The sequence below is a fragment of the Bacillus sp. N3378-2at genome (assembly GCF_033412715.1).
GTDB classification, from domain to species: Bacteria; Bacillota; Bacilli; order Bacillales; family Bacillaceae; genus Bacillus; species Bacillus subtilis.
Window position 1 is genome coordinate 115,343 of record NZ_CP117986.1, and the last position, 57,671, is coordinate 173,013.

A 57,671-nucleotide genomic window follows, 5' to 3' on the forward strand; every position below is an offset into this window, starting at 1 on the left:
TTACAATAGATGGCATGCTTGGGTTAATGTGCAGCATGTCAAGAGAGGAAGAGAGAATATGAGTCAATCATTTAATAGACACCGCCGCCTGCGGTCATCAAAAGCAATGAGAGAAATGGTAAAGGAAACACGTTTGCATCCATCAGATTTTATTTATCCGATTTTTGTCGTTGAAGGGCTGGAAGGCAAAAAAGCTGTTCCGTCAATGCCTGATGTTTACCATGTATCATTAGATTTATTGAAGGATGAAGTAGCGGAGCTGGTCAAACTGGGCATTCAATCTGTTATCGTGTTCGGCATCCCGGAAGAAAAAGATGATTGCGGAACACAAGCGTACCATGATCACGGAATTGTCCAAAAAGCCATCACAGAAATTAAAGAACACTTCCCTGAAATGGTTGTTGTCGCTGACACGTGCCTGTGCGAATATACAGACCACGGCCATTGCGGACTTGTCAAAGACGGGGTCATCCTCAATGATGAATCGCTGGAGCTTTTGGCGCAGACAGCTGTCAGCCAAGCGAAAGCAGGTGCGGATATCATTGCGCCATCAAACATGATGGACGGATTTGTTACAGTGATCAGAGAAGCACTTGATAAAGAAGGATTCGTCAATATTCCCATCATGTCTTACGCTGTTAAATATTCAAGTGAGTTTTACGGTCCGTTCCGTGATGCAGCAAACAGCACACCGCAATTCGGAGACCGCAAAACATATCAGATGGACCCTGCCAACCGTATGGAGGCACTCCGCGAAGCACAATCAGATGTCGAAGAAGGCGCAGACTTTTTGATTGTCAAACCTTCGCTTTCTTATATGGATATCATGCGTGACGTAAAAAATGAGTTTACTTTGCCGCTCGTCGCTTATAATGTAAGCGGAGAGTATTCAATGGTGAAGGCTGCAGCGCAGAACGGCTGGATCAAAGAAAAAGAAATTGTGTTGGAAATTTTGACAAGCATGAAGCGCGCGGGTGCCGACCTGATTATTACGTATCATGCGAAAGACGCAGCGAAATGGCTTGCGGAGTAATTTTATTCAGTTGACAGGAGTTGAGGCAGATGAGAAGCTATGAAAAATCAAAAACGGCTTTTAAAGAAGCGCAAAAACTCATGCCGGGCGGTGTGAACAGTCCCGTTCGCGCATTTAAATCGGTAGACATGGACCCGATTTTTATGGAGCGCGGAAAAGGCTCGAAAATCTTTGATATTGACGGGAATGAATATATTGACTACGTCTTGTCATGGGGGCCTTTAATTTTAGGGCATACAAATGACCGCGTCGTAGAAAGCCTCAAAAAAGTGGCTGAATACGGGACAAGCTTTGGTGCTCCGACTGAAGTAGAAAATGAACTGGCTAAGCTCGTCATTGATCGTGTGCCATCTGTAGAAATTGTACGAATGGTAAGCTCCGGAACAGAGGCTACAATGAGTGCCCTCCGTTTGGCAAGGGGCTATACGGGCCGCAACAAGATTTTAAAATTTGAGGGCTGCTACCACGGACACGGCGATTCTCTCTTGATTAAAGCTGGTTCAGGTGTTGCCACTCTCGGTCTGCCTGACAGCCCGGGGGTGCCTGAAGGCATTGCGAAAAACACCATCACCGTTCCGTACAATGATTTAGAAAGTGTAAAGCTTGCTTTCCAGCAATTCGGTGAAGACATTGCGGGAGTCATTGTAGAGCCAGTTGCCGGAAATATGGGTGTTGTTCCGCCGCAAGAAGGCTTCCTGCAGGGTCTGCGTGATATCACTGAGCAGTACGGCTCCCTGCTGATTTTTGATGAGGTGATGACAGGCTTCCGGGTCGATTATAACTGCGCTCAAGGTTACTTCGGCGTAACGCCTGATCTGACTTGTTTAGGAAAAGTAATCGGGGGCGGACTTCCTGTCGGCGCTTATGGCGGAAAGGCAGAAATCATGGAGCAGATCGCTCCAAGCGGTCCGATCTATCAAGCTGGTACATTGTCAGGCAACCCGCTTGCGATGACGGCTGGCTTAGAGACATTGAAACAGCTGACACCTGAATCCTACAAGAATTTCATCAAAAAAGGCGACAGGCTGGAAGAAGGAATTTCAAAAGCCGCCGAGGCTCATGGTATTCCGCATACCTTTAACCGTGCAGGTTCGATGATCGGTTTCTTCTTTACTAACGAACCAGTCATTAATTATGGAACAGCGAAATCATCTGATTTGAAGCTGTTCGCAAGCTATTATAAAGGGATGGCAAATGAAGGGGTATTCCTTCCGCCATCACAATTCGAAGGTCTTTTCCTCTCAACGGCCCATACTGATGAAGATATTGAAAACACAATCCAGGCAGCTGAGAAAGTATTTGCTGAGATCAGCCGCAGATAAGAGTGAAAACCGGTATCAAGGACTCCTTGTGCCGGTTTTTTCGTGCTCTCCCACTCATATTTTCTCCAGTTCATACATACACCTTTAGTGACATCTAATTTTAAGGATTAGATGAAAGGAGGATATGAACTTGCCGCAAAATCATCGATTGCAATTTTCTGTAGAAGAATCGATCTGTTTCCAAAAAGGACAGGAAGTTTCTGAACTGCTTTCTATTTCATTAGATCCTGATATTAGGGTTCAGGAAGTAAATGATTATGTATCAATCATAGGATCGCTTGAACTTACAGGTGAGTACAACATAGATCAAAACAAACATACCGAAGAGATTTATACAGATAAGCGATTTGTTGAACAAGTCAGAAAGAGAGAGGATGGAAGTGCGGAACTGACTCACTGTTTTCCTGTGGATATTACCATTCCGAAAAATAAAGTGAGCCATTTACAGGATGTCTTCGTCTTTATTGACGCATTTGACTATCAATTGACGGATTCGCGCATTTTAACAATTCAAGCTGATTTAGCGATCGAAGGGCTTTTGGACGATACGCAAGACAAAGAGCCGGAGATACCTTTATATGAAGCTCCTGCGGCATTCAGGGAGGAAGAGCTTTCAGAGCCGTCGGCACATAGTGTAGTAGAAGAACCGGGTGCATCATCGGCAGAGGAAGCAGTTCTTCAGCATGAACCGCCAGCCGAACCGCCAGAACTTTTTATCTCGAAAGCGGGCCTCCGTGAAGAACTGGAGACAGAAAAAGCAGAATCTGAGCCGCCTGAATCGGTTGCTTCAGAACCAGAGGCCAGAGAAGATGTGAAAGAGGAAGAAGAGTCAGAAGAGCTTGCTGTGCCGGAAACGGAGGTTCGTGCTGAATCGGAAACAGAAGAATCTGAGCCAGAACCTGATCCTTCAGAAATAGAGATTCAAGAGATCGTTAAAGCAAAAAAAGAAACGGCTGAGCCGGCAGCTGCAATAGCGGATGTTCGTGAAGAAGCAGACTCTCCAGCGGAGACTGAGCTTCGTGAACACGCCGGAGCAGAAGAATCGCCTGCTTTGGAAGCTGAACTTCATTCAGAGACTGTGATTGCAGAGGAAAAAGAGGAAACAACAGAGTCTCCTAATCATGAATATGCGCTGCGCCAAGAGGCTCAAAATGAAGAAGCAGCTCAATCGGATCAGGCTGATCCTGCGCTTTGCCAAGAAGAGGCGGAAGCGGATGAAGCTTTGGAGAGTGTATCAGAGGCCGCTCTCTCCATAGAAGATAGCAGAGAAACAGCTTCAGCTGTATATGTGGAGAATGACAAAGCCGATTTCCATTTCCATCAAAAAACAAGCTCGGAGGAGGCATCTCAAGAAGAATTGCCTGAACCGGCATACCGTACCTTCCTGCCTGAACAAGAAGAGGAGGATTCTTTTTATTCAGCGCCTAAGCTGCTGGAGGAGGAAGAACAAGAGGAAGAGAGCTTCGAAATTGAAGTGAGAAAAACACCATCAGCTGAAGAGCCTAAGGAAGAAACACCTTTTCAATCCTTTCAGCTGCCTGAATCTTCTGAGACTGAAAGGAAGGAAACGGATGCTGTTCCTAGGGTTGCTCCTGCTGCTGAAACGAAGGAACCTCAAACAAAGGAAAGTGATAATTCTCTTTATTTAACAAAACTCTTTACAAAAGAAGCGGATGAGTTTTCGAGAATGAAAATTTGTATTGTGCAGCAGGAAGATACGATCGAGCGTTTATGCGAACGGTATGAAATTACATCCCAGCAGCTGATCAGGATGAATTCTTTAGCCTTGGATGATGAATTAAAAGCAGGACAGATTCTCTATATTCCTCAATATAAAAATAGCCATGCGTAAACCGTAAGCGATCGGAAAATGTGGTGAATGAAATGGAAGATACCCAATCGGTTCTTCAGGAATACGGACTGACTGCTCAATTTATTGAGCCTGTCAGTCCTCTTGTTTGGAAAGTGTATACAGACTACGGCATATTTGCCCTGAAAAAATTGAAAGAAGGTCGCGGCAAGCATTTTACAGATCATATGGTGGCGATTGAGGAAAAAGGCTTTCGTTCATTCGTTCCCGTTTACAGAACAAATAGCGGTGAGTTTTTCTCAGCAGGCATACAATACGGAGATACCTACTATTTAATGCCTTGGCTCCAATTTGACCAAGAGGAAGAACGGGATCAGAAACATGCTTATTTATTTAGAGAAACAGCCCGTCTTCACGAGAGAACCGCGCAGGAACTAAAGGTTAGACGTGATGAGATTGAACGTTATTACGGGCAAACGAAAAAAAAGTGGGAACAAGATAAAATTTTCTATGAGCAGTTTGTGGATAGAGCGGAGAAGGAGTGGTACCTTTCTCCTTTTGAACTCCAGGCCATAACCTATTTTTCAGAAACCATTTCCGCGGTGAATTTTGCGCTGGAACGGTTGGAGGACTGGTATGAGTCTGCAAAGGAAAAAGACGTTTCAAGGGTTGTAATGAACCACGGCAGCCTGTCTATACACCATTTTCTGTATAATGATGCCGGGACCGGATATTTTACAAACTTCGAAAGAGCATCTGTCGGTCCGCCGCAAAACGACCTGCTCGGCTTTTATACAAAAATGTTCAGAGGCTTTCCGAAAGCTTGTCCGGAATGCGTCGAATGGTTTTATGGATATACGAAATCATTCCCTTTGCGTGAAGCGGAAGTCAGCCTTTTTCTCAGCTATATGGCATATCCGGCAGCCATGTACAAGGTGCTGAACGGTTATCAAACTGGGAAAAGACAGCATGAAAAAGAGGAATGTACACAATTATTAAAGGCTTATTGGCAAATGAAAAATATAGAGCCGTTTGTGATGAAAATCCATCAGATTGAACAAGAGAAAAAATTTCAGGCTGAAAACGAGTCCACGTCTTAATGGCGCGGACTTGTTTGTTTATATCCATTCTAAATGAAGGGCGCAAGCTAAAAAGATTAGGATTGCGAGCAGCAAAACATCAAAGGTTGTCGGAAAGAAAATGGTTCTGATTCCTTGAAAAATCGTAATGGGAATAATCACTTGTGCGGATACAAGCCGAATTTGCCTTACCCATGGCGGCAGCGAATAAGAGCTGAAACGTTTCTTCACGGTGCATCCTCCTCTACGCATTTACAAGCATCATATGTAAACTTGGGCAATAGGTGCCTGCCCATCTGTATAGAAAGCGGTGTTTTTGGAAAAGATGATTGACGAATCAAAAACACTTTTACTATAATAAAGAACATAAATAATGTATACAATGAGCTGATAAATACACCTGCTTAGAACGGGAAGAGTACAAAAAAGGCGCATGCAGAGAGAGAAGCCGTTTGCTGAAAGGCTTCTTATGTTGTCTGATTGGAAGGTCGCCCGGGAGCATAATTTCTTGAAAGAAGAGTAGAGAAATTCGGGAAACACCCGTTATCCGTTATAAGTGCATGAACTGATAGAGTTCATGAAAAAAGGTGGTACCGCGAAAGAGCTTTTCGTCCTTTTACAGGGATGAAGAGCTCTTTTTTCGTTCTCAGCCATTTTTAAACATGCTGGAGGGTTATGATGGAAACGAATGAACAAACAATGCCGACGAAATATGATCCGGCAGCGGTTGAAAAAGACCGATATGATTTTTGGCTAAAAGGCAAATTTTTTGAAGCGGGCAGTGACCAGACAAAAGAGCCATACTCTGTTGTCATCCCGCCGCCAAACGTAACAGGAAGACTTCACCTTGGCCACGCATGGGACACAACGCTGCAAGACATTGTAACAAGAATGAAACGCATGCAGGGCTATGATGTGCTGTGGCTTCCAGGCATGGACCATGCCGGCATCGCAACACAGGCTAAAGTGGAGGCGAAACTTCGTGAAGAAGGCAAATCCCGCTACGATTTAGGCCGTGAAAAATTCCTCGAAGAAACGTGGAAGTGGAAGGAAGAATATGCTGACTTTATTCGCAGCCAGTGGGCGAAATTAGGTCTTGGCCTAGATTATTCCCGTGAACGTTTTACGCTGGATGAAGGCTTGAGCAAAGCGGTAAGAGAAGTATTCGTTAAGCTTTATGAAAAAGGCCTGATCTACAGAGGCGAATATATTATTAACTGGGACCCAGCGACAAAAACAGCCCTATCCGACATTGAGGTGATTTACAAGGATGTTCAAGGCGCGTTCTATCATATGAGCTATCCGCTTGCTGACGGTTCAGGCTCAATTGAAATTGCGACGACACGTCCTGAAACAATGCTCGGTGATACAGCTGTTGCCGTTCACCCTGAAGACGAGCGCTATAAACACCTTATCGGAAAAACGGTGATCCTGCCGATTGTAAATCGTGAAATTCCGATTGTCGGTGATGACTATGTTGATATGGAATTTGGTTCAGGTGCCGTGAAAATTACGCCTGCTCATGATCCGAACGACTTCGAGCTTGGCAACCGCCACAATTTAGAACGCATTCTTGTCATGAATGAAGATGGCACGATGAATGAAAATGCTCTGCAATATCAAGGCATGGATCGTTTTGAATGCCGCAAAAAGCTCGTGAAAGATTTACAGGAGGCGGGAGTTCTCTTCAAGATCGAGGATCATATGCACTCTGTCGGCCATAGTGAACGAAGCGGGGCTGTTGTGGAGCCTTATCTTTCTACACAATGGTTTGTGCGCATGCAGCCGCTTGCTGATGCAGCGATTGAGCTGCAAAAGAAAGAAGAAAAGGTCAACTTTGTGCCTGACCGTTTCGAAAAAACGTATTTACACTGGATGGAAAACATCCGCGACTGGTGTATCTCCCGTCAATTGTGGTGGGGCCATCGTATTCCTGCCTGGTATCATAAAGAAACAGGCGAGCTATATGTCGGGCTTGAAGCGCCGGAAGACAGCGAAAATTGGGAACAGGATACAGACGTACTGGATACATGGTTCAGTTCTGCGCTATGGCCTTTCTCCACAATGGGCTGGCCTGATGTAACGGCTGAAGACTTTAAACGCTACTATCCGACAGATGTTCTCGTGACAGGGTACGATATCATTTTCTTCTGGGTATCACGCATGATTTTCCAAGGCATTGAATTTACAGGCGAGCGCCCGTTCAAAGATGTTTTAATCCACGGCTTAATCCGTGACGAGCAAGGCCGGAAAATGAGTAAATCTCTTGGCAACGGTGTCGACCCGATGGATGTGATTGACAAGTACGGAGCCGATTCTCTGCGTTATTTCCTTGCGACTGGAAGCTCTCCTGGCCAGGATCTGCGCTTCAGCTATGAAAAAGTGGAATCGACCTGGAATTTTGCCAATAAAATTTGGAACGCCTCCCGTTTTGCATTAATGAATATGGATGGCATGACGTACGATGAGCTTGATCTGTCAGGCGAAAAATCAGTCGCTGACAAGTGGATTTTAACGCGATTAAATGAAACGATCGAGCACGTGACCCAGCTTGCTGATCGATATGAATTTGGTGAAGTAGGACGCCATTTATATAACTTTATTTGGGACGATTTCTGTGATTGGTATATTGAAATGGCGAAGCTTCCGCTTTATGGGGAAGACGAAGCGGCTAAGAAAACTACCCGTTCCATCCTTGCTTACGTACTTGATCAAACGATGCGTCTGCTCCATCCGTTTATGCCATTCTTAACGGAGGAAATTTGGCAGCACCTTCCTCACCAAGGGGAATCGATTACAGTAAGTCAATGGCCTGTAGTAGTGCCGGAGCATACCGATACTGAAGCGACAGCTGACATGAAGCTTCTTGTTGAGCTGATCCGTTCTGTGCGCAATATCCGCAGTGAAGTCAATACGCCAATGAGCAAGCAGGTTGAACTGTACATTAAAACAAGCACAGACGAAATAGCAGCCCGCCTCGAGGCGAACCGTTCATATGTTGAACGCTTTACGAATCCGAGCGTGCTTAAAATCGGCACCGATATTGAGGCTGTTGATAAGGCGATGACGGCCGTTGTCTCAGGAGCAGAGGTTATTCTTCCGCTTGAAGGCTTAATCAATATTGATGAAGAAATTGCCCGTCTGCAAAAAGAATTTGATAAACTGACAAAAGAAGTTGAGCGTGTCCAAAAGAAACTTGGAAATGAAGGATTTATGAAAAAAGCGCCTGCACACGTAATTGATGAAGAACGTGAAAAAGAAAAAGATTATATGGCGAAGCGTGACGCTGTTCAAAAACGAATGGCTGAGCTGAAGGGTTAATGAAAAGCCGGGGCGGTTTCTAGAGAAACCGCCTTGTCATATAAAAGAGGGGATTATCATTGTTTACTGCATATCAAGATGCGCGCAGCTGGATTCACGGGAGGCTGAAATTCGGGGTGAAGCCCGGACTTGGCCGAATGAAACAGCTGATGGCGCGGTTAGGACATCCTGAAAAAAAAATCCGAGCGTTCCACGTCGCAGGAACAAACGGTAAAGGATCAACTGTCGCTTTTATCCGTTCTATGCTGCAGGAAGCCGGATATACGGTTGGAACATTTACATCGCCTTATATTATTACGTTTAATGAACGGATCAGCGTAAACGGGATACCGATTTCAGATGAGGAATGGACAGCACTCGTCAATCAAATGAAACCGCACGTTGAAGCCCTTGATCAAACGGAATACGGACAGCCGACAGAATTTGAAATTATGACGGCCTGTGCATTTTTATATTTTGCAGAATTTCATAAGGTCGATTTTGTTATTTTTGAAACAGGTTTGGGCGGTAGATTCGATTCTACTAATGTGGTTGAACCGCTCTTAACTGTGATTACAAGCATTGGACACGATCATATGAATATTTTGGGAAACACCATTGAAGAAATTGCAGGAGAAAAGGCCGGTATTATTAAAGAAGGTATTCCAATCGTTACAGCAGTTACCCAGCCGGAAGCTTTACAGGTCATCCGCCACGAAGCCGAACGGCATGCTGCGCCGTTCCAGTCATTGCATGATGCATGTGTTATTTTCAATGAAGAGGCTCTGCCTGCAGGAGAACAGTTTTCATTCAAAACGGAAGAGAAATGCTATGAAGATATTCGGACATCTCTGATTGGCACCCATCAAAGACAAAATGCTGCTTTGTCCATTTTGGCTGCGGAGTGGCTCAATAAGGAGAATATCGCCCATATCAGTGACGAAGCGTTAAGGAGCGGGCTTGTGAAGGCTGCTTGGCCGGGACGGTTAGAGCTTGTTCAGGAACATCCTCCGGTATATTTAGACGGTGCGCATAACGAAGAAGGTGTTGAAAAGCTGGCGGAAACGATGAAGCAGCGTTTCGCCAATTCACGCATTACTGTGGTGTTTAGCGCGTTAAAGGACAAACCGTATCAGAACATGATTAAAAGACTGGAAACCATTGCTCATGCGATTCATTTTGCTTCTTTTGATTTCCCGCGTGCTTCTCTTGCAAAAGATCTCTATGATGCAAGTGAAATCAGCAATAAAAGCTGGAGTGAAGATCCAGACGATGTGATCAAATTCATAGAAAGCAAAAAGGGCTCAAATGAAATTACGCTGATTACCGGATCTCTTTACTTTATTTCTGACATTCGAAAAAGGTTGAAATAAAAGCATCCGGCTCCGGCAGAATCAAAAAAAGATTCTGCCGTTTTTTTTATGTGTAAAATTGAATATTCCCAATTGGAGCTCAGGATGTCCATTTTGCTACAATCCATACCAGAACTCAATGAGTAAAGGTGTGTTGTCTATGCTATCCATTCTTTTTATCTTCGGGCTTATCCTTGGTTCTTTTTACTATACGGCCGGGTGCCGTATCCCCTTACATCTATCTATTATTGCGCCCCGTTCATCATGCCCGTTTTGCCGGAGGACATTAACTCCTGCAGAATTAATTCCCATCCTGTCATTCCTATTTCAAAAAGGTAAATGTAAAAGCTGCGGGCATAGGATTTCTTTTATGTATCCCGCAGCAGAGCTTGTGACAGCGTGTTTATTTGCCGCCGCAGGAATACGCTTTGGCACGTCGCTGGAACTGTTTCCCGCTGTGGTGTTTATCTCTCTTCTCATTATTGTTGCAGTGACAGATATTCATTTTATGCTGATTCCAAATCGTATATTGATTTTCTTTCTTCCCTTTTTGGCGGCCGCGAGATTGATTTCTCCGCTTGATTCCTGGTATGCAGGCCTGTTAGGTGCGGCAGCCGGATTTCTATTTCTGGCTGTAATTGCCGCAATCACCCATGGGGGAGTAGGGGGAGGAGATATTAAATTATTTGCGGTGATTGGCTTTGTGCTTGGTGTGAAAATGCTGGCAGCTGCCTTTTTCTTTTCTGTTTTGATAGGTGCATTATATGGAGCGGCAGCCGTTCTGACTGGTAGACTCGCTAAAAGGCAGCCGCTTCCCTTTGCCCCCGCTATAGCCGCAGGGAGCATTTTAGCCTATTTATACGGTGACTCTATCATTTCTTTTTATATCAAAATGGCATTGGGCTGACTGCTGAAAAATTTGACGAACGTTTTTTGGACAAGGCGACAAAAGTCTTGTTCTTTTTTTCTTTGCCTGTGCTAAAGTGTGTAGCATGAAAAGCCGACAAGAACGGTCAAGCAAATGAAGGGAGGAAGCGGAATTGAAAAAAAGAAAGAATAAAAAAAACAGTAAAGCCGCAGAAAAAGCCCTCAAGGTGACGATTAATGGAAAAGAAGAGACGGTTTACGAACAAGAGACGCCTGAGACAGAGGCGGATAAAAGCATGACATTTTCAAATTGGGAGGAAAAAAGACAGGCAGAACAAGAGGTTGCGGCATCCCAGGAACATCCTGATGAAGATGAATTCAATTGGGATTCAGAGGAAGACAAGGTGTTTAAAGAGGACCCAAAAGTTGTTCCTCCTTTTCAAAAGAAAAAAACAAAGCTTTATGCAAAAGGAAAGACCGGGGCTGCCAAACCGGTAAAAAGAGTGGCCGCGACGATTGCCTTCGCGGCTGTCATTGGCACTGGATTAGGGCTATTCGCGTTAAACATATCGGGGAATAAAGAAGCGTCAGCACCGGCCTCTTTAGAGGATTCTCTAGGCAGCCAAACGGCAAAAGCAGGGGATACTTCAACTGATAAACAAACTTCAGGCACAGAAAAACAAGCGGCGCAAACTGAAGGTACATATAAAACATACGCTGTACAAGCCGGAAAATTTTCAAATGAAAAGGGTGCCGAAACGTTAACAGAACAATTGACCGAAAAAGGATATTCCGCCGTGTCACTGTCAAAGGATGACGGGTATACGTATGTCATCGCGGGCTTAGCCAGTGATAAGGATGTCTCACAGCAGTTAGGACAGGTTTTAATCGACAGTGATTTTGAAGCCTGGGGAGGCAAGGAGCTTTCCTTATCAATAGAGTCAGATATGACAGATTCTTTTAAGGAAACAGCGGAGCTTGCAGCAAAGGCGATTCTCGGCGAAGACATTACAAAAGCGAGTGTAGAGAAAATAGAAAAGTCTCTTGGTGAAACAAAAGCGTCAGAAACAGGAGAGAAAAAAGCGATTTTGCAGGCTTTAAAGGAATTAGAGGATCCAAGTGCTGAAGCCGGGTGGAAGGCTCAGCAGCAGCTGTTAGCCGTCGTAAAATAAGAGATAGTGCCCTGAGCCTTCGTCCTTTAGTGACAGGCTTTTTTTATTTTGTCATGAAAAAGTTATTTTTCTGAAATTGTGACAAGCCTCGTGATTTGGTAGGATAAACGAGTATCTTTTTTTCTTAAGCAAACCCTGAAAGGATGACGAACATGACAAAACCGTTAATACTTGCATCACAATCTCCGCGCAGGAAAGAACTCCTCGATCTTCTCCAGCTGCCCTACTCCATTATTGTCAGTGAAGTAGAAGAAAAATTAAATCGAAACTTTTCACCAGAAGAAAACGTCCAATGGTTGGCAAAACAAAAAGCTAAGGCTGTAGCTGATCTCCACCCGCATGCAATCGTTATCGGTGCTGATACAATGGTATGCCTTGACGGCGAATGCCTTGGCAAACCGCAGGATCAAGAAGAAGCTGCTTCTATGCTGCGGAGGCTTTCAGGCCGAAGTCACTCAGTAATAACCGCGGTCAGCATTCAAGCTGAAAATCACAGCGAGACTTTTTATGATAAGACAGAAGTTGTGTTTTGGTCCCTCAGTGAAGAAGAGATTTGGACGTATATTGAAACAAAAGAGCCGATGGATAAAGCAGGTGCATACGGCATCCAAGGAAGAGGCGCGCTTTTTGTAAAGAAAATAGACGGAGATTATTATTCAGTCATGGGCCTTCCTATATCAAAAACAATGAGAGTTCTTCGCCACTTTGATATAAGGGCATGACGGTTCTATAAACGGGAAGGGAAAGAAAAGGAGTGCTTGGTCATACACGATCTGCCATTAAAACTCAAAGATTTCCCAATCAAAGAAAAGCCAAGAGAACGGCTCCTGAAAGTCGGAGCCGAGAACTTAGCGAATCATGAACTTTTGGCTATATTATTGCGGACAGGGACTAAACACGAATCTGTTTTGGACCTGTCAAACCGGCTGCTGCGCTCATTTGACGGGCTGCGCCTGCTCAAGGAAGCATCGGTTGAAGAGCTGTCGAGCATCCCGGGAATCGGTATGGTAAAAGCGATTCAAATACTGGCTGCAGTTGAGCTTGGAAGCCGGATTCATAAATTAGCCAACGAAGAACATTTCGTTATTCGCTCCCCGGAAGACGGCGCTAATCTTGTCATGGAGGATATGCGCTTTTTAACCCAGGAGCATTTTGTCTGTTTATACTTAAATACAAAAAATCAAGTCATCCATAAACGCACCGTATTTATCGGAAGCCTGAATTCATCTATTGTCCACCCGCGAGAGGTGTTTAAAGAAGCGTTTAAACGATCTGCCGCTTCCTTTATCTGTGTTCATAATCATCCTTCTGGAGATCCGACGCCGAGCAGGGAAGATATTGAAGTGACAAGACGGCTGTTTGAATGCGGAAACCTGATTGGCATCGAGCTGCTTGACCATTTGGTGATCGGGGATAAAAAATTTGTGAGTTTAAAGGAAAAAGGATATTTGTAACACTTTTTTTTTCGTCGAATTAAGCTATAATAGAGTTTATGAGTTTTTCCCTTTAGGGTATTTTTGCTTTAAGAAAGGAAGATACATACATATGTTTGGAATTGGTGCTAGAGACCTTGGTATAGATCTTGGAACTGCGAATACGCTTGTTTTTGTAAAAGGAAAAGGAATTGTTGTGAGAGAGCCGTCAGTTGTCGCTTTGCAGACGGATACGAAATCAATTGTCGCTGTCGGAAATGATGCGAAAAATATGATTGGACGGACACCGGGCAACGTGGTGGCTCTGCGCCCGATGAAAGACGGCGTTATCGCTGATTATGAAACAACGGCGACGATGATGAAATATTACATCAATCAGGCCATAAAAAATAAAGGTATGTTTGCCAGAAAACCATATGTAATGGTATGTGTCCCATCAGGCATTACAGCTGTTGAAGAACGCGCTGTTATCGATGCGACAAGACAGGCGGGAGCGCGTGACGCGTATCCGATTGAAGAGCCTTTTGCCGCAGCAATCGGGGCCAATCTGCCAGTTTGGGAACCGACTGGAAGCATGGTTGTTGATATCGGGGGCGGTACGACAGAAGTTGCGATTATTTCCCTCGGAGGCATCGTAACGTCTCAGTCAATCCGTGTAGCCGGTGATGAGATGGATGACGCGATTATCAACTACATCAGAAAAACGTACAATCTGATGATCGGTGACCGTACGGCTGAAGCGATTAAAATGGAAATCGGATCTGCAGAAGCTCCTGAAGAATCCGACAACATGGAAATCCGCGGACGCGATTTGCTGACAGGTCTGCCGAAAACAATTGAAATTACAGGAAAAGAGATTTCTAATGCTCTACGCGACACTGTATCTACAATTGTCGAAGCAGTGAAGAGCACACTCGAAAAAACACCGCCTGAGCTTGCAGCAGATATCATGGACAGAGGTATAGTGTTAACCGGCGGCGGAGCGCTTTTGCGCAATTTGGACAAAGTCATCAGCGAAGAAACAAAAATGCCGGTCCTTATCGCCGAAGATCCGCTTGATTGTGTAGCGATCGGAACAGGGAAAGCACTGGAGCACATCCATCTTTTCAAAGGGAAAACTAGATAATCGGGAGTTCAATAGAAGAGGTGTAACACGATGCCGAATAAGCGGTTAATGCTATTACTTCTGTGTATTATCATATTGGTGGCTATGATTGGATTTTCGCTGAAGGGCGGCCGCAATACCACCTGGCCTGAGAAAGTGATCGGCGATACGACGGGAGTATTTCAAAATATTTTTCATACGCCTGCCGAATTTTTTGCAGGAATATTTGAGAACATCAATGATTTAAAAAACACATACAAAGAAAACGAGCGTCTAAGAGAAAAACTTGACGGACAGACACAATATGAAGCCAAGCTTCAAGAGCTTGAAGAAGAAAACAAATCCTTGCGTGACGAGCTTGGCCATGTCAAATCGATTAAAGATTACAAGCCGATTTTAGCAACGGTCATCGCCAGAAGCCCTGATAATTGGGCCAAACAGGTCACCATTAACAAGGGGACTCAGCAAAACGTAGCGAAAGATATGGCCGTTACAAACGAAAAAGGCGCATTAATCGGCAAGATCAAAAGCTCCGGACTTAACAATTTTACGTCTACTGTTCAGCTTTTAAGCGATACTGACCGCAATAACAGAGTCGCGACAAAAATTTCCGGAAAAAAAGGCAGCAAAGGCTACGGCTTGATCGAAGGATATGACAAAGAGAAAAAACGTCTTAAGATGACAATTATTGAGCGTAAGGATAAACAAGACGTGAAAAAAGGCGATCTTATTGAAACATCAGGGACAGGCGGTGTTTTCCCAGAAGGGCTGACAATCGGTGAAGTGACTGATATCGAGTCAGATTCCTATGGACTGACGAAGGTTGCTTATGTAAAACCCGCGGCTGACCTTACAGATTTAAATAATGTGATCGTTGTTAACCGTGACGTGCCGACTGTCGATACAGAGGAGGAAGGATCGTGAAACGTTTCCTTCTCCCTTTCGTTATGATGCTTGTTTTTTCTGCGGAAAGCATTTTTACAGATTTGGTGCATTTTCCTTTCGTTACAGATGACCAAGTGCTCGCCCCGCGTTTTTTGATGCTTGTATTGATATTCATGTCGGCTTTTATCAACCAAAAACACGCGATGATTTACGGATTTATTTTTGGTTTTCTATATGACATGAACTATACAAGTCTATTAGGCGTTTACATGTTTGGTTTTGCAGGGCTATGCTATTTGGCTTCAAAAGCGTTTAAAGTGTTACATACAAACGCATTTGTAGTGATATTGATAGCAGTTCTGGCTGTCTGTCTGCTCGAATTTTACGTATTCGGCATTCAGTCTTTGATTCATAAAGACATTATGACGTTTAACGGATTTGTGCTTGACCGGTTTATACCGACAATTTTATTAAATATTGCAGCAGCTCTTATTCTTGTTCTGCCATTTAGATTGTTTTTTATGAGTCTAAAGAAAGAATTGAGAGATGAGTAAAAAGGATTTTATCTTTTTTTGACGAAATGAGTATGTTGTTGAGGTGAATATTGTGAAGACCAAAAAGCAGCAATATGTAACAATAAAAGGAACAAAGAATGGACTAACATTGCATCTGGATGATGCGTGTTCTTTTGATGAGCTTCTCGATGGTCTTCAGAATATGCTGTCAATTGAACAATATACCGATGGAAAAGGCCAGAAAATCAGCGTTCATGTTAAGCTGGGAAATCGCTTTTTATATAAGGAGCAAGAGGAACAGCTAACCGAATTGATTGCGTCAAAGAAAGATTTGTTTGTTCATTCTATTGACAGTGAAGTCATTACTAAAAAAGAAGCACAGCAGATAAGAGAGGAAGCCGAAATTATTTCTGTTTCAAAAATTGTCCGTTCAGGCCAAGTGCTGCAGGTAAAAGGCGACTTGCTCCTGATCGGTGACGTGAATCCCGGCGGAACAGTCAGGGCCGGAGGGAACATTTTTGTTCTGGGCTCACTGAAAGGAATCGCGCATGCCGGATTTAATGGAAATAATCAAGCGGTCATCGCCGCCTCTGAAATGCTTCCGACACAATTAAGAATCAATCATGTGTTAAATCGCTCCCCAGACCACATTCAAAAAGGGAACGAAATGGAATGTGCTTATTTAGATACAGACGGAAATATGGTCATTGAACGCCTTCAACATTTGGCTCATTTAAGACCTGATCTAACAAGGCTTGAGGGAGGAATGTGAATTGGGTGAGGCTATCGTAATAACTTCGGGAAAAGGCGGAGTAGGTAAGACAACAACATCTGCGAACCTCGGTACCGCCTTAGCCATTTTAGGGAAGCGCGTATGCTTAGTAGATACTGATATAGGACTGCGCAACCTTGATGTTGTAATGGGTCTTGAAAATAGAATTATTTACGATCTGGTAGACGTTGTAGAGGGCAGATGCAAAATGCATCAGGCGCTCGTAAAAGACAAACGTTTCGATGATCTGCTCTATTTAATGCCCGCTGCTCAAACGAGCGATAAGACAGCTGTTGCTCCTGAACAAATTAAAAACATGGTCCAAGAGCTCAAACAGGAATTTGACTATGTCATCATAGACTGTCCTGCCGGAATCGAGCAAGGGTACAAAAATGCCGTTTCCGGAGCTGATAAAGCGATTGTGGTCACTACGCCTGAAATCTCAGCTGTTCGTGATGCTGACCGTATTATAGGGCTGCTGGAGCAAGAAGAAAATGTTGAACCGCCGCGGCTCGTTGTTAACAGAATCAGAAATCACCTGATGAAAAACGGTGACACGATGGATATCGACGAAATCGTACAGCATCTGTCGATCGATTTGCTCGGAATCGTGGCTGATGATGATGAAGTCATTAAAGCTTCCAATCATGGCGAACCGATTGCGATGGACCCTAAAAACCGCGCTTCCATTGCATATCGCAATATTGCCCGCCGCATCTTAGGTGAATCTGTTCCTTTACAGGTGCTTGAAGAGCAAAACAAAGGAATGATGGCTAAGATTAAGTCATTTTTCGGAGTAAGATCTTAATGTGATAGAATCAAAGAGAAGAATCTGACAAAGCATATGCTGTGTCAGGTTTTTTTTGTTTTTGCCTGCTTTGTTCTTGACTAAACCGAATATTTGCCATGGACAAGACATATGATGTACAAACCCAACGAATGCAAAGGATGATGGCAATGAGTCACAGAGCAGATGAAATCAGAAAACGATTAGAGAAAAGAAGAAAGCAGCTTTCCGGCTCAAAACGTTTCTCTACTCAGACAGTTTCTGAAAAGCAGAAACCCCCGTCCTGGGTGATGGTAACGGATCAGGAAAAACATGGAACAATTCCGGTTTATGAAGATAACATGCCAACATTCAACGGAAAACACCCATTGGTGAAAACAGATTCAATTATCCTGAAATGTCTTCTGTCGGCCTGCCTTGTTCTCGTTTCAGCTATAGCCTATAAAACAAACATTGGACCCGTCAGTCAGATTAAACCCGCCGTAGCCAAAACCTTTGAAACTGAATTTCAATTTGCCTCAGCAAGCCATTGGTTCGAAACCAAATTCGGAAATCCGCTTGCTTTCCTGGCTCCTGAACACAAAAATAAGGAACAGCAAATTGAAGTAGGCAAAGATCTGATCGCGCCTGCATCCGGGAAAGTACAGCAGGATTTTCAGGACAATGGGGAAGGAATTAAAGTCGAAACAAGCAGTGATAAGATTGATAGCGTAAAAGAAGGCTATGTGGTTGAAGTCAGCAAAGACAGCCAAACGGGACTGACGGTTAAGGTGCAGCATGCTGACAACACCTATAGTATCTATGGCGAGCTCAAAGATGTGGATGTTGCTTTATATGATTTTGTGGATAAAGGCAAAAAGCTCGGTTCGATTAAGCTTGATGATCATAATAAAGGGGTCTATTATTTTGCCATGAAAGACGGCGATAAATTTATTGATCCGATTCAGGTGATTACATTTGAATAAATGGCTCGACCTTATCTTAAAGATCCATGTGCATCCTTTTCTTTGGATTATCGCGGCGCTGGGCTTGCTCACAGGCCATATGAAAGCATTATTTTGTCTGCTCCTGATTGTATTGATTCATGAGCTGGGGCATGCTGCTCTGGCTGTGTTTTTTTCTTGGAGAATCAAGCGTGTTTTTTTGCTGCCGTTTGGGGGAACGGTCGAAGTGGAAGAGCACGGGAATCGGCCGTTAAAGGAAGAGTTTGCGGTCATTATTGCCGGCCCTCTTCAGCACATCTGGCTTCAGTTTGCCGCCTGGATGCTTGCAGAAGTCTCAGTGATTCATCAGCATACCTTTGAACTCTTCACCTTTTATAATCTTTCTATCTTATTTGTCAATTTACTGCCGATCTGGCCGCTGGATGGAGGAAAACTGTTATTTTTGTTGTTTTCCAAACAGCTGCCTTTTCAAAAGGCTCACCGGCTTAATCTAAAAACGTCGCTCTGCTTCTGCCTGTTGCTCGGGTGCTGGGTTTTATTCGTGATTCCTCTGCAGATCAGCGCATGGGTTTTGTTTGTCTTTCTGGCTGTTTCCTTGTTTGAGGAATATCGGCAAAGGCACTATATCCATGTGAGATTTCTCCTCGAAAGGTATTACGGAAAAAACAGGGAGCTTGAGAAACTTCTGCCGCTGACAGTAAAGGCGGAGGATAAAGTCTATCATGTGATGGCCGAGTTCAAACGTGGCTGTAAGCATCCGATTATTATAGAAAAATCAGGCCAAAAGCTCAGCCAGCTTGACGAGAATGAAGTGCTGCACGCTTACTTTGCCGATAAGCGGACGAATTCTTCCATGGAGGAGCTGCTTCTGCCCTACTAAAACTGATTGACAAACGCCTTGTATTTTGGTATATTTTTTAATGTTATGGATGTAGCACCATTGCTACAACCGCTCAGTACAGGTGTTAAGAGCTTTTACAGCCCCCTGGTATCTGGCGAGTCTTAGTCTAATAGGAGGTGCAGAGAATGTACGCAATCATTAAAACAGGCGGTAAACAAATCAAAGTTGAAGAAGGCCAAACTGTTTACATCGAAAAACTTGCTGCTGAAGCAGGTGAAACAGTTACTTTTGAAGACGTTTTGTTTGTTGGCGGAGACAACGTGAAAGTCGGCAACCCTACAGTTGAAGGCGCAACAGTAACGGCTAAAGTTGAAAAACAAGGCCGCGCGAAAAAAATCACTGTTTTCAGATACAAACCAAAGAAAAACGTTCATAAAAAACAAGGTCATCGTCAGCCTTACACTAAAGTGACGATCGAAAAAATCAACGCGTAAGCATGATTCAGGCAACAATCAGAAGGTCTCATGATAAAGGCATATTGTCTTTTGAAATGACGGGCCATGCGAATTTTGCTGAACATGGACAAGATCTTGTTTGTGCCGGAGTGACAGCCGTTGTGTTTGGAGCCGTTAACGCGGTCATTGTGCTCGCGGGCTTCGAGCCGCTTCTTGATATAGGGGAGGACGGGGGGTATTTTTATTTTGAATTCCCTGAATCTCTTGATCCAGAGGCACGCCAAAAAGCTCAGCTGCTGATTGAAGGCATGATTGTTTCGCTGGAGACAATCGAACGGGATTACAAAGACAACTTGCGTGTGACCACAAACATAATATAGGAGGTGAGCTACATGCTTAGATTAGATCTTCAGTTTTTCGCTTCTAAAAAAGGAGTAGGTTCTACAAAGAACGGACGTGACTCTGAGGCTAAACGTTTAGGTGCTAAACGTGCTGACGGTCAATTCGTAACAGGCGGTTCTATCCTTTACCGTCAACGCGGAACAAAAATTTACCCAGGTGAAAACGTGGGCCGCGGCGGAGATGACACTCTATTTGCGAAAATCGACGGAACTGTTAAATTCGAACGTTTCGGCCGTGACCGCAAAAAAGTGAGCGTATATCCTGTAGCTCAATAATGATTCAAAAAACTCCGGTCGATGATGACTGGAGTTTTTTTTGCAATATGCGGAGTAAACACCTAGAATGAAATGCAGAGTATGTGCGAGCAGACCCCGCCAAGAATGAGAATAAACATCTCAAACCCACTGGATATGTTCCCCAAGCAGTAATACATAAAATGTTCTGCCTGGCTGCAAATCAACCAAAGCCAGAAAAAAGGAACATGATATTTCTGGGAAAAACAATTGTTTTTCTAACAAAGCCTTCTCTGTTATAATTCATAATACACACTTATACAGACTCCTAAATAAGAAATTAAATGATTGGGAGTGCGAAAATGAAGGATGTTTCAAAAAATCAAGAAGAAAATATAAGCGACACGGCATTAACAAACGAACTGATTCATCTGCTTGGCCATTCCCGGCATGATTGGATGAATAAGCTGCAGCTGATTAAAGGAAACTTAAGCTTACAGAAGTATGACCGTGTCTTTGAAATGATTGAAGAAATGGTTATAGACGCAAAGCACGAATCAAAGCTCTCAAACCTGAAAACACCGCATTTGGCGTTTGATTTTCTTACGTTTAATTGGAAAACCCATTATATGACGCTTGAATATGAAGTTCTCGGAGAAATTAAGGATTTGTCGGCTTATGATCAAAAGCTGGCGAAACTGATGAGAAAGCTGTTTCATCTGTTTGATCAAGCAGTCAGCAGAGAGAGTGAAAATCATTTAACGGTTTCGCTTCAAACGGATCATCCTGACAGACAGCTGATTCTGTACCTTGATTTTCACGGCGCCTTTGCCGATCCATCTGCTTTTGATGATATTCGGCAGAATGGATATGAGGACATTGATATCATGCGTTTTGAAATCACGAGTCACGAATGTTTGATTGAAATTGGGTTGGACTAGCGGAGTTTTTAACGGTTTAGAACGGAGGACATTATGTTTGTAGATCAGGTCAAAGTATATGTAAAAGGCGGCGACGGCGGCAACGGTATGGTTGCGTTTCGCCGTGAAAAATATGTGCCGAAAGGCGGCCCTGCCGGCGGTGACGGAGGAAAGGGAGGAGACGTCGTTTTTGAAGTAGATGAAGGTCTCCGCACCCTGATGGATTTTAGATACAAAAAACACTTTAAAGCGATTCGCGGCGAGCATGGCATGTCCAAAAACCAGCACGGACGAAATGCTGATGATATGGTCATTAAAGTTCCGCCGGGCACCGTTGTGACAGACGATGATACGAAACAGGTCATCGCTGATTTAACAGAGCACGGACAGCGGGCTGTCATTGCAAGAGGCGGAAGAGGCGGAAGAGGAAATAGCCGCTTTGCTACACCGGCTAATCCCGCGCCTCAGCTTTCAGAAAACGGCGAGCCGGGAAAAGAACGCTACATTGTTCTTGAATTAAAAGTGCTTGCAGATGTCGGACTTGTCGGGTTCCCGAGTGTGGGAAAATCTACTTTGCTGTCTGTTGTCTCATCTGCAAAACCGAAAATTGCGGACTATCACTTTACAACGCTTGTCCCAAATCTCGGCATGGTTGAAACGGATGACGGACGCAGCTTTGTCATGGCCGATTTGCCGGGGCTGATTGAAGGCGCACACCAAGGCGTCGGACTTGGCCACCAGTTTTTGCGCCATATTGAACGGACGAGGGTTATTGTTCATGTCATTGACATGTCAGGCTTAGAAGGCCGTGATCCATATGATGATTATCTTACGATTAACCAGGAGCTGAGCGAGTACAATCTGCGTCTCACTGAGCGTCCGCAAATTATCGTTGCAAATAAAATGGACATGCCGGAGGCTGCGGAAAATCTCGAAGCCTTTAAAGAAAAGCTGACGGATGATTATCCGGTATTCCCGATCAGTGCGGTGACAAGAGAAGGTCTGCGTGAGCTTCTGTTTGAGGTTGCCAATCAGCTTGAGAACACACCGGAATTCCCGCTGTATGACGAGGAAGAGCTTACACAAAACCGTGTCATGTACACGATGGAAAATGAAGAAGTGCCATTTAACATTACACGCGATCCAGACGGTGTATTTGTGCTTTCAGGAGACAGCCTTGAGCGGTTATTCAAGATGACTGATTTCTCACGTGATGAATCGGTTAAACGGTTTGCAAGACAGATGCGCGGAATGGGTGTTGATGAAGCACTCAGAGAACGCGGAGCCAAGGATGGAGATATAATCAGGCTTCTGGAATTTGAATTTGAATTTATTGATTAATGAATGTTGGCTGAAAAGAGAGCCTGGTGCCAGGCTCTCTATTTTAAAGGGGGGATGCAAATGAAAGAGGAGACATTTTATCTTGTCCGTGAAGATGTATTGCCCGATGCAATGAGAAAAACATTAGAAGTCAAAAAGCTGCTTGATCGAAAAAAAGCAGATTCAGTAGCAGATGCCGTTCAAAAGGTCGATTTAAGCAGAAGTGCGTTTTATAAATACAGGGATGCTGTTTTTCCATTCTACACCATGGTAAAAGAACAAATTATCACACTTTTCTTTCATTTGGAGGATAGGTCAGGTGCGTTATCTCAGCTTCTTCAGGCGGTAGCTGATTCTGGAAGCAACGTTCTTTCCATTCACCAGACCATTCCGCTTCAAGGCAGAGCAAATGTGACACTGTCTATCAGTACGTCGGCAATGGAAGAAGACATTCATACATTAATGAATAAGCTCAGGAAGTTTGATTTTGTAGAAAAGGTTGAAATATTAGGTTCAGGTGCATAAGGGAGAGGAAATCGTCATGAAAGTCGGTTATTTAGGTCCAGCAGCTACATTTACACATCTAGCAGTCAGTTCTTGTTTTCAAAACGGCGCCGAACATGTTGCTTACCGCACCATTCCGGAGTGTATAGATGCAGCCGTTGCAGGCGAAGTTGATTTTGCTTTTGTTCCTTTGGAAAATGCATTAGAAGGATCTGTTAATCTAACAATAGACTATTTAATACATGAACAGCCCTTGCCAATCGTGGGTGAAATGACGTTGCCGATTCATCAGCACTTGCTCGTCCATCCCTCTAGAGAGAATGCATGGAAAGAGCTCGACAAAATTTACTCACATTCACACGCGATTGCGCAATGCCATAAATTTCTTCATCGACATTTTCCTTCCGTTCCATATGAATACGCCAATTCTACCGGGGCGGCAGCAAAGTTTGTCAGTGACCATCCCGAGCTGAATATCGGGGTCATTGCCAATGATATGGCAGCTTCTACATACGAATTAAAAATCGTGAAACGGGATATACAGGATTATAGGGACAATCATACAAGATTTGTTATCCTGTCTCCTGATGAAAACATATCTTTTGAAGTGAATTCAAAATTGAGTTCTAGGCCCAAAACGACCTTAATGGTCATGCTGCCGCAGGATGATCAGTCCGGGGCGCTGCATAGAGTGCTGTCTGCATTTTCTTGGAGAAATTTAAACTTGTCAAAAATTGAGTCACGTCCGACTAAAACCGGATTAGGCCATTATTTCTTTATTATTGATATTGAGAAAGCGTTTGATGATGTATTGATTCCAGGGGCCATGCAGGAGCTTGAAGCACTCGGCTGCAAAGTGAGGCTTCTGGGTGCATACCAGTCTTACCAATTATAAAAAAAGCCCACTAGAGGGCTTTTTTTAGTCTTTAATTAAAATGCCGGCTTCTTCGAGGGCTTGGCAAGCTTGATCGATGCGATGTTCATCAGGTGCTGTCAGTGTATGCAGGTGCACGCCGTCGGTCAGCTGTGATAAGTAGGCAGCATTCGTAGAATTGATTTTTTTGATGAAATGGCTAACTTCTTTCCGGGTGCCTACTTGGATGGCTGCAGTTAAATCTCCGTATACGGGATGCTCGATTTTTACGTCTTTTACTGTAACGCCTTCGTCGACGATGAGCTGCAGTTCCTCTTCTGTCCGTTCAGGACCGTGCAGACATGCTATGATTCTTTCTGCCTGCTGGTGCTGCTGAGCGGCTGCATCCATGTATACATATCCTTGGCTTGTGGCGATAATCGGTACATTTTTCGCTTTCAAGAGCGATATATCCTGTACAATAACCTGTCTTGAGACGTTCGCTTTTTTTGCGAGTTCTCCTCCTGTCAGCGGTGATTTAGATTCCTTCAGCCACAGAAGAAGCTGGTCACGCCTGTTGGCGCCCATTAGCTTTAATTCTTCGGTCAATATCAAATTCTCCTTTCTTTTGTTCCCAAAGCACTGTAAACGTATGTAATAACTGTTCCAGCTGTTCAGCTGTTGTATGCCTGCCAAAAGAGATGCGGATAAATTGCAGAGCTTCTTGTTCGGTTTTTCTTAATGCTTTCATTGTTTCAGACGGACCGTGGTAACCTGCAGAACAAGCGCTGCCGGTTGAAATGCAAATATTACTCCGATTACATTCTAACATAACATATTGTCCTTCAAATGAGTGAAAAAAACACCCTATAATATGCGGAAGACATTCTGCTTTCGAAGTGTCTGCTGCAAGGGTTACAGGGAGAGACCGAATACGGATTTGGTCTAGAAAGTATGTTCTTAATGCCTCATTGCGGGATATCTGTTTTTCCATTTCGCTTACGATCAATTCTGCAGCGGCAGTGAAGGCACCGATCCCGGGAACATTTACGGTGCCGGCTCTGAATCCGTATTCGTGAGTAGTCAGATGATAAACGGGTTTCCAAGGGACATCCGGCCGGATATAGACCGCCCCTACTCCTTTTGGACCGTGGATTTTATGGCTGGACATTGAGAGTGCATCTACTCCCAGATTTTTTGTATTGATCGGGATCTTTCCAAACGTTTGAACAGCGTCGCAATGAAGAAGAATCCCCTTATTGTGCAGGTATGAAGACAGGCGTTGAATGGGCTGAATGATCCCGGTTTCAGAATTTGCATGCTGAATAGATACAAGGCCTGTTTCCGGCCGGATATGGGCTAGTAATATTTCCTCGGTAATAAGCCCGTATTCATTCGGTTCAATGACTGTTACATCATATCCCTGCTGTTCCAAAAAAGCAGCGCAATTATGAATGGACTGATGCTCCATGGCAGTCATAATAAAATGTCTTTTCGTTTTTGGCAGGCCGTTTAGCAATGATTGAATGGCCAGAAAATTGGATTCAGTGCCGCCGCTTGTAAAATAGATGCCGCTTGCTTCTCCGCCAATGATGTTGGCGATTTTTTCACGGCAGTACTCCAGTATGTGCTTTGCTTTTCCTCCTGCATCATGCAGGCTGCTGGCATTTCCGTACATATCCATACTAAGCTTCTGATATACAGTAAGGGCTTCCTCACAAATAGGCGTTGTCGCTGCATAATCTAAATAAATCATCCGGTCTTCCTCCATCCGTTCTCCATAAAAAACTCTTGAGTTTATTTTATCCTTGTGTAAATATAGGTGTCAAGACAGGTGTAAACAACAGGAGGATGGCATATGTCTAAAAAGACGATTGCAGTCATCGGTTCAGGGGCGGCGGCACTTTCCTTAGCTGCAGCTTTCCCGCCCTCATACGAAGTGACTGTTATCACAAAAAAAAGCGTCAAAAACAGCAATTCTGTCTATGCACAAGGCGGGATTGCTGCGGCCTATGCAAAAGATGACTCGATTGAAGCCCATCTGGAGGATACGTTATACGCAGGGTGCGGCCATAATAATCTAGCTATTGCAGCAGACGTATTACATGATGGAAAAATGATGGTTCAAAGCCTATTGGAGCGTGGATTTCCATTCGACCGCAATGAACGAGGCGGTGTTTGTCTTGGAAGAGAAGGGGCCCACTCATACAACCGCATATTTCATGCTGGCGGAGACGCAACAGGCGGGCTGCTTATCGATTATTTGCTCAAACGGATCAACAGCAAAATCAAGTTAATCGAGAATGAAATGGCAGCAGATTTGCTTATAGAGGACGGACGATGTATCGGCGTCATGACAAAAGACAGCAAAGGGCGGCTCAAGGTAAGGCACGCAGACGAAGTTGTGCTGGCTGCCGGCGGCTGTGGAAACCTGTTTCTTCACCATACGAATGATCTCACTGTCACAGGTGACGGTCTTTCTCTGGCTTACCGGGCCGGGGCGGAATTAACGGATTTGGAGTTTACTCAGTTTCACCCGACACTGCTTGTGAAAAATGGTGTTTCCTACGGGCTTGTTTCAGAAGCTGTCAGAGGGGAAGGCGGATGTTTAGTAGACGAAAACGGCCGCAGGATTATGGCTGAACGGCATCCCTTAGGTGACCTGGCTCCAAGAGATATTGTCTCACGGGTTATTCACGAAGAAATGGCAAAAGGAAATCGCGTTTATATAGACTTCAGTGCGATTTCTGATTTTGAAACGCGTTTCCCTACCATCACCGCTATTTGTGAAAAAGCAGGGGTTGATATCCACAGCGGAAAAATTCCTGTTGCTCCGGGAATGCATTTCTTAATGGGAGGTGTTTCAGTTAATCGCTGGGGAGAAACGACAGTGCCGGGGCTTTATGCGATTGGCGAGACAGCATGCTCCGGTTTACATGGAGCAAACCGGCTTGCAAGCAATTCTTTATTGGAAGCGCTGGTATTTGGAAAAAGGGCAGCAGAGCATATTATCCAAAAACCGGTTTATAACAGGCAATATCAATCAGGGCTAGAAACCAGTGTCGTCTACGAGGTGCCGGATATAGAGGTGTATGAACTGCAAAGCAAAATGACAAGCCACATGTCTATTTTGCGGGAACAAAGCAGTTTGATTGAGCTTAGCATCTGGCTTCATACGCTGCCTTTTCAGGAAGTGAATGTGAAGGATATCACAATTCGGCAGATGGAGCTTTCTCATCTATGGCAAACTGCAAAGCTGATGACGTTTTCTGCGCTTTTGCGGGAGGAAAGCAGAGGGGCTCACTTCCGCACCGATTTTCCTCATGCTGAGGTGAGCTGGCAAGGAAGACAAATTGTCCATACAAAAAAAGGAACGAAGATCAGAAAAAACGAGGGGATTTGGAACAATGAATCATTTACAGCTGAAAAAATTACTGAATCACTTTTTTCTTGAGGATATTGGGACAGGGGATCTTACATCGCAGTCTATTTTTGGAGAACAGAGCTGTGAAGCGGAGATTGTTGCAAAGTCAGAGGGTATTTTTGCAGGAGCAGCGATCATAAAAGAAGGCTTTTCGTTATTGGACGAAAATGTTCGAATCATTTTACACAAAAAAGATGGGGACATGTTGCATAAAGGTGAAGTGATTGCCGAGTTACACGGTCCCGCAGCTGCGCTCCTTTCAGGAGAGCGGGTCGTATTAAATCTTATTCAGAGGCTGTCAGGAATTGCGACAATGACAAGAGAGGCTGTTCGGTGTCTGGATGATGAACAGATTAAAATTTGTGACACGAGAAAAACAACACCGGGGCTCAGAATGCTGGAGAAATATGCTGTCAGAGCCGGCGGCGGGTATAATCATCGATTCGGTTTGTATGACGGCATCATGATTAAAGATAATCATATCGCAGCATGCGGCTCTATTTTAGAGGCATGCAAAAAAGCCCGTCAGGCCGCAGGGCACATGGTAAATATCGAGGTGGAAATTGAAACGGAGGGACAGCTGCGGGAAGCAATTGCAGCTGGCGCGGATGTTATTATGTTTGACAACTGTCCGCCTGATACGGTCCGTCATTTTGCAAAGCTCACACCGGATCATATAAAAACTGAAGCCTCCGGCGGGATTACGTTAGAATCTTTGCCTGCTTTTAAAGGGACGGGTGTGAATTATATTTCATTAGGATTTCTGACTCATTCCGTCAAAAGTTTAGATATCAGCATGGATGTTACGTTATCAAATGAATCTGTGGAGGAATGCCGTTATGTCAATTCTTGATGTGATCAAACAATCGAATGATATGATGCCCGAAAGTTATAAAGAACTATCGAGAAAGGATATGGAAACGCGCGTTGCCGCCATTAAAAAAAAGTTCGGCAGCAGGCTCTTTATACCAGGCCATCATTATCAAAAGGATGAAGTGATACAATTTGCTGACCAAACAGGCGACTCCCTGCAATTGGCCCAAGTAGCGGAAAAAAACAAAGAAGCGGATTATATCGTATTTTGCGGCGTTCACTTTATGGCAGAAACCGCCGATATGCTGACAAGCGAGCGGCAAACGGTCGTCCTGCCAGATATGAGAGCAGGATGTTCTATGGCTGACATGGCTGACATGCAGCAGACCAATAGGGCATGGAAGAAGCTTCAGCATATATTTGGAGATACGATCATACCTTTAACTTATGTGAACTCCACTGCGGAGATCAAGGCATTCGTCGGAAAACATGGCGGAGCAACTGTGACTTCTTCAAATGCGAAAAAAGTGCTTGAATGGGCGTTTACACAGAAAAAAAGAATTTTATTTTTGCCTGATCAGCATTTAGGGAGAAATACGGCTTATGATCTGGGCATTGCGCTCGAAGATATGGCTGTGTGGGACCCGATAAAAGATGAATTAGTAGCTGAATCCGGGCATACGAATGTGAAAGTGATTTTGTGGAAAGGGCATTGCTCTGTTCACGAGAAATTCACCACTAAAAATATCCTTGATATGAGAGAGCGAGACCCCGACATTCAGATCATTGTGCACCCGGAATGTTCACACGAAGTCGTGACACTAAGCGATGATAACGGATCAACGAAATATATTATCGACACAATCAACCAGGCTCCGGCGGGAAGCAAGTGGGCAATCGGGACAGAAATGAATCTTGTTCAGCGGATCATTCACGAGCATCCAGATAAACAAATCGAATCACTCAACCCTGACATGTGCCCTTGCCTGACAATGAACCGAATTGATTTGCCGCATTTGTTGTGGTCGCTGGAACAAATTGAAAAAGGAGAACCTTCAGGCGTCATCAAGGTGCCAAAAGCCATTCAGGAAGATGCACTCCTTGCCCTGAATCGAATGCTTTCGATCACGTAGATCAGAAATATTTTCCCTTCCTTTACTCATAACTTCTTTTGTTCAGGCATATGTTGTGAAGAAACATATTGTAATCACAGCTGAACTGTTCACGTTTTGCATAGGAGGGGAAAACGTTGAAAATCCATATCGTTCAAAAAGGTGATTCGCTCTGGAAAATAGCTGAAAAGTACGGAGTCGATGTTGAGGAAGTGAAAAAACTCAATACACAGCTTAGCAATCCAGACTTAATCATGCCTGGAATGAAAATAAAAGTGCCGTCAGAAGGAGTCCCGGTCAGAAAAGAGCCAAAAGCGGGCAAAAGTCCTGCGGCCGGGAGTGTGAAGCAAGAACATCCATATGCGAAAGAGAAGCCTAAATCCGTTGTCGATGTAGAAGACACAAAGCCGAAAGAAAAGAAGTCCATGCCGTATGTCCCGCCGATGCCTAATTTGCAGGAAAATGTGTACCCTGAAGCTGATGTGAACGATTATTATGATATGAAACAGCTTTTCCAGCCTTGGTCGCCTCCTAAACCGGAGGAGCCGAAAAAACATCATGACGGAAATATGGATCATATGTATCATATGCAAGACCAATTTCCACAACAGGAGGCTATGAGTAATATGGAAAATGCAAATTATCCGAATATGCCTAATATGCCAAAGGCGCCAGAGGTAGGCGGTGTAGAAGAGGAAAACGTTCATCACACAGTTCCGAATATGCCGATGCCGGCTGTTCAGCCTTATTATCATTATCCGGCTCATTTCGTACCGTGTCCGGTGCCTGTTTCGCCAATTTTTCCAGGATCAGGATTATGCTATCCGTACTATCCGGCACAAGCTTATCCAATGCATCCGATGCATGGATACCAGCCAGGCTTTGTATCGCCTCAGTATGACCCGGGTTATGAAAACCAGCATCATGAAAACAGCCATCACGGACATTACGGTTCATACGGTGCGCCGCAATACGCATCTCCGGCTTATGGATCTCCGTATGGACATATGCCGTATGGCCCTTATTACGGCACTCCCCAAGTAATGGGAGCATACCAGCCTGCTGCGGCTCATGGTTACATGCCATACAAAGATCATGACGACTGCGGCTGTGACGGTGATCATCAGCCATATTTCTCTGCGCCTGGCCATTCGGGAATGGGAGCTTATGGAAGCCCTAATATGCCATATGGCACAGCTAACCCAAATCCAAACCCATATTCGGCAGGAGTTTCTATGCCAATGACGAATCAGCCTTCTGTAAACCAAATGTTTGGCCGGCCGGAAGAAGAAAATGAGTGATCGTTCGGAACGATGTAAATCGTTCCTTTTTTTATTTTCAAGCTGATCACTGCCAAATGGAGAGAACTGACACGCTTAACATGCCCCCCATACGCACATGATAAAAGCGAGCAAACATGCTCAATTCGTCCACGGGGGGTTTTTCCATTGGGTAAAAAAATGACGATCGCTAGCCTGATTCTAATGACAGCCGGCTTAACAGCTTGCGGAGCAAACGATAATGCTATGAATGATACGCGCAATAACGACAATACCCGTCCAATCGGATATTATTCAAATGAAAATGACGCCGATAGACAGGGAGACGGAATCGACCACGATGGTCCTGTTTCTGAATTAATGGAGGATCAGAACGACGGTAACCGAAACACCACGAATGTAAATAACCGTGACCGTGTTACTGCTGACGATCGTGTTCCTTTGGCAACTGACGGAACATATAACAACACGAATAACCGAAACATGAATCGGAATGCAGCGAACAACGGGTATGACAACCAAGAAAACAGAAGACTGGCTGCAAAAATTGCCAACCGTGTGAAACAAGTGAAAAACGTCAATGACACACAAGTTATGGTATCGGATGACCGAGTAGTTATCGCAGTCAAAAGCCACAGAGAGTTCACAAAGTCTGACAGAGATAATGTCGTAAAAGCAGCGCGCAACTATGCAAATGGCCGTGACGTCCAGGTATCAACAGATAAAGGGCTGTTCAGAAAACTTCATAAAATGAACAACCGCTAGGAAGGAAGGGCTGCCGGAAGTGATATTCGGCAGCCTTTTTCTTTGCATCAGCGAACAATTCCCATTAAAGTGTACATAGAAAATGTAAAAGAAGGTGAAAACATGGCAGGCCATTCCAAGTGGAAAAACATTCAAAAAAGAAAAAATGCACAGGATGCAAAGCGCGGCAAAATATTTATGAAGCTTGCAAAAGAAATCTATGTGGCAGCGAAAGAAGGCGGAGCGGATCCAGAAGCAAATTCAGCATTGCGTCTTGTCATCGAAAAAGCAAAAGGCGCCAATATGCCGAATGAAAATATAGATCGGGCCATTAAAAAAGCTGCGGGAGGCCAAGATGGAAGCAGTTATGAAGAAATCACCTATGAAGGCTACGGCCCTTCAGGGATTGCCGTCATGGTTGAATGCGTAACAGATAATAAAAACCGAACGGCGTCAAATGTGCGGACAGCCTTTAATAAAAATGGCGGAAGTCTGGGAGAAAGCGGATGTGTAGCCTTTTTATTTGAACGAAAGGGGTTCATTACGATAGACCGTACTGAACGGCAAATAGAAGAAGATGAGCTCATGCTTGATGTGCTTGAAGCAGGAGGAGAAGAGCTGCGAATTGAAGAAAACCTATATGAGGTTTTCACAGAGCCTGAGCATTTTGAAGAGGTGAAAACAGCCCTCGAATCAAAATATCTAATTTCTTCGGCGGAGGTGACCATGCTTCCCAATACCTATGCAGAAGCCGATGATCAGGCTGTTGAGAAGCTGGAAACATTAATAGACGTCCTTGAAGATGACGATGATGTTCAAGAAGTGTATACAAACTATCGCTCATAAAAAACCGGCACGATGTCAAATCGGGCCGGTTTTAGTATGTTCAGGAGACACGTTCACTTTCATGAGTGTATTCTTTCTCCCAGAAATCAGCGTTTTTGATACCCAGCGCTTTTGGATCAAAGACCGGGTCTAAGCCCTGCTTCTTTTGGCGCTCATAATCCTTTAAAGCAAGGAGCGCCGGCTTGGCAAGCAGCACAATGGCAATGACGTTCAGCCATACCATAATGCCAAGCCCTGCATCCCCTAATGCCCAAGCAAGTGAAGCTGTTTTCACAGTACCATAGAACGTGGCGGCTAAAATAATCAGTTTTAAGCCAAGCATTGCCCATTTGCTTTCTCTGCCTCGTGCTAAATAGGCGATATTTGTTTCTGCGATGTAGTAATACGCCATAATTGTTGTAAAAGCGAAGAAGAATAAAGCGATGGCAACAAAGCCTGCACCGAATCCGGGAAGAACACTGTCAATTGCCGCTTGTGTGAAACCAGGTCCTGCTTCTACGCCTTTAAGCTGGTGAACGATAAAGGAACCATCTGCAGCCTGGGTATTGTACATGCCGGTAAACAAGATCATGAAAGCTGTAGCGGAACATACAAACAAGGTGTCAATATAAACAGAAAATGCCTGAACCAGTCCCTGCTTGACCGGATGAGAAACCTCTGCAGCAGCTGCCGGATGTGGGCCTGTTCCCTGGCCGGCTTCGTTTGAGTAAATGCCACGTTTAACGCCCCAGGAAATCGCCATGCCGATCAAGCCGCCAAAAGCGGAATCCAATGCAAAGGCGCTTTTGAATATTAATGAGATCACAGCAGGCAATTCAGACACATTCATGACAATAATAATCAAAGACAGCAGGATATATCCAATGGCCATAAATGGAACAATCATTTGCGCCGCATTGGCAATTCGTTTGACGCCGCCAAAAATAATGAACCCTAATAATAAAACCAGACCGCACCCTGTGACGAAAGGAGAGATGCCGAATGCATTTTGGATCCCAGCCGCAATGGAGTTGGACTGTACGCCCGGCATTAGAAAGGCCATTGCAATAAGGGCAGCAGCGGCAAATAAGATGGCAAACCACTTAATGCCTAAGCCTTTTTCTATATAATAAGCAGGGCCGCCCCGATATTGACCGTCTTGTTTCACTTTGTAAATTTGAGCAAGCGTTGATTCTACAAAGGCACTCGCCGCCCCGATAAAGGCAATCGCCCACATCCAGAACACTGCACCGGGTCCGCCGAATGCAATTGCTGTCGCCACTCCCGCGATGTTTCCTGTGCCCACACGGCCGGACAGCGCAATCGATAACGCTTGGAAAGATGAAACGCCGGCTTCAGAGCTCTTGCCTTTGAACATCTGAACAATCATTTCTTTTAAATGTCGGACTTGTAAAAAACGGGTCATAATTGAAAAGGCGAATCCAATTCCCAATAAAATATAAATGACGGGCGTACTCCATAAGACCGCATTCAAACTAGCAACAAAATCTGCCATCAAGCTTCCCCCTCACTTCAAATTCGAATACATGTATAAAAAGGATTTTGGTCTAATCGAACTATTTCTACAATCGATTTGTCACATTATATGACCTGTAATTATCAATAAGAAGAGGAAGGGAAAAAGAAAAAACGCGGCGTATCGACTACGCTGCGTTTTTCTACAGAGGCAAACTTATGGCAATTGTTATAAAATCCTTCAGCAACAAATAGCCTAGTTCAGTCAAACCGTATATAAAGGATAAAGCAATCACAAAATGATTGAAATGCTTTTCATCATTTGTTCCGTTCATCTTATTCATGTTTCATCACCTCACTGACGCCTGCGGCGGTTCTTCACGGATCCAATGATCATCTTTTCGCCAATCATACGTTTCATCAGTATCAAGATGTAAAGTCTGATTGCCGATTTTCACTGTATGGTGATTGACCCACGTCACTGCTGGGCGGCTGTCCGGGTAATTCCAGTAGATTGTTCTCTTGACAAGTGTTTTTTCATTTACAAGTTCACCTCTGGCTGCATCTAAGCTCAAGGTGTTTTCGGATACATAAGTGTTTAACGTATAGCTGCCGTCCGGCGATTCAACCGATTGGACGAGATTGCCTTTCGGAACGTTTTTTAGTGAAAATAACATCCAATAGATGGCGCCGCCGAAGAAGACCAGCAGGGCAAACATAATAAGCGGGATGTTGCTGCGTGTCTTAATGTGACTCTCTCCCTTTTTTTCTCTCATTTTACTATATATCGGATTCATATGATCTTTACATTTCTTTAAAATTACCTTAATAAAGCAATGATAAGATGAAATAAAGCCAATAAAGGGTGAGGGGAGACAGAAATGGAAAAAACGTATTGTCATTCCGGCGAGAAGGACCCAGAAGCGGTCTACTTAACTGTGAGAGGCTATCGAATTAAGCTGTCGCCTGAACAAATGAAGCTGATTTCTGCCGTCAGAAAGTAAAAAATACATGATAAAGGCAGCCGCTTGTGCGGCTGCCTTTTTGATTTAAGAATATTTTCTTTTCCGCTGTGCGAAATGCTTTTGAAACCAATCTTTCTTATATAAAAATGCGATGATCTCCAGCCAAAAACCCGGAATCTTTTTGGGGAATATCGGTTTTTTGTAGAGTGCATGATATGCGGATTTTAAGTCGTCCCACTGCGTGCATGTTTTTGTTTGCTCAAATCTCGCAACATCAATCACCCGCACCGCCCCGGTTTCTGTCAATATCAGATTTCGCAAATGAATATCTGACGGGTTCAGTCCGGCTGCCCGGGCGTCAGAAAGCGCTTCTTCAACCTGCTGAATCATGTCATCACTGATTGCAATGCCTTTCTTCAGACAGTTATAAAAGGTTTCACCTTTAATATATTCCATGAGAATAAATGAATCGCCAGTTTCGTAAATGTCAGGATAGAATGCGGACCCGGCTAATTTTTCATAGATCGCTGCTTCTTTGACTGCTGTCGCTCGATATTCCGGAAAAAATACTTTCAGCGCCATTTTTCGACCGCCTTCTGTTAAGGCAAACACATAGGCGCTTCTTCCCTTGCCGATTAGTGTTAATTCCTCGGATTTCTCTTTGACTTTATCAAATCTGCTGTTCTTGCGGTATATGACGGAATGGGCCAGTGCCTCTGCTTTTGTCAGCATTTCATTCACCTTCTTTGCTCTATTTTATGCAGTTGTTTATAGGAAAATCATAAACTGTTCAGGAAAAAGAGCCTAATTCTAGTGTATCTGGTCTTGAAGAAGAAGGCTACTTATAAGCATGAATTGTGATAAAAGTGACATAGAACGTTTAATTTCCATTCTTGAAAAGCGCTTACAAATGGGATAGTATTAATTTTAAATAAAGCGCTTTCGTGAATGATCAAGGGGGAAGAAGCTATGACAAAACAGATTGTGACAGGGATTATCGGTGCAGGCCGCATCGGCAAACTTCATGTTCAAAATATAAGCCGGATTCCTCACATGAAAATAAAAGCAGTCTCTGACATTCAGGCAAGCCGTATAAAAAGCTGGGCCGACAGTCATCAGATTGAATACATAACCTCTGATTATCGTGATTTATTACATGATCCTGATATTGATGCTATTTTTATTTGCTCTCCTACAGCCGTACATGCACAGATGATCAAAGAAGCAGCCGAGGCGAAAAAGCATATATTTTGTGAGAAGCCCGTTAGTTTCTCTCTGGACGAAACGAGTGAAGCGCTTGCGGCTGTCCGGAAACACGGGGTAACACTTCAAGTCGGATTTAACCGCCGCTTTGATCCTCATTTTAAGAAAATCAAAACGATTGTTGAAAATGGTGAAATCGGTACACCTCATTTATTAAGAATCACTTCCCGGGACCCAGAACCCCCGAATATAGATTATGTCCGTACGTCAGGCGGATTGTTTATGGATATGTCGATCCATGATTTTGATATGGCCAGATATATTATGGGAAGCGAAGTGACGGAAGTGTATGCCAAAGGGGCGGCTTTGGTGAATCCTTCTTTTGCGGAGCTGGGTGATATTGATACAGCTGTTATTACACTGACTTTTGAAAACGGTGCCATGGCTGTGATTGATAACAGCCGCCAAGCTGTGTACGGATATGACCAGCGGGTTGAGGTTTTCGGGACGAAAGGCTCTGCAGCGGCTGACAATAGCAGGCCGACAACGGTTGAGGTGTCAACAGCTGATTTTGTGATGAAGGATAAACCGCATTTCTTTTTCCTTGAACGCTATAAGGATTCATATGAGGAGGAGATTCTCCGTTTTGCAGAAGCGATCGGCACAAACCAGGAGACTCCCTGCACCGGCAATGACGGTTTACAGGCCGGAAGGATCGCCAGAGCAGCACAGCAATCGCTTGCTTTTGGCATGCCTGTCAGCATTGAGCACACTGAAAAAATCGCTTTTTAATCTAACAGGATTACAATTCAGCAAGCTTGGGTATATACTCCATTGATACTTTAAGTAGGCGGTGGAGAAAATGAATACAGTACATGCTAAAGGAAATGTTTTGAACAAAATCGGAATTCCTTCTCACATGGTTTGGGGTTATATTGGCGTTGTCATCTTTATGGTTGGAGACGGCCTCGAACAAGGCTGGCTGTCTCCTTTTCTCGTTGATCATGGTCTCAATATGCAGCAATCCGCATCGTTATTTACCATGTACGGCATTGCTGTCACCATCTCAGCTTGGCTTTCAGGAACGTTTGTCCAAACTTGGGGGCCGAGAAAAACGATGACTGTCGGATTGCTTGCATTTATCCTCGGTTCGGCCGCTTTTATCGGCTGGGCGATTCCTCATATGTATTATCCGGCTCTCTTGGGCAGCTATGCTCTTAGAGGCTTGGGATATCCGCTGTTTGCATACTCTTTTCTCGTATGGGTGTCATACAGCACCTCTCAAAATATTCTCGGAAAAGCCGTCGGCTGGTTTTGGTTTATGTTTACGTGCGGCCTTAACGTGCTCGGCCCGTTCTATTCCAGCTATGCAGTTCCAGCCTTTGGAGAAATCAATACGCTTTGGAGCGCTTTACTGTTTGTGGCGGCAGGCGGAATTCTTGCCTTATTTTTTAACAAAGATAAATTTACTCCGATACAAAAACAAGATCAGCCGAAATGGAAAGAACTGTCGAAGGCATTTACGATTATGTTTGAAAACCCTAAGGTAGGCATCGGCGGAGTGGTCAAGACGATTAATGCGATAGGACAATTTGGATTTGCCATCTTTCTTCCTACTTATTTAGCACGATACGGGTATTCGGTTTCGGAATGGCTGCAAATATGGGGGACGCTGTTTTTTGTGAATATTGTGTTTAATATCATTTTCGGTGCAGTCGGAGATAGACTTGGCTGGCGCAATACGGTCATGTGGTTTGGCGGTGTCGGATGCGGTATTTTTACGCTGGCGCTGTATTACACGCCTCAGCTGATCGGGCATCAGTATTGGGTGCTCATGATTATCGCCTGCTGCTACGGCGCGGCTTTAGCAGGATACGTTCCATTAAGCGCGCTTTTGCCGACGCTTGCACCTGATAATAAAGGTGCTGCCATGTCAGTGTTGAATTTGGGATCTGGTTTATGTGCGTTTATCGCGCCGGGCATCGTGAGTCTTTTCATTGGGCCGCTCGGTGCAGGCGGCGTGATTTGGATCTTTGCGGCATTGTATTTTTTCAGTGCCTTTCTGACGCGATTCTTGACAATTTCTGAGCAAAGCACAGGTGTGTATACGGAGGAACGGTTTGTCAGGGAAAATGTGCAGACAAATTTTGATAAAACGGTTAAGCAGTAGCCTCTTTGGTCAAACTAATCATAAACGTGTGCAAAGAGGTGTAGAGGGTGAAACGATTCAGCACGGCGTATCTTTTGCTGGGCATTCTTTGCTCAGCGGCAGTATTTTTAATAGGAGCTCCTTCCCGCGCACTTGGCGCGGAAGTGGAGCACTATGAGCCGCTGCAGGTGCATGTGCAGCTTGAAAAGGTGTATTTGGACGGCGATGTCAGCATTGAGCATAGGCATGAAAAAGTGTTTTCTATGGATGATTTTTGGGCAGCTTATGCCGGATGGACGCTTGTGGAACAAAAAAAGGGATATGTGCTCTTCCGGAAGCAAATGGACGATATATCTCCGCTCAGCAAGGTCAACGGGTATATCGGTGTATCGGATAATGGAGTGATTTCTACTTTTCATGGGCGGCCTGAGCCAGCTTCCGAACCAATTCAGTCTTTTTTTCAAATTGATTTAGAAAGGCTGGAAAGCCATATGCAAAAAAATCTGCTGAAAGGCATTCCATTTCGGACAAAAGCGGAGTTTGAGGATGTCATCGAACATATGAAGACATACAGCGGGTAACGTCCGCTGATTGAAGACATGTATTCATGTCTTTTTTTTCGTGAAAGAATGAGAGAGAAGCGAACATATGTTAACTTTTCTATAAGACTTTGGCTGTTTTTATGGTACAATGAAGAACAGTCAAAGAGGTGAATTTGCGTGATTGAATTTGTTAAAGGGACGATTGATTATGTATCTCCCCAATATATTGTCATAGAGAACGGCGGCATCGGCTATCAGATTTTCACGCCGAATCCGTTTATATATAAGGAGAGAAGCCAGGAAACGATTTTTACATACCATCATATCAGAGAGGATGCTTTTTCGCTTTACGGTTTTTCAACAAGAGAGGAGAAGGCGCTCTTTACAAAGCTGTTAAACGTGACCGGAATTGGCCCGAAAGGAGCACTTGCCATCTTGGGCTCGGGTGATCCCGGAGCGGTCATCCAAGCAATTGAAAATGAAGATGAAGCTTTTTTGGTCAAGTTTCCTGGAGTAGGAAAGAAAACCGCACGCCAGATTATTCTAGATTTAAAAGGAAAGCTGGCAGATGTTGTGCCTGAAATGATTGAAAATCTGTTTAATCATGAAGAAAGGCTTGAAAAGCAAACAGCGGAAACGGCTCTTGAAGAAGCACTTGAAGCCCTCAGGGTTCTCGGATATGCTGAAAAAGAAATCAAAAAGGTGCTTCCTCACCTTAAAGAAGAAATTGGGCTGACAACAGACCAATATGTGAAAAAAGCATTACAAAAACTATTAAAGTAAGGTGATGTTCATGGATGAACGGCTCGTCTCAAGTGAAGCAGACAACCATGAATCAGTGATAGAGCAAAGCCTGAGGCCGCAAAATCTGGCACAGTATATCGGGCAGCATAAGGTAAAAGAAAATTTGCGCGTGTTTATAGATGCGGCGAAAATGAGACAGGAGACGCTGGATCATGTTCTTCTGTACGGGCCGCCCGGACTCGGAAAAACAACGCTTGCTTCGATTGTTGCTAATGAAATGGGAGTGGAATTGCGGACGACATCAGGGCCTGCGATTGAAAGGCCTGGTGATTTGGCTGCTATATTAACGGCGCTGGAACCGGGAGATGTATTATTTATTGATGAAATACATAGGCTGCACAGATCGATCGAAGAGGTGCTTTATCCTGCAATGGAAGACTTTTGCCTGGACATTGTGATTGGCAAAGGCCCATCTGCCCGCTCGGTTCGCCTCGACCTTCCGCCTTTTACGCTGGTGGGAGCCACGACGAGGGTGGGGCTTTTGACGGCTCCTTTAAGAGACAGATTCGGCGTAATGTCTCGCCTTGAGTACTATACACAAGAAGAACTGGCGGATATTGTCACAAGAACCGCTGATGTATTCGAGGTTGAGATTGATAAACCGTCGGCTCTTGAAATTGCAAGAAGATCGAGAGGGACGCCCCGCGTGGCGAACCGCCTGCTGAGAAGGGTGCGCGATTTCGCCCAAGTGCTGGGTGACAGCAGGATTACGGAAGACATTTCTCAGAATGCGCTGGAGCGGCTTCAGGTTGACCGTCTCGGTTTGGATCATATTGATCATAAGCTGCTGATGGGCATGATCGAAAAATTCAACGGCGGCCCAGTAGGCCTTGATACGATTTCAGCTACCATCGGCGAGGAATCGCATACGATTGAAGACGTATATGAACCATATCTGCTGCAAATTGGATTTATACAAAGAACGCCGCGTGGAAGGATCGTGACACCGGCCGTTTATCATCATTTCCAAATGGAGGCTCCCCGATATGACTGAATTTCCTAAGATCATTATGATTCTTGGTGCTGTTTTGCTTATTATCGGAGCAGTTTTGCATTTTGTCGGCAAGATGCCGGGAGATATTTTTGTAAAAAAAGGAAATGTCACGTTTTTCTTCCCGGTTGTCACTTGTATTATTATAAGTGTGGTATTATCAATTTTGCTTAATCTTTTTGGCAGAATGAAATAACAAAAGACTAGAATAAAGGTGAAATCATCATGAAAGTCGATTTATTTGATTTTGAACTACCAGAACGTTTAATTGCACAAGTACCGTTGGAGCAGCGTGATGCTTCAAGGCTGATGGTGCTCGATAAACATACAGGAGAGCTTACTGACAGCTCGTTTAAACACATTATCAGCTTCTTTAACGAAGGCGATTGTCTAGTCCTGAACAATACCCGGGTACTGCCTGCGCGGTTATTCGGCACAAAAGAGGATACCGGCGCGAAAGTGGAACTTCTTTTGTTGAAACAGGAAACCGGTGATAAATGGGAAACACTTGCCAAACCGGCGAAACGGGTGAAAAAAGGAACTGTTGTCACATTTGGAGACGGAAGATTGAAGGCAATCTGCACGGAAGAGCTTGAGCACGGCGGCAGAAAGATGGAATTTCAATATGACGGTATTTTCTACGAGGTGCTTGAATCCCTTGGAGAGATGCCGCTCCCTCCATATATCAAAGAACAGCTTGATGACAAAGAGCGCTACCAGACAGTGTATTCAAAAGAAATCGGCTCTGCTGCTGCGCCTACAGCTGGCCTTCACTTCACGGAAGAAATCTTACAGCAGCTGAAAGACAAAGGCGTGCAAATTGAGTTCATCACACTGCACGTAGGCCTTGGAACGTTTCGCCCTGTGAGTGCCGATGAAGTGGAAGAGCATAATATGCATGCAGAGTTTTATCAAATGTCAGAAGAAACGGCTGCAGCCTTAAACAAAGTAAGAGAAAATGGCGGTCGGATCATTTCTGTCGGCACGACCTCGACACGCACGCTTGAGACGATTGCCGGGGAACATGACGGGCAATTTAAAGCATCAAGCGGCTGGACATCTATTTTTATTTATCCGGGCTATGAATTTAAAGCCATTGACGGAATGATTACAAACTTCCATTTGCCGAAATCGTCATTGATTATGCTGGTCAGCGCGCTTGCTGGAAGAGAAAACATTCTGCGTGCCTATAACCATGCAGTGGAAGAGGAATACCGTTTCTTCAGCTTCGGAGACGCGATGCTGATTATATAATTTGAGAACAGGAGGCCTCATCAAAAGTGGCTGAACAACCAATACGCTATGAATTTATAAAAGAATGCAAACAAACAGGAGCGCGGCTGGGCAAAGTGCATACGCCTCACGGCTCCTTCGAAACGCCGGTTTTTATGCCGGTCGGCACACTGGCGACAGTCAAAACAATGTCGCCTGAAGAGCTGAAAGCAATGGATGCAGGCATCATTTTGAGCAACACTTATCATCTATGGCTTCGTCCGGGCCAAGACATTGTCAAAGAAGCGGGCGGGCTCCATAAATTTATGAACTGGGACCGCGCAATTTTAACAGATTCAGGCGGTTTTCAGGTCTTTTCTTTAAGCAAGTTTCGTAATATAGAGGAAGAGGGTGTCCATTTCCGCAATCATCTAAATGGAGACAAGCTGTTTTTATCTCCGGAAAAAGCGATGGAGATCCAAAACGCACTCGGCTCTGATATTATGATGGCGTTTGACGAATGCCCACCATACCCGGCGGAGTACGACTACATGAAGAGGTCAGTTGAACGGACAAGCCGTTGGGCGGAACGCTGCCTGAATGCCCACAATCGTCAGGATGAACAAGGGCTGTTTGGTATTGTACAAGGCGGAGAATATGAAGATCTGCGGACACAAAGTGCGAAGGACTTGATTTCGCTTGATTTTCCCGGATATGCTATAGGCGGATTGTCTGTTGGTGAACCGAAGGATGTCATGAATCGTGTACTCGAATTTACAACACCGCTCTTGCCGAAGGATAAACCGAGATATCTGATGGGAGTAGGTTCTCCGGACGCACTGATCGACGGAGCGATCCGCGGGGTCGATATGTTTGACTGTGTGCTGCCTACACGGATTGCAAGAAACGGCACAGTGTTTACTGCTGAAGGACGACTCAATATGAAAAATGCGAAATTTGAAAGAGACTTCCGTCCGATTGATGAAGAGTGTGATTGCTATACATGTAAAAACTACACTCGCGCGTACATTAGGCACTTGATTCGCTGCAATGAAACATTCGGCCTTCGATTAACAACTTACCATAACCTTCATTTTCTGTTACACTTAATGGAGCAGGTAAGACAGGCTATTCGCGAGGATCGTCTGGGTGATTTCAGAGAAGAGTTCTTTGAGCGTTACGGCTATAACAAGCCAAATGCGAAAAGCTTCTAAATAAACATAACAGGCTTACAGAAAGGGGTGAAAATGATGACTGGCACTTTAGGTACATTGGTTCCTATTATTTTAATGTTTGCGGTCCTTTACTTCTTGCTGATTCGTCCTCAGCAAAAGCAGCAAAAGGCTGTACGCCAAATGCAAGAGGAACTGAAAAAAGGCGATTCAGTAGTGACAATCGGGGGATTGCACGGTACTGTTGACTCTATCGACGAAAGCAAAGTCGTAATTAAGACTGGTGATAACACACGTCTTACGTTCGACCGCCGCGCGATCAGAGAAGTTTCTGCTGCTGAATAACAGCAGGAGCTATACATAGCAAACAAAAAAGAGCGGGCAAGTGAGCCCGCTCTTTTTTATGTGGAAGACCTGTTTCCCCTCATGTTCACGCCGAAAATCCCGCCCAGCATGCACACCCCTAAAAATCCCAGATGGAAGATCAGCTGTTCTGCTGTAAATGTCTTTCCGAATCCTAAATACTGAAACAATAAGATAATCAGAGAAAAACTTATGGCAGTCAATGCTCCAATCATCCAGCCTCTTTCCTTGCCTTTCCCGCCTGAAATGAACCCGCCGATAAATAAAGAGAGAAATGAGATAGCTGTGATCAGCCAGTTAAATGATGATTCTTCCAGCGAGGTTGCGGTCAATAAAAGTGAAACCGCCAAACTTGTCAGGAGCATGGCTGAAAATATGGCGATTAAGCCGTAAAGAATGCCTTTTCCAACTTGTTTCGTTTCCTCCATGATTGTCTCCTTTCTGCCTGTATTAAAAGGCTTCTGTTCTTTTTGTTCAAAACCGTCAGACATGCTGATGGCTCGTCTTTGTAAAAATGTATTCCCTTATCCCATGAATTAGACATAAAAGCTTTGTGAAATGCAATCGGTTTTTCTTACATAAATTGATCATTTTGTTGCAACCTATAATGAGTTGGAGGTGCATGATGGAAGAGCTTCTCACTATTGCGTTTCGCACAGTCGTATTGTATTTTGTGATATTGGTCATTTTTCGTTTCATGGGCAAACGGGAGATCGGAGAGCTTAGTATTTTAGATCTCGTTGTCTTTATCATGATGGCTGAAATTGCCGTTTTAGCCATAGAAAACGTAGACGATCATCTATTTCATACCATTTTGCCAATGCTTGTATTAATGATCATTCAAGTGACTTTGGCATACTTTTCTTTAAAAAACCGAAAAGTCCGCCAGCTTCTTGACGGTAAGCCGACCATAATTATCAAATATGGAAAAATTGACGAAGAAGCCATGAAATCACAGCGATATAATTTTGATGATTTAATGGTTCAACTCAGAGAAAATAGCGTCGACAGAGTAGCTGACGTATCATTTGCCATATTAGAGCCGTCGGGCAAACTGACTATTGTAAAGAAAGAAAATAGCGGAGAGCATCGGCAGCTCGAAATGCCGCTCATTATAGACGGCTTCATTCAAACAGAAAACCTGTCCAGAATCAGTAAAGATAAAAAATGGCTGCTTGAAAGTTTGCAAAAACACGGATACACAAACCCTTCAGATATTTCATTTTGCTCGTTTACAGACGGAGAATTATTTATTGACGAAAAAGATGGGTACCGCACGTGACTATTATCGGATGATCAGACGTCCGATAATGGGAATGCGGCGAAGCTCATCTTTTTTAATTAAACGGAAAACGAGCAGGAGGATCATATAAATGGCGGCGCTCACCGCAATCCATCCGGCTAGATTGACAGCCTCAGATGCTCCAAAGCTTATATAATGTTTGATGGCGGAGCTGATGAATCCGCAAATTACAATAACAGCGAAGCTGAGCGCGTACTCCTTGATTTTGATGCTGATCGGCAGCACTTTGCTTACGGTTGCTGCGTGCAATAGCGTGACGAGCACCATGCCTGTCACAATGGCTAATGCCGCGCCCATAATGCCAAGAGAAGGCCTTGTGGCAAGGACAAAAATAAGGCCTGTTTTGACTAGCGCTCCGATTAAGCTGTTCATCATCGCAGCTCCTGCCAAATTAAGCGCCTGCAGCACAGCTTGAAGCGGGCCTTGAAAATAATAAAGCAGAAAAAACGGGGCCATCACTTTTATAAATACAGCTGCGCCTGAAGAACCGTACATCACTCTCATCAGCTCATCCGCAAATACAAATAAAATAACAACTGAAATGCCTCCGCTGAGCAGACAGAGACGCATCGCCTGTTCCAAGCGGTATTCCACCACCTGCAATTTTTTCTGCTCCATTCCTTCACTGATCGCAGGAACAAGCGCGGTCGACAAAGAATATGTAATAAAGCTGGGCAGAGTCAGCAGCGTCATGGCAAAGCCGGTCAGTTCCCCGTATTGCTTTGTTGCGGCAACTGTTGCCACACCGGCGATGGCAAGGCTTTGAGCGACGACGATTGGCTCGAAAAACCAAGAGAGGTTTCCGATAAAGCGGCTCCCGGTTGTTGGAAGGGACACGCTCATTAATTGGGTAAAGGTTTGTTTTCCGTTTTTAATTGACTGGAAAAAATGCTTTCTGATTTTAATTGTCTTTTTATACTTAAAGCAAACGAATAAATAAAGAAGTGATGCCAGCTCCCCTGCCACTGAGGATAGCATTGCCCCCGCTGCAGCATATTCAATTCCGTAAGGGAGAAAAATCGTTGTGCAGACAGCCACGAGTGAAATGCGGACGACCTGTTCAAGGACTTGTGACATAGCAAGCGGGTTCATATTCTGTTTTCCTTGAAAGTATCCCCTCAGCACACTCGATATAGCAATAATCGGCACAACCGGCGTAATGGCCAAGAGCGGATACAGTGTTCGCTTATCTGTCAGCATCGTTTCAGCCATAACCGGGGCGAAAAACAGAAACAGCGGTGTAAAGATGAGGCTGAGCACTCCCGTGATGGTCAGAGACATGACTAAAATATTTTTCGTTTTTTGATGATCTCCGCGCGCACTGGCTTCAGCGACTAGCTTGCTGATCGCGACCGGCAGACCGAATTGAGTTAATGTAGTGGCCAAGAAGAAGGTAGGCGCTGCCATCATGTAAAGCCCGACTCCTTCTTCACCGATAAAACGGGCGATAACCACCCGGTTGACAAACCCGAGCATTCTTGTAACCATTCCTGCTGCGATAAGGATAAGAGTGCCCTTTAAAAACGTCTGTTTCGCCATTTTTACCCCCTGCCTTCTCAAACTACCTGGAATCATATACAATAAAGATATGCGTATATGTCGTCCAAGCATGACAAGTCTTCTTGAAAAACAATAAAAAAGGAGCGTGGAATTCGTGGAGAAGCATCCAGCCGATCTATATAAAGACCACGTCAGGCCGTTTCTTTACAGCAAACTGGAAGAGTTTAAGATTCTCGGGTATGATGATGTTGAACTCGAAAGTTTGTGGTCATACTTAACAGATAAGAAGTGGAAAAAGAAAACGGAACTGAGCATTTATGAACTGGCGAGTGATATTTTATCAGTGAAAATTGGCGAATTTATGAACTATGCAACCGTTGAGTCATTTAAAACGTCTAATTGGCTGGGCAGTGAAGAGGGCCAGGAAGCATTGGAAGAACTGCTGAGATAGCAGGTTGATTCGCACAGGTTTAAGGGAGGATATACATAATGAAAAAAGGACGCTTGATTGCGTTTTTCCTTTTCGTTCTATTGATCGGCACGGGCTTGGGCTACTTTACGAAGCCTGCCGCTAACAATATTACGTTAGGATTGGATTTGCAAGGCGGATTTGAGGTGCTGTATGATGTACAGCCTGTAAAAAAAGGTGACAAAATCACAAAAGACGTTCTGGTCAGCACAGTAGAGGCATTGAACCGCCGGGCCAATGTTCTCGGTGTCAGCGAACCGAACATCCAAATTGAAGGGAATAACCGGATTCGCGTTCAGCTCGCTGGTGTGACAAACCAAAACAGAGCGCGTGAAATTCTGGCGACTGAAGCGCAGCTTTCTTTCAGAGATACGAATGACAAAGAATTGCTGAATGGCTCTGACCTCGTCGAAAACGGAGCTAAACAAACGTATGATGCCAAAACAAATGAACCGATTGTCAGCATTAAACTGAAAGATGCTGATAAATTCGGCGAAGTGACCAAAAAGGTCATGAAAATGGCGCCAAACAACCAGCTTGTTATTTGGATGGATTACGAAAAAGGGGACTCATTTAAAAAAGAGGTTCAAAAAGAGCACCCTAAATATGTATCCGCCCCAAATGTAAGTAAGGAATTAAACACAACTGACGTTACAATTGAAGGGCAATTTACGGTTCAAGAAGCAAAAGATTTAGCCAGCATTTTAAACGCAGGCGCACTTCCTGTGAAACTGACTGAAAAGTATTCGACATCAGTAGGCGCACAATTCGGCCAGCAGGCTCTCCATGATACGGTGTTTGCCGGTATTGTCGGTATTGCAATTATTTTCTTATTTATGCTTTTCTATTACCGTCTGCCGGGATTAATCGCGGTGATTACGCTATCTGTTTATATCTACATTACACTCCAGATCTTTGACTGGATGAATGCCGTACTCACGCTTCCGGGAATTGCCGCTCTCATTTTAGGTGTCGGGATGGCTGTTGACGCCAACATTATTACCTATGAGCGGATTAAAGAAGAGCTCAAGCTAGGAAAGTCAGTCCGCTCTGCCTTCCGTTCAGGAAACAGACGGTCATTTGCGACGATTTTTGACGCGAATATTACAACCATTATTGCAGCGGTTGTGCTCTTTATCTTTGGGACAAGCTCTGTTAAAGGGTTTGCGACAATGCTGATCCTATCGATTTTGACAAGCTTTATCACTGCCGTTTTCTTATCGAGATTTCTCCTCGCTCTCCTTGTGGAAAGCAGATGGCTTGATCGGAAAAAAGGCTGGTTTGGTGTCAATAAGAAACATATCATGGATATTCAGGATACGGATGAAAATACAGAGCCGCATACGCCATTCCAAAAATGGGATTTCACGAGCAAACGCAAATACTTCTTTATTTTCTCCAGTGCAGTCACGGTTGCCGGGATTATTATCCTGCTTGTGTTCAGGCTGAATCTTGGCATTGACTTTGCTAGCGGTGCACGGATTGAAGTGCAAAGCGACCATAAGCTGACAACAGAGCAAGTTGAGAAGGATTTTGAATCTCTGGGTATGGACCCTGATACTGTAGTTCTGTCAGGCGAAAAGAGCAATATCGGTGTTGCCCGTTTTGTCGGGGTGCCAGATAAAGAAACCATAGCAAAAGTAAAAACGTATTTTAAAGACAAATACGGATCAGAGCCAAATGTCAGCACAGTTTCACCGACAGTCGGTAAGGAGCTGGCAAGAAATGCGCTGTACGCAGTTGCTATAGCTTCTATTGGCATCATTATTTACGTTTCAATCCGATTCGAATACAAAATGGCGATTGCTGCCATCGCCTCATTGCTATATGACGCATTCTTTATCGTCACGTTCTTCAGTATTACAAGGCTTGAGGTAGATGTTACGTTCATCGCGGCCATCTTGACGATAATCGGGTATTCCATTAACGATACAATCGTTACATTTGACAGGGTCCGCGAGCATATGAAAAAGCGCAAGCCGAAAACATTTGCCGATCTGAACCATATTGTAAACCTGAGCCTGCAGCAAACCTTTACACGTTCAATTAACACTGTATTAACTGTTGTGATTGTTGTTGTGACATTGCTGATCTTTGGAGCATCTTCTATTACTAACTTCTCAATTGCTTTATTGGTCGGGCTGTTAACAGGCGTTTATTCTTCTCTATACATTGCCGCACAAATTTGGCTTGCATGGAAAGGAAGAGAACTGAAAAAAGATTCGGCGCAATAAAAAATATCAGGCTGTCCTCTGCAGGGCAGCCTGTTTTTTGAAGTTTCATTGAACTTAAAATAGACATTTGCTATAATGACATACGCTTACATTTAAACATATATATGGTGTAAAAAGTGTTTATGACTGGTTTTCAGATATGTAGGAGGGTTTATATATGAGGGTTCGCGAATCAGAGCTGCCGGGCATAGGACAAAAAGTTGAAATGATTACTAGAAACCGTGATAAAATTTCAATTATCATTCATCATGACGGACGGAGAGAGCTTTACTATTTTGACGAAAACGACCATGAGGAATGTGTTGCCTCCGTGCAGTTTGATGACGCTGAAGCAAGGCAAATGTCTGCAATTCTTGGCGGAATGGCCTATAAACCGAAAGCGTTAGAACCGGTCGAGTCAGCCCTTGATGATTTGATTATAGAGTGGTGTAAAGCAGAGGCGGGAGCGCCTGCCATTCATCAGACGATTGGTGATTTGAATGTGGGTCAGGAATATCATGTAACGGTCATTGCAATTGTTAAAAAGAATCAGGATAAACAACTGAATCCGAGCTCTGAAACAGTCATTGACGAAGGCGATACACTTGTGATTTCCGGTGAGGGAACCGGACTGAAGAGGCTGATCCGGGAAAAATTAACAGCAAAGGGAGCTTAACCTAGTGTTAAGCCATGTTTAAAACCAGTCTTGATGGGGAAAGTTACCTCAATAAGAAGTTTGGGGGAAAAGAGAATGAATAAACAATGGACCATTATTTTCGCACTTATTTTCACCTTAATTGTCGCTATTTTCGCAGTCATTAATGTTCGATCCGTAGAAGTTGATTACCTGTTTGGAAGATCAGAATGGCCGCTCATTCTTGTTATTTTGGGCTCAGTTTTAATGGGAGCGCTGATCGTATTTTCTGTCGGCATTTTTCAGGTAATGAAATTGAAGCGGGAAATAAAAACCTTGCGGAAAGAAAATAGAACAGCAATACATAAACAAGAGGATACTCATCTTGCTGATCAGACTGACACACAGGATGCATCAGCCATGATTGAGAAAAAAGACTAGTTTTCGAATATTATTTGAAACCCCTCAGCCTGCTCTAGTATAATAGGGTGGTTGAGGGGTGAATTTATGTTAGCGTCAAAAATGCGATGGGAAATCCAGCGACCAGATCAGGATAAGGTCAAATCACTCACAGAACAATTGCATATAACACCTCTTGTTGCGTCCCTGCTTGTAAAAAGAGGCTTTGATACGGCAGAAAGCGCTAGGCTGTTTTTACATACAAAGGATGCCGATTTTTATGATCCTTTTGAAATGAAAGGCATGAAAGAAGCGGCAGATCGAATAAAACAGGCGATTTCACAACAAGAAAAGATTATGATATATGGCGATTATGACGCCGATGGGGTTACAAGTACGTCAGTAATGCTTCACACGCTGCAAAAACTGTCGGCTCAAGTTGATTTTTATATACCTGACCGTTTTAAAGAAGGATATGGACCTAATGAACAGGCGTTTCGTTCGATTAAAGATCGGGGCTTCTCTTTGATCATTACGGTTGATACAGGAATTGCCGCTGTGCATGAAGCGAAGGTGGCAAAGGAACTCGGACTGGATGTCATCATTACTGATCATCATGAACCGGGACCGGAGCTTCCGGATGTCCATGCGATCGTCCACCCGAAGCAGCCTGGCTGCACTTACCCGTTTAAAGAGCTTGCCGGGGTTGGAGTCGCGTTTAAGCTTGCCCACGCTTTATTGGGTGAACTTCCTGATGAACTGCTTGACCTGGCGGCTATCGGCACCATTGCCGATCTAGTCCCGCTGCATGACGAAAACAGATTAATTGCAACACTAGGACTTGAAAGGCTTCGACGGACAAATCGGCTCGGCTTAAAAGAGCTGATTAAGCTGTCAGGCGGAGACATCGGAGAAGCGAACGAAGAAACAGTCGGATTTCAGCTCGCACCAAGGCTGAATGCCGTCGGAAGAATCGAACAGGCGGATCCCGCTGTTCATTTGCTTATGTCAGAGGATTCGTTTGAAGCGGAAGAGCTTGCCGCAGAAATTGACCAGCTGAACAAAGAGCGCCAAAAAATGGTCAGCAAAATGACGGATGAAGCGATTGAAATGGTTGAACAGCAAGGGCTCGATCAAACTGCAATTGTCGTGGCCAAAGCCGGATGGAACCCGGGAGTCGTCGGGATTGTGGCTTCAAAGCTTGTGGACCGCTTCTACCGACCGGCCATTGTTCTTGGCATTGATGAAGAAAAGGGAATCGCTAAAGGTTCGGCCCGAAGCATCAGAGGCTTTAATTTATTTGAGAGCCTTTCTGAATGCAGAGATATTCTTCCTCATTTCGGCGGCCATCCAATGGCTGCGGGGATGACGCTGAAAGCTGAAGATGTGCCGGATTTGCGAAGCAGGCTGAACGAAATAGCGGACAATACGCTTACGGAAGAGGATTTTATTCCCGTACAGGAAGTCGACCTTGTCTGCAGCATCGAGGACATTACAGTTGAAAGCATCGCAGAAATGAACATGCTGTCTCCTTTTGGCATGCTTAACCCGAAACCGCACGTTCTCGTAGAAAACGCAGTACTGGAAGATGTCCGCAAGATAGGGGCAAATAAAACTCATGTCAAAATGACGATCAGAAACGAGTCGTCCCAGCTTGATTGCGTCGGTTTTAATAAAGGCGAGCTTCAAGAAGGCATCGTACCGGGTTCAAGAATTTCCATTGTCGGTGAGATGTCAATCAACGAATGGAACAATCGAAAAAAGCCGCAGCTTATGATAAAGGATGCCGCTGTTTCTGAATGGCAGCTGTTTGATTTAAGGGGAAAACGGACGTGGGAAGACACAGTTTCCGCCCTTCCATCTGCTAAACGGGCCATTGTCTCTTTCAAAGAAGACTCAACAACATTACTTCAAACTGAAGACCTTCGCCGAGAAGTGCACGTCATCAGTTCTAAAGATCAAGCAAAGGCGTTTGACCTCGATGGTGCATATATTGTATTACTGGATCCGCCGCCTTCGCTGGACATGCTCGCACGTTTACTGGAAGGCAAGGCGCCTGAGCGGATATATTTTATTTTTCTCAATCATGAGGACCACTTTTTATCAACTTTTCCCGCAAGAGACCACTTTAAATGGTATTATGCGTTCTTGCTGAAAAGAGGCGCTTTTGACGTGAAAAAACACGGTTCAGAGCTTGCAAAACATAAAGGCTGGTCCGTTGAAACAATCAATTTCATGACAAAGGTGTTTTTTGATCTCGGTTTTGTTAAAATAGAGAATGGTGTGCTGTCTGTTGTGAGCGGAGCAAAGAAACGCGACTTAACAGACTCACAAACATATCAGGCGAAACAGCAGCTGATGGAACTGGATCAAAAGCTGAATTATTCTTCTGCTGAAGAGCTGAAGGAATGGCTGAATAAGCTGATGAAACAAGATTCAGAGGCTTATGAAAGTACGAGGAGGACATAAAACAGATGGATTTAAAACAATACGTAACAATTGTACCGGATTACCCGAAAGAGGGCGTGCAATTTAAAGATATTACGACACTGATGGATAAAGGCGATGTATACCGCTATGCCACAGATCAAATTGTTGAATATGCGAAAGAAAAGCAAATTGATTTGGTCGTTGGCCCTGAAGCGCGCGGCTTTATTATCGGCTGTCCCGTTGCTTACGCGCTTGGCGTAGGTTTTGCGCCGGTCCGCAAAGAAGGCAAGTTGCCTCGTGAAGTAATCAAAGTGGATTATGGCTTGGAATACGGAAAAGACGTATTAACGATCCACAAAGATGCGATTAAGCCTGGTCAGCGTGTGCTTATTACGGATGACCTGCTTGCGACAGGCGGCACAATTGAAGCGACAATCAAACTTGTTGAAGAACTTGGCGGCGTTGTTGCTGGTATCGCTTTCTTAATCGAGCTTTCTTACCTTGACGGCAGAAATAAGCTCGAAGATTACGACATCTTAACATTGATGAAATACTAAGGATAACCGCATAACGAAAAAGCACTCCATGTCAGGGTGCTTTTTTCCTATTGTTTTGCATTTATTTTATATAATATTTGGCTATTTGAACTTCTGCTCTTTACATCTTTCGTTTTTTTCTTGATAATAAACTACAATACAGTTTACATTTTAAAAAAGGTGATTCCATGGCGAACGAACAAGTATTGACTGCCGAGCAAGTTATAGATAAAGCGCGCAGCTATCTATCTGATGAGCATATCGCATTTGTCGAAAAAGCATATCTGTACGCTGAAGATGCTCATCGCGAGCAATACCGCAAATCGGGCGAGCCATATATTATTCATCCGATTCAGGTTGCGGGGATTCTCGTCGATCTTGAAATGGACCCTTCCACAATCGCGGGCGGATTTTTGCACGATGTCGTGGAAGATACAGATGTGACGCTCGATGACCTGAAAGAAGCATTTTCCGAAGAAGTGGCAATGCTTGTAGACGGCGTAACGAAACTCGGCAAAATTAAATATAAATCTCAAGAGGAACAGCAGGCGGAAAATCATCGCAAAATGTTTGTCGCTATGGCTCAAGATATCAGGGTCATATTGATCAAGCTGGCGGATCGTCTTCACAATATGCGGACACTGAAACATCTGCCTCAGGAAAAACAGCGGAGAATCTCCAATGAAACGCTGGAAATTTTTGCTCCTTTGGCGCATCGTCTCGGGATTTCAAAAATTAAGTGGGAATTGGAAGATACGGCGCTCCGTTATTTGAACCCTCAACAATATTACAGAATTGTCAACCTCATGAAGAAGAAACGTGCAGAACGTGAGCTTTATGTTGATGAGGTTGTCAATGAAGTGAAGAAACGTGTCGAAGAAGTAAATATCAAGGCTGACTTCTCGGGACGCCCGAAACATATTTACAGCATTTATCGAAAAATGGTGCTGCAAAATAAGCAATTCAATGAGATTTACGATTTGCTGGCTGTCCGTATTCTTGTGAACAGCATAAAGGACTGCTACGCGGTGCTTGGCATCATTCACACATGCTGGAAACCGATGCCCGGCAGATTCAAAGATTATATCGCAATGCCGAAGCCGAATATGTATCAATCGCTTCATACAACGGTTATTGGGCCTAAAGGCGATCCGCTTGAAGTGCAGATCCGCACCTTTGAAATGCATGAAATAGCGGAATACGGGGTTGCGGCTCACTGGGCTTATAAAGAAGGAAAAGCAGCCAATGAAGGTGCAACCTTTGAGAAAAAGCTTTCTTGGTTCCGTGAAATTTTAGAATTTCAAAATGAATCGACAGATGCAGAAGAATTTATGGAATCGCTCAAAATTGATTTGTTCTCTGATATGGTGTATGTCTTTACGCCAAAAGGAGATGTAATCGAGCTTCCGTCCGGTTCTGTTCCGATTGATTTTTCTTACCGGATTCACTCTGAAATCGGCAATAAAACAATCGGTGCCAAAGTAAACGGAAAAATGGTTACGCTTGACCATAAGCTTCGGACAGGTGATATCGTTGAAATTCTCACCTCTAAGCATTCCTACGGTCCGAGCCAGGATTGGGTGAAGCTTGCCCAAACATCCCAAGCGAAGCATAAAATCCGTCAATTCTTTAAGAAACAGCGGCGTGAAGAAAATGTCGAAAAAGGCCGTGAGTTGGTCGAAAAAGAAATTAAAAACCTGGATTTTGAATTGAAGGATGTTTTAACGCCGGAGAATATTCAAAAGGTTGCTGACAAATTTAATTTCTCAAATGAAGAGGATATGTACGCGGCGGTCGGTTACAACGGCATTACTGCTCTGCAGGTGGCGAACCGCCTAACAGAAAAAGAGAGAAAGCAGCGCGATCAGGAAGAACAGGAAAAGATCGTTCAGGAAGTTACTGGGGAACCTAAGCCGTACCCGCAAGGAAGAAAACGGGAAGCTGGCGTTCGTGTCAAGGGCATCGACAACCTCCTTGTCCGTTTATCAAAATGCTGCAATCCTGTGCCAGGTGATGATATTGTCGGCTTTATCACAAAAGGCAGAGGGGTTTCGGTCCATCGCGAAGACTGTCCGAATGTCAAAACGAATGAAGCCCAAGAGCGGCTGATCCCGGTAGAGTGGGAGCATGAGTCACAGGTTCAAAAGCGCAAGGAATACAATGTTGAGATAGAGATTCTTGGGTATGACCGCCGCGGATTGCTGAACGAGGTGCTGCAGGCAGTGAATGAAACGAAAACAAATATTTCATCTGTCTCTGGCAAATCGGATCGCAATAAAGTGGCAACCATTCATATGGCGATTTTTATTCAGAATATCAATCACTTGCACAAAGTCGTCGAGCGTATTAAACAGATTAGAGATATCTACTCTGTGCGCCGCGTCATGAACTAAAGGGGTTAGAAAATGAGATTAGTTGTTCAGCGAGTAACAGAAGCAAGCGTTACAGTGGACGAAGAGGTCGTCGGCCAAATTGGACAAGGCCTCATGGTGCTGGTCGGCATCACTCATGATGATACAGAAGATGATGCAGCTTATTTAGCCGATAAAGTTGTCAATCTCCGTATTTTCGATGACAGTGAAGGAAAAATGAATCTGTCTCTTGTAGATATAGGAGGAGAGATTTTATCCGTCTCACAGTTTACGCTTTATGGAGATACGAAAAAAGGGCGCCGGCCGAACTACATGAACGCGGCCAAACCTGATAAAGCTTTAGGTCTTTATGAAAAATGGAATGACCTGCTTCGTGAAAAAGGAATCAAAGTGGAGACCGGAACGTTTGGAGCAATGATGGATGTTCAGCTTACAAACTCCGGACCGGTTACGCTCATTATGGATTCAAAATAAAAAAAGCTGCCAAAAGGCAGCTTTTTTTATTGGAAGTATTTCTCTAATCCGCTTTCGATCCCATCTGTTACTTTTTCTTGGTATGAATTGCTATGTACAATGGCTTCTTCCTGCGGATGGCTTACATATCCCAGCTCGTACAGCATAGCGGGCTGTCTGTTTTCCCGGAGCACATAATAATCTCCGAATAATACGCCGCGGTCTGGAATGGAAGAACGCTTCACCACTTCTGAGTGGACATCTGATGCGAGTTCCTGATCTTTGGCAGGACTGTAGTAATATGCTGTACTGCCTCTTGTAGAGGTATCCGCATAGCTGTCATAATGAATGCTGATAAAGGCGTCAGCGTTACGGTAGTGAGAGGTAGAGACCCGTGACTGCAGGCTGACAAAGGTATCATCCTGGCGTGTCACATATACATCCGCTCCAGCCGATCTAAGTTTGCTGGCGAGCAGTTTTGCCGTTTTGATCGTCAGGTTTTTCTCGAATTTCCCCGAATACCCGATCGTTCCGCTGTCTTTTCCTCCATGTCCCGGGTCAACAATAATCGTTTTATTGTTTAGAGAGCCGTTTCCAGACGGGGAATCAGAGACTGGCGGTTCACCTGCTTCTTCTGCGCTTTTAGACGTTTGGACCACCCAATTGGCTACATAAGCAGTTTGCCCGTTATCAAGCTTTATTTCATACCAGCTTCCCTTTGAACCGGTAATGGTGTATGAATCTCCTTTGGCAGCACGCTCAACGATTGAAGCTGATGTTGACGCATCACTTCTTAGATTCGTTCCTCCGTACATGATATAGGCTTTTTTAGCGGAGGATGAACTGCCGGCATTTGCTGAATCATCAGCTGGAACAGAACTAGTCAAAAGGTAATGGCTTGCAACCCAGCCTTTTAGCCCGTTCACCTCAATGTGAGCCCAGCCATTTTTCTCGTTGAGAACCGTCAGTTTCGTTCCGCGATCAAGTTTTGTTATAATTGCCGCGTCATGTGAGGCGGAGGCTCTTACATTTAGCGAAGAAACACCGACTGTGCCCGTCGTTGACGCACCGGAATCCTCGGTTTGGTCACTCTCATCAGACGCTGAACTGCTGCCTCCTGATGTGACATATTCAGATGATACCCACCCGGTGGCACTGTGATAGGATATCTTGATCCAGCCCGAATCTTTATCAATGACAGATGCTTGGCTGCCTTGCGGGAATTTGCCGATGACTTCGTAGGAAGTGCCCGGGCCGCTTCTCATCCGCAGATCGGGGTCTGTTGATGTCACAGTGTCACTGCTTCCTGAGGAGCTTGTGCTGGCCTGGTCTTCCTTTGTAATAAGCCAGGAGACTACCCAGCCCTTTTCTCCGGAACCAAGCTGTATCTGCACCCAGTCTCCATCTTCCTTTAAAATTGGATAGCGTTCTCCCTTTTTTACTTCCGCTGTAATGCCGTAGCTAAGCCCAGGGCCGCTTCTGACGTTCGTTTCATCTGTTGCGATGACCGCTTCTCCTTGAGCAGCTGTAACGGATGAAAAGGTCGGGAATAGCGCTGCGGTGAAAATAATACATACAATAAGGACAAAGTATTTCTTGTTCATTGTGTCCTCCTTTCTGATGATCATTAAAAAAGCATTCTTGTTTAATATCGTAAAGTCCTTTCTGATTTTTAAATAAAAATAAAATGATTTGTTTATACTAAGCGTAAATACAATCAAAAAGGTGTGCAAATCATGAAATATCATCCAAAAATGGGACGTGCATTTCACGACGGTGAAGCGAATCTGCATTACAGCGATCACGCAGATCCCGATACGACTGGTTATCTTACGGAAACAGCATCTGAATTTGGTCTTATGTCCAAAGAAGCAGCGCTGAGGAAAAACAACCGGAATAAAGCTTGACAGAGAACCCCAATCCCATTATTATAATAGAAATTGAGTACATAGCAAATGATGAAAGATTTGAACCAATAATGGAGAAGAGTAGGTCAGATTGCATGATTAGAGAGGAACCCGCCCCAGGCTGAAAGCGGATCCCATTGCGTCTTTCTCGAAACAACACTCCGGAGGTTTCCTGCTGAACGCGTGAATAACGCCATTAGGCAGTGAACGTGAACCTGCGTTAAAGGATCGAGCGGGAATATGAACGTATTCCAACTAGGGTGGCACCACGGGTATAACTCTCGTCCCTACTATCATGTATAGTAGGGGCGAGAGTTTTTTTCATTTTCATCATTAACGATCATTGGATATTTTATAAGGAATACATAAGGAGGTCTACCTATGGGATATAACATTCCGAGAGGAACACAGGATATTCTGCCTGGAGAATCAGATCGCTGGCAGTATGTTGAACAAATTATGAGAGACACTTGCCG

The 57,671-nt window shown here is 44.3% G+C and carries 63 protein-coding genes and 3 other annotated features (2 of these 66 running past the window's edge); of the genes, 52 read left to right on the forward strand and 11 right to left on the reverse strand.

The features are described 5' to 3' along the window. From hemD to cotN, 5 genes are all read left to right on the forward strand, one after another. On the forward strand, positions 1-62 hold the 3' end of the coding sequence (gene hemD, locus PUN35_RS00535; RefSeq protein ID WP_014480466.1) for a uroporphyrinogen-III synthase. 727 nt of this gene lie to the left of the window's left edge; the window shows 62 of its 789 coding nt (coding positions 728-789); its start codon lies off the left edge, out of view; it ends in the stop codon at positions 60-62. Further along, positions 59-1,033 carry a porphobilinogen synthase gene (hemB, locus tag PUN35_RS00540; RefSeq protein WP_014480465.1) on the forward strand — a complete coding sequence of 325 codons (975 nt, stop codon included), beginning with the start codon at positions 59-61 and terminating at the stop codon, positions 1,031-1,033. The genes hemD and hemB overlap by 4 nt, the downstream gene beginning before the upstream one ends. Positions 1,034-1,062: 29 nt before the next feature. Further along, positions 1,063-2,355, forward strand: a complete 1,293-nt coding sequence (gene hemL / locus PUN35_RS00545) for a glutamate-1-semialdehyde 2,1-aminomutase (RefSeq protein WP_014480464.1) — start codon at positions 1,063-1,065, stop codon at positions 2,353-2,355. Positions 2,356-2,485: 130 nt separating this feature from the next. Beyond that, positions 2,486-4,207 carry a spore coat morphogenetic protein SpoVID gene (spoVID, locus tag PUN35_RS00550; protein ID WP_014480463.1) on the forward strand — a complete coding sequence of 574 codons (1,722 nt, stop codon included), beginning with the start codon at positions 2,486-2,488 and terminating at the stop codon, positions 4,205-4,207. A gap of 32 nt (positions 4,208-4,239) precedes the next feature. Further along, positions 4,240-5,265: a spore coat protein CotN gene (gene cotN / locus PUN35_RS00555; RefSeq protein WP_014480462.1), complete on the forward strand. Its 1,026-nt coding sequence runs from the start codon at positions 4,240-4,242 to the stop codon at positions 5,263-5,265. A gap of 18 nt (positions 5,266-5,283) precedes the next feature. On the opposite strand, the gene PUN35_RS00560 is transcribed toward cotN, so the two are convergent. Continuing rightward, on the reverse strand, positions 5,284-5,475 hold the full coding sequence (locus tag PUN35_RS00560; protein ID WP_003222590.1) for a hypothetical protein: 192 nt from the start codon (positions 5,473-5,475) through the stop codon (positions 5,284-5,286). Positions 5,476-5,640: 165 nt separating this feature from the next. Continuing rightward, positions 5,641-5,863 (forward strand) — a binding site (T-box leader). Positions 5,864-5,922: 59 nt separating this feature from the next. Between PUN35_RS00560 and valS the strand changes: the two genes are divergently transcribed. From valS to rpmA, 16 genes are all read left to right on the forward strand, one after another. Further along, a complete protein-coding gene (gene valS, locus PUN35_RS00565; protein WP_014480461.1) occupies positions 5,923-8,565 on the forward strand; it encodes a valine--tRNA ligase in 2,643 nt (880 codons plus the stop codon). Positions 8,566-8,624: 59 nt separating this feature from the next. Further along, positions 8,625-9,917, forward strand: coding sequence for a bifunctional folylpolyglutamate synthase/dihydrofolate synthase (locus PUN35_RS00570; protein ID WP_014480460.1), 1,293 nt, complete (start codon positions 8,625-8,627; stop codon positions 9,915-9,917). Positions 9,918-10,056: 139 nt separating this feature from the next. After that, positions 10,057-10,803, forward strand: a complete 747-nt coding sequence (locus PUN35_RS00575; RefSeq protein ID WP_072592551.1) for a prepilin peptidase — start codon at positions 10,057-10,059, stop codon at positions 10,801-10,803. Positions 10,804-10,936: 133 nt separating this feature from the next. Further along, positions 10,937-11,935, forward strand: a complete 999-nt coding sequence (gene spoIIB, locus PUN35_RS00580) for a stage II sporulation protein SpoIIB (RefSeq protein WP_014480457.1) — start codon at positions 10,937-10,939, stop codon at positions 11,933-11,935. A 152-nt stretch (positions 11,936-12,087) separates the two neighbouring features. Beyond that, entirely contained in the window at positions 12,088-12,657 is a 570-nt protein-coding gene (locus PUN35_RS00585; protein WP_014480456.1) for a Maf family nucleotide pyrophosphatase, read from the forward strand. A 36-nt stretch (positions 12,658-12,693) separates the two neighbouring features. After that, complete coding sequence (radC, locus tag PUN35_RS00590) at positions 12,694-13,389, forward strand: RadC family protein (RefSeq protein ID WP_014480455.1); 696 nt, start codon at positions 12,694-12,696, stop codon at positions 13,387-13,389. A 91-nt stretch (positions 13,390-13,480) separates the two neighbouring features. Further along, complete coding sequence (gene mreB, locus PUN35_RS00595; protein WP_003229650.1) at positions 13,481-14,494, forward strand: cell shape-determining protein MreB; 1,014 nt, start codon at positions 13,481-13,483, stop codon at positions 14,492-14,494. A 30-nt stretch (positions 14,495-14,524) separates the two neighbouring features. Continuing rightward, the gene (gene mreC, locus PUN35_RS00600; protein WP_003222609.1) at positions 14,525-15,397 is read left to right on the forward strand and encodes a rod shape-determining protein MreC; all 873 of its coding nucleotides are present in this window, start codon (positions 14,525-14,527) and stop codon (positions 15,395-15,397) included. Continuing rightward, positions 15,394-15,912, forward strand: a complete 519-nt coding sequence (gene mreD, locus PUN35_RS00605) for a rod shape-determining protein MreD (RefSeq protein ID WP_004398811.1) — start codon at positions 15,394-15,396, stop codon at positions 15,910-15,912. Before mreC ends, mreD begins: the two co-directional genes overlap by 4 nt. Positions 15,913-15,964: 52 nt before the next feature. Next, on the forward strand, positions 15,965-16,645 hold the full coding sequence (minC, locus tag PUN35_RS00610; RefSeq protein ID WP_004398901.1) for a septum site-determining protein MinC: 681 nt from the start codon (positions 15,965-15,967) through the stop codon (positions 16,643-16,645). Position 16,646: 1 nt separating this feature from the next. After that, positions 16,647-17,453 carry a septum site-determining protein MinD gene (gene minD / locus PUN35_RS00615; protein WP_014480454.1) on the forward strand — a complete coding sequence of 269 codons (807 nt, stop codon included), beginning with the start codon at positions 16,647-16,649 and terminating at the stop codon, positions 17,451-17,453. Positions 17,454-17,602: 149 nt separating this feature from the next. Then, a complete protein-coding gene (gene spoIVFA, locus PUN35_RS00620) occupies positions 17,603-18,397 on the forward strand; it encodes a stage IV sporulation protein SpoIVFA (RefSeq protein WP_014480453.1) in 795 nt (264 codons plus the stop codon). Next, positions 18,390-19,256 carry a stage IV sporulation intramembrane metalloprotease SpoIVFB gene (gene spoIVFB, locus PUN35_RS00625; RefSeq protein WP_014480452.1) on the forward strand — a complete coding sequence of 289 codons (867 nt, stop codon included), beginning with the start codon at positions 18,390-18,392 and terminating at the stop codon, positions 19,254-19,256. Before spoIVFA ends, spoIVFB begins: the two co-directional genes overlap by 8 nt. Before the next feature lie 57 nt (positions 19,257-19,313). Continuing rightward, positions 19,314-19,389 (forward strand) — a sequence feature (ribosomal protein L21 leader region). Between the two features lie 13 nt (positions 19,390-19,402). Then, on the forward strand, positions 19,403-19,711 hold the full coding sequence (rplU, locus tag PUN35_RS00630) for a 50S ribosomal protein L21 (protein ID WP_003229668.1): 309 nt from the start codon (positions 19,403-19,405) through the stop codon (positions 19,709-19,711). A 2-nt stretch (positions 19,712-19,713) separates the two neighbouring features. Next, positions 19,714-20,052, forward strand: coding sequence for a ribosomal-processing cysteine protease Prp (locus PUN35_RS00635; protein WP_003229669.1), 339 nt, complete (start codon positions 19,714-19,716; stop codon positions 20,050-20,052). A 12-nt stretch (positions 20,053-20,064) separates the two neighbouring features. Continuing rightward, entirely contained in the window at positions 20,065-20,349 is a 285-nt protein-coding gene (gene rpmA / locus PUN35_RS00640) for a 50S ribosomal protein L27 (RefSeq protein WP_003222623.1), read from the forward strand. Between the two features lie 120 nt (positions 20,350-20,469). Here the strand turns inward: rpmA and PUN35_RS00645 are convergent, their stop codons facing one another. Further along, positions 20,470-20,592: a hypothetical protein gene (locus PUN35_RS00645; protein WP_003229671.1), complete on the reverse strand. Its 123-nt coding sequence runs from the start codon at positions 20,590-20,592 to the stop codon at positions 20,470-20,472. Between the two features lie 77 nt (positions 20,593-20,669). On the opposite strand from PUN35_RS00645, the gene spo0B reads away from it, so the two are divergent. From spo0B to pheA, 4 genes are read left to right on the forward strand one after another with little or no spacing between them, the layout of a single operon-like run. Beyond that, positions 20,670-21,248 (forward strand): sporulation initiation phosphotransferase Sop0B, encoded by a 579-nt coding sequence (spo0B, locus tag PUN35_RS00650; RefSeq protein ID WP_014480451.1) that lies wholly within the window; start codon positions 20,670-20,672, stop codon positions 21,246-21,248. A 33-nt stretch (positions 21,249-21,281) separates the two neighbouring features. Further along, the gene (gene obgE, locus PUN35_RS00655) at positions 21,282-22,568 is read left to right on the forward strand and encodes a GTPase ObgE (RefSeq protein ID WP_003246161.1); all 1,287 of its coding nucleotides are present in this window, start codon (positions 21,282-21,284) and stop codon (positions 22,566-22,568) included. A gap of 60 nt (positions 22,569-22,628) precedes the next feature. Continuing rightward, entirely contained in the window at positions 22,629-23,072 is a 444-nt protein-coding gene (gene thrR, locus PUN35_RS00660; protein WP_003222630.1) for a transcriptional regulator ThrR, read from the forward strand. A gap of 16 nt (positions 23,073-23,088) precedes the next feature. Next, entirely contained in the window at positions 23,089-23,946 is an 858-nt protein-coding gene (pheA, locus tag PUN35_RS00665) for a prephenate dehydratase (RefSeq protein WP_004398512.1), read from the forward strand. Between the two features lie 24 nt (positions 23,947-23,970). On the opposite strand, the gene PUN35_RS00670 is transcribed toward pheA, so the two are convergent. Together PUN35_RS00670 and nifS are read right to left on the reverse strand one after the other, a co-directional pair. Next, positions 23,971-24,513 (reverse strand): transcription repressor NadR, encoded by a 543-nt coding sequence (locus PUN35_RS00670; RefSeq protein ID WP_004398582.1) that lies wholly within the window; start codon positions 24,511-24,513, stop codon positions 23,971-23,973. Next, complete coding sequence (nifS, locus tag PUN35_RS00675; RefSeq protein ID WP_033881608.1) at positions 24,473-25,660, reverse strand: cysteine desulfurase NifS; 1,188 nt, start codon at positions 25,658-25,660, stop codon at positions 24,473-24,475. The genes PUN35_RS00670 and nifS overlap by 41 nt, the downstream gene beginning before the upstream one ends. Positions 25,661-25,762: 102 nt before the next feature. Here nifS and nadB point away from each other — a divergent pair, with 102 nt between their 5' ends. From nadB to PUN35_RS00705, 6 genes are all read left to right on the forward strand, one after another. Further along, entirely contained in the window at positions 25,763-27,358 is a 1,596-nt protein-coding gene (gene nadB, locus PUN35_RS00680) for an L-aspartate oxidase (protein ID WP_014480449.1), read from the forward strand. Beyond that, complete coding sequence (gene nadC, locus PUN35_RS00685) at positions 27,312-28,181, forward strand: carboxylating nicotinate-nucleotide diphosphorylase (RefSeq protein WP_014480448.1); 870 nt, start codon at positions 27,312-27,314, stop codon at positions 28,179-28,181. Before nadB ends, nadC begins: the two co-directional genes overlap by 47 nt. Then, complete coding sequence (gene nadA / locus PUN35_RS00690) at positions 28,168-29,274, forward strand: quinolinate synthase NadA (protein ID WP_014480447.1); 1,107 nt, start codon at positions 28,168-28,170, stop codon at positions 29,272-29,274. Before nadC ends, nadA begins: the two co-directional genes overlap by 14 nt. A gap of 116 nt (positions 29,275-29,390) precedes the next feature. Beyond that, on the forward strand, positions 29,391-30,554 hold the full coding sequence (gene safA, locus PUN35_RS00695; RefSeq protein WP_014480446.1) for a spore coat assembly protein SafA: 1,164 nt from the start codon (positions 29,391-29,393) through the stop codon (positions 30,552-30,554). Between the two features lie 147 nt (positions 30,555-30,701). Next, complete coding sequence (sgpA, locus tag PUN35_RS00700) at positions 30,702-31,298, forward strand: spore germination protein SgpA (protein WP_014480445.1); 597 nt, start codon at positions 30,702-30,704, stop codon at positions 31,296-31,298. Positions 31,299-31,400: 102 nt separating this feature from the next. Beyond that, complete coding sequence (locus PUN35_RS00705) at positions 31,401-32,123, forward strand: YebC/PmpR family DNA-binding transcriptional regulator (protein WP_033881612.1); 723 nt, start codon at positions 31,401-31,403, stop codon at positions 32,121-32,123. Between the two features lie 40 nt (positions 32,124-32,163). Here PUN35_RS00705 and PUN35_RS00710 read toward each other — a convergent pair whose 3' ends face one another. The 3 genes from PUN35_RS00710 to PUN35_RS00720 form a co-directional block, all read right to left on the reverse strand. Then, positions 32,164-33,618: an alanine/glycine:cation symporter family protein gene (locus tag PUN35_RS00710; RefSeq protein WP_014480443.1), complete on the reverse strand. Its 1,455-nt coding sequence runs from the start codon at positions 33,616-33,618 to the stop codon at positions 32,164-32,166. A 163-nt stretch (positions 33,619-33,781) separates the two neighbouring features. After that, on the reverse strand, positions 33,782-33,922 hold the full coding sequence (locus PUN35_RS00715; RefSeq protein WP_004398683.1) for a hypothetical protein: 141 nt from the start codon (positions 33,920-33,922) through the stop codon (positions 33,782-33,784). A 6-nt stretch (positions 33,923-33,928) separates the two neighbouring features. Then, the gene (locus PUN35_RS00720) at positions 33,929-34,480 is read right to left on the reverse strand and encodes a DUF5412 family protein (protein ID WP_014480442.1); all 552 of its coding nucleotides are present in this window, start codon (positions 34,478-34,480) and stop codon (positions 33,929-33,931) included. Between PUN35_RS00720 and PUN35_RS00730 the strand changes: the two genes are divergently transcribed. Next, positions 34,460-34,582 (forward strand): hypothetical protein, encoded by a 123-nt coding sequence (locus tag PUN35_RS00730; protein ID WP_003229707.1) that lies wholly within the window; start codon positions 34,460-34,462, stop codon positions 34,580-34,582. The genes PUN35_RS00720 and PUN35_RS00730 overlap by 21 nt on opposite strands. A 45-nt stretch (positions 34,583-34,627) precedes the next feature. Here PUN35_RS00730 and PUN35_RS00735 read toward each other — a convergent pair whose 3' ends face one another. Next, the gene (locus tag PUN35_RS00735; RefSeq protein WP_014480441.1) at positions 34,628-35,275 is read right to left on the reverse strand and encodes a phosphotransferase; all 648 of its coding nucleotides are present in this window, start codon (positions 35,273-35,275) and stop codon (positions 34,628-34,630) included. Between the two features lie 237 nt (positions 35,276-35,512). Here PUN35_RS00735 and iolG point away from each other — a divergent pair, with 237 nt between their 5' ends. From iolG to yajC, 9 genes are all read left to right on the forward strand, one after another. Continuing rightward, positions 35,513-36,538, forward strand: coding sequence for an inositol 2-dehydrogenase (iolG, locus tag PUN35_RS00740; protein ID WP_014480440.1), 1,026 nt, complete (start codon positions 35,513-35,515; stop codon positions 36,536-36,538). Between the two features lie 70 nt (positions 36,539-36,608). Next, on the forward strand, positions 36,609-37,916 hold the full coding sequence (locus tag PUN35_RS00745; protein ID WP_014480439.1) for an MFS transporter: 1,308 nt from the start codon (positions 36,609-36,611) through the stop codon (positions 37,914-37,916). Positions 37,917-37,963: 47 nt separating this feature from the next. Next, positions 37,964-38,476 carry a sporulation cell-cell signaling protein BofC gene (bofC, locus tag PUN35_RS00750; RefSeq protein ID WP_014480438.1) on the forward strand — a complete coding sequence of 171 codons (513 nt, stop codon included), beginning with the start codon at positions 37,964-37,966 and terminating at the stop codon, positions 38,474-38,476. A gap of 138 nt (positions 38,477-38,614) precedes the next feature. Beyond that, positions 38,615-39,220: a Holliday junction branch migration protein RuvA gene (gene ruvA / locus PUN35_RS00755; RefSeq protein ID WP_003229717.1), complete on the forward strand. Its 606-nt coding sequence runs from the start codon at positions 38,615-38,617 to the stop codon at positions 39,218-39,220. A 10-nt stretch (positions 39,221-39,230) separates the two neighbouring features. Beyond that, entirely contained in the window at positions 39,231-40,235 is a 1,005-nt protein-coding gene (ruvB, locus tag PUN35_RS00760; protein ID WP_003229718.1) for a Holliday junction branch migration DNA helicase RuvB, read from the forward strand. After that, positions 40,228-40,428 (forward strand): DUF2905 domain-containing protein, encoded by a 201-nt coding sequence (locus tag PUN35_RS00765; RefSeq protein ID WP_003222669.1) that lies wholly within the window; start codon positions 40,228-40,230, stop codon positions 40,426-40,428. The genes ruvB and PUN35_RS00765 overlap by 8 nt, the downstream gene beginning before the upstream one ends. Positions 40,429-40,457: 29 nt before the next feature. Beyond that, entirely contained in the window at positions 40,458-41,486 is a 1,029-nt protein-coding gene (gene queA, locus PUN35_RS00770) for a tRNA preQ1(34) S-adenosylmethionine ribosyltransferase-isomerase QueA (RefSeq protein WP_003229723.1), read from the forward strand. Between the two features lie 26 nt (positions 41,487-41,512). Further along, positions 41,513-42,658, forward strand: a complete 1,146-nt coding sequence (gene tgt / locus PUN35_RS00775; protein ID WP_003229725.1) for a tRNA guanosine(34) transglycosylase Tgt — start codon at positions 41,513-41,515, stop codon at positions 42,656-42,658. A gap of 36 nt (positions 42,659-42,694) precedes the next feature. Next, the gene (gene yajC, locus PUN35_RS00780; protein ID WP_004398708.1) at positions 42,695-42,961 is read left to right on the forward strand and encodes a preprotein translocase subunit YajC; all 267 of its coding nucleotides are present in this window, start codon (positions 42,695-42,697) and stop codon (positions 42,959-42,961) included. A gap of 56 nt (positions 42,962-43,017) precedes the next feature. Here yajC and PUN35_RS00785 read toward each other — a convergent pair whose 3' ends face one another. Then, positions 43,018-43,407 carry a TIGR04086 family membrane protein gene (locus PUN35_RS00785; RefSeq protein ID WP_014477528.1) on the reverse strand — a complete coding sequence of 130 codons (390 nt, stop codon included), beginning with the start codon at positions 43,405-43,407 and terminating at the stop codon, positions 43,018-43,020. Positions 43,408-43,604: 197 nt separating this feature from the next. Here PUN35_RS00785 and PUN35_RS00790 point away from each other — a divergent pair, with 197 nt between their 5' ends. After that, positions 43,605-44,261, forward strand: coding sequence for a DUF421 domain-containing protein (locus PUN35_RS00790; protein WP_014480436.1), 657 nt, complete (start codon positions 43,605-43,607; stop codon positions 44,259-44,261). A 3-nt stretch (positions 44,262-44,264) separates the two neighbouring features. Here the strand turns inward: PUN35_RS00790 and spoVB are convergent, their stop codons facing one another. Next, on the reverse strand, positions 44,265-45,821 hold the full coding sequence (gene spoVB, locus PUN35_RS00795; protein WP_014480435.1) for a stage V sporulation protein B: 1,557 nt from the start codon (positions 45,819-45,821) through the stop codon (positions 44,265-44,267). A 115-nt stretch (positions 45,822-45,936) separates the two neighbouring features. On the opposite strand from spoVB, the gene comN reads away from it, so the two are divergent. The 8 genes from comN (at position 45,937) to dtd (ending at position 55,309) form a co-directional block, all read left to right on the forward strand. After that, on the forward strand, positions 45,937-46,233 hold the full coding sequence (gene comN / locus PUN35_RS00800) for a post-transcriptional regulator ComN (RefSeq protein WP_004398498.1): 297 nt from the start codon (positions 45,937-45,939) through the stop codon (positions 46,231-46,233). Between the two features lie 38 nt (positions 46,234-46,271). Then, positions 46,272-48,485, forward strand: a complete 2,214-nt coding sequence (gene secDF / locus PUN35_RS00805; RefSeq protein ID WP_014480434.1) for a protein translocase subunit SecDF — start codon at positions 46,272-46,274, stop codon at positions 48,483-48,485. A 157-nt stretch (positions 48,486-48,642) separates the two neighbouring features. Then, positions 48,643-49,140, forward strand: a complete 498-nt coding sequence (locus PUN35_RS00810) for a cation:proton antiporter regulatory subunit (RefSeq protein ID WP_014480433.1) — start codon at positions 48,643-48,645, stop codon at positions 49,138-49,140. A gap of 75 nt (positions 49,141-49,215) precedes the next feature. Next, a complete protein-coding gene (locus tag PUN35_RS00815; protein WP_003229740.1) occupies positions 49,216-49,539 on the forward strand; it encodes a LapA family protein in 324 nt (107 codons plus the stop codon). Between the two features lie 66 nt (positions 49,540-49,605). Further along, the gene (recJ, locus tag PUN35_RS00820) at positions 49,606-51,966 is read left to right on the forward strand and encodes a single-stranded-DNA-specific exonuclease RecJ (protein WP_014480432.1); all 2,361 of its coding nucleotides are present in this window, start codon (positions 49,606-49,608) and stop codon (positions 51,964-51,966) included. A 5-nt stretch (positions 51,967-51,971) separates the two neighbouring features. Continuing rightward, positions 51,972-52,484 (forward strand): adenine phosphoribosyltransferase, encoded by a 513-nt coding sequence (locus tag PUN35_RS00825; protein WP_003229745.1) that lies wholly within the window; start codon positions 51,972-51,974, stop codon positions 52,482-52,484. A gap of 167 nt (positions 52,485-52,651) precedes the next feature. Further along, a complete protein-coding gene (gene relA / locus PUN35_RS00830; RefSeq protein ID WP_003229747.1) occupies positions 52,652-54,856 on the forward strand; it encodes a GTP diphosphokinase in 2,205 nt (734 codons plus the stop codon). Between the two features lie 12 nt (positions 54,857-54,868). After that, positions 54,869-55,309: a D-aminoacyl-tRNA deacylase gene (dtd, locus tag PUN35_RS00835; RefSeq protein WP_004398689.1), complete on the forward strand. Its 441-nt coding sequence runs from the start codon at positions 54,869-54,871 to the stop codon at positions 55,307-55,309. A 26-nt stretch (positions 55,310-55,335) separates the two neighbouring features. On the opposite strand, the gene PUN35_RS00840 is transcribed toward dtd, so the two are convergent. Continuing rightward, positions 55,336-56,892, reverse strand: coding sequence for an N-acetylmuramoyl-L-alanine amidase family protein (locus tag PUN35_RS00840; protein WP_033881623.1), 1,557 nt, complete (start codon positions 56,890-56,892; stop codon positions 55,336-55,338). Positions 56,893-57,024: 132 nt separating this feature from the next. Between PUN35_RS00840 and PUN35_RS00845 the strand changes: the two genes are divergently transcribed. Then, the gene (locus tag PUN35_RS00845; RefSeq protein WP_004399157.1) at positions 57,025-57,195 is read left to right on the forward strand and encodes a YrzK family protein; all 171 of its coding nucleotides are present in this window, start codon (positions 57,025-57,027) and stop codon (positions 57,193-57,195) included. A 59-nt stretch (positions 57,196-57,254) separates the two neighbouring features. Beyond that, positions 57,255-57,487: a binding site (T-box leader), on the forward strand. Between the two features lie 89 nt (positions 57,488-57,576). Then, positions 57,577-57,671 carry the 5' portion of a histidine--tRNA ligase gene (gene hisS / locus PUN35_RS00850; RefSeq protein ID WP_014480430.1) on the forward strand. 1,180 nt of this gene lie beyond the right edge of the window, so only the first 95 of its 1,275 coding nucleotides appear in the window; its start codon is at positions 57,577-57,579; the stop codon falls past the right edge of the window.

Excerpts from the sequence above, each read along its gene's own strand:
- hemB (WP_014480465.1), top strand. The coding sequence starts at position 59 with ATGAGTCAATCATTTAATAGACACCGCCGCCTGCGGTCATCAAAAGCA.
- hemL (WP_014480464.1), top strand. The coding sequence starts at position 1,063 with ATGAGAAGCTATGAAAAATCAAAAACGGCTTTTAAAGAAGCGCAAAAA.
- cotN (WP_014480462.1), top strand. The coding sequence starts at position 4,240 with ATGGAAGATACCCAATCGGTTCTTCAGGAATACGGACTGACTGCTCAA.
- valS (WP_014480461.1), top strand. The coding sequence starts at position 5,923 with ATGGAAACGAATGAACAAACAATGCCGACGAAATATGATCCGGCAGCG.
- PUN35_RS00575 (WP_072592551.1), top strand. The coding sequence starts at position 10,057 with ATGCTATCCATTCTTTTTATCTTCGGGCTTATCCTTGGTTCTTTTTAC.
- PUN35_RS00585 (WP_014480456.1), top strand. The coding sequence starts at position 12,088 with ATGACAAAACCGTTAATACTTGCATCACAATCTCCGCGCAGGAAAGAA.
- mreB (WP_003229650.1), top strand. The coding sequence starts at position 13,481 with ATGTTTGGAATTGGTGCTAGAGACCTTGGTATAGATCTTGGAACTGCG.
- mreC (WP_003222609.1), top strand. The coding sequence starts at position 14,525 with ATGCCGAATAAGCGGTTAATGCTATTACTTCTGTGTATTATCATATTG.
- spoIVFA (WP_014480453.1), top strand. The coding sequence starts at position 17,603 with ATGAGTCACAGAGCAGATGAAATCAGAAAACGATTAGAGAAAAGAAGA.
- rplU (WP_003229668.1), top strand. The coding sequence starts at position 19,403 with ATGTACGCAATCATTAAAACAGGCGGTAAACAAATCAAAGTTGAAGAA.
- PUN35_RS00635 (WP_003229669.1), top strand. The coding sequence starts at position 19,714 with ATGATTCAGGCAACAATCAGAAGGTCTCATGATAAAGGCATATTGTCT.
- rpmA (WP_003222623.1), top strand. The coding sequence starts at position 20,065 with ATGCTTAGATTAGATCTTCAGTTTTTCGCTTCTAAAAAAGGAGTAGGT.
- spo0B (WP_014480451.1), top strand. The coding sequence starts at position 20,670 with ATGAAGGATGTTTCAAAAAATCAAGAAGAAAATATAAGCGACACGGCA.
- obgE (WP_003246161.1), top strand. The coding sequence starts at position 21,282 with ATGTTTGTAGATCAGGTCAAAGTATATGTAAAAGGCGGCGACGGCGGC.
- thrR (WP_003222630.1), top strand. The coding sequence starts at position 22,629 with ATGAAAGAGGAGACATTTTATCTTGTCCGTGAAGATGTATTGCCCGAT.
- pheA (WP_004398512.1), top strand. The coding sequence starts at position 23,089 with ATGAAAGTCGGTTATTTAGGTCCAGCAGCTACATTTACACATCTAGCA.
- nifS (WP_033881608.1), bottom strand. The coding sequence starts at position 25,660 with ATGATTTATTTAGATTATGCAGCGACAACGCCTATTTGTGAGGAAGCC.
- nadB (WP_014480449.1), top strand. The coding sequence starts at position 25,763 with ATGTCTAAAAAGACGATTGCAGTCATCGGTTCAGGGGCGGCGGCACTT.
- nadC (WP_014480448.1), top strand. The coding sequence starts at position 27,312 with ATGAATCATTTACAGCTGAAAAAATTACTGAATCACTTTTTTCTTGAG.
- nadA (WP_014480447.1), top strand. The coding sequence starts at position 28,168 with ATGTCAATTCTTGATGTGATCAAACAATCGAATGATATGATGCCCGAA.
- PUN35_RS00705 (WP_033881612.1), top strand. The coding sequence starts at position 31,401 with ATGGCAGGCCATTCCAAGTGGAAAAACATTCAAAAAAGAAAAAATGCA.
- PUN35_RS00710 (WP_014480443.1), bottom strand. The coding sequence starts at position 33,618 with ATGGCAGATTTTGTTGCTAGTTTGAATGCGGTCTTATGGAGTACGCCC.
- PUN35_RS00715 (WP_004398683.1), bottom strand. The coding sequence starts at position 33,922 with ATGAATAAGATGAACGGAACAAATGATGAAAAGCATTTCAATCATTTT.
- PUN35_RS00730 (WP_003229707.1), top strand. The coding sequence starts at position 34,460 with ATGGAAAAAACGTATTGTCATTCCGGCGAGAAGGACCCAGAAGCGGTC.
- PUN35_RS00720 (WP_014480442.1), bottom strand. The coding sequence starts at position 34,480 with ATGACAATACGTTTTTTCCATTTCTGTCTCCCCTCACCCTTTATTGGC.
- PUN35_RS00735 (WP_014480441.1), bottom strand. The coding sequence starts at position 35,275 with ATGCTGACAAAAGCAGAGGCACTGGCCCATTCCGTCATATACCGCAAG.
- iolG (WP_014480440.1), top strand. The coding sequence starts at position 35,513 with ATGACAAAACAGATTGTGACAGGGATTATCGGTGCAGGCCGCATCGGC.
- PUN35_RS00745 (WP_014480439.1), top strand. The coding sequence starts at position 36,609 with ATGAATACAGTACATGCTAAAGGAAATGTTTTGAACAAAATCGGAATT.
- ruvB (WP_003229718.1), top strand. The coding sequence starts at position 39,231 with ATGGATGAACGGCTCGTCTCAAGTGAAGCAGACAACCATGAATCAGTG.
- PUN35_RS00765 (WP_003222669.1), top strand. The coding sequence starts at position 40,228 with ATGACTGAATTTCCTAAGATCATTATGATTCTTGGTGCTGTTTTGCTT.
- queA (WP_003229723.1), top strand. The coding sequence starts at position 40,458 with ATGAAAGTCGATTTATTTGATTTTGAACTACCAGAACGTTTAATTGCA.
- yajC (WP_004398708.1), top strand. The coding sequence starts at position 42,695 with ATGACTGGCACTTTAGGTACATTGGTTCCTATTATTTTAATGTTTGCG.
- PUN35_RS00785 (WP_014477528.1), bottom strand. The coding sequence starts at position 43,407 with ATGGAGGAAACGAAACAAGTTGGAAAAGGCATTCTTTACGGCTTAATC.
- PUN35_RS00790 (WP_014480436.1), top strand. The coding sequence starts at position 43,605 with ATGGAAGAGCTTCTCACTATTGCGTTTCGCACAGTCGTATTGTATTTT.
- spoVB (WP_014480435.1), bottom strand. The coding sequence starts at position 45,821 with ATGGCGAAACAGACGTTTTTAAAGGGCACTCTTATCCTTATCGCAGCA.
- secDF (WP_014480434.1), top strand. The coding sequence starts at position 46,272 with ATGAAAAAAGGACGCTTGATTGCGTTTTTCCTTTTCGTTCTATTGATC.
- PUN35_RS00810 (WP_014480433.1), top strand. The coding sequence starts at position 48,643 with ATGAGGGTTCGCGAATCAGAGCTGCCGGGCATAGGACAAAAAGTTGAA.
- PUN35_RS00815 (WP_003229740.1), top strand. The coding sequence starts at position 49,216 with ATGAATAAACAATGGACCATTATTTTCGCACTTATTTTCACCTTAATT.
- recJ (WP_014480432.1), top strand. The coding sequence starts at position 49,606 with ATGTTAGCGTCAAAAATGCGATGGGAAATCCAGCGACCAGATCAGGAT.
- PUN35_RS00825 (WP_003229745.1), top strand. The coding sequence starts at position 51,972 with ATGGATTTAAAACAATACGTAACAATTGTACCGGATTACCCGAAAGAG.
- relA (WP_003229747.1), top strand. The coding sequence starts at position 52,652 with ATGGCGAACGAACAAGTATTGACTGCCGAGCAAGTTATAGATAAAGCG.
- dtd (WP_004398689.1), top strand. The coding sequence starts at position 54,869 with ATGAGATTAGTTGTTCAGCGAGTAACAGAAGCAAGCGTTACAGTGGAC.
- PUN35_RS00840 (WP_033881623.1), bottom strand. The coding sequence starts at position 56,892 with ATGAACAAGAAATACTTTGTCCTTATTGTATGTATTATTTTCACCGCA.
- PUN35_RS00845 (WP_004399157.1), top strand. The coding sequence starts at position 57,025 with ATGAAATATCATCCAAAAATGGGACGTGCATTTCACGACGGTGAAGCG.